Here is a 57671-nt window from a genome sequence, read left to right as displayed (position 1 = left end):
ATACGCTGCGCAGCCTCGCGCAACAGTACGGCACACCGCTGTGGCTTTATGACAGTGAGGTAATTATTAACCGTATTGCGCGGCTGACCCGTTTTGATGTCATCCGGTTTGCGCAGAAGGCAAATTCAAATATTCATATTCTGCGTCTGATGCGTGAACAGGGTGTAAAAGTGGACTCAGTCTCTGCCGGGGAAATAGAACGCGCCCTGAAGGCCGGGTACACGCCGGATGAAATTGTATTCACCGCCGATATGATTACAGCAGAAACGCTTGATCGCGTGCTGGCGCTGGGAATTGCTGTGAATACCGGCTCGGTGGATATGCTTCGCCAGATTGGCGCACGCAGTCCCGGGCATCCGGTCTGGTTACGCATCAATCCGGGTTTTGGTCATGGACACAGTCAGAAAACCAATACCGGCGGGGAAAACAGTAAGCACGGGATCTGGTTTGCCGATCTCGGGGAAGCGCTGGCAGAAATCAGCCGTTATCAGCTGACGCTGGTGGGTATTCACATGCATATCGGCTCCGGGGTGGATTATGAACATCTGGCAACTGTGTGTGACGCGATGGCTGAATTAGTTATTACTCATAACCTGGATATCCGGGCGATTTCTGCGGGCGGTGGGTTATCAACACCTTACCGTGACGGAGATGAAGTTATTGATATCAATAATTATTTCTCATTATGGGATGCCGCCCGTTCGCGTATTGCCCGCCATCTTGGCCGTGATATTACGCTGGAAATTGAACCCGGGCGCTATCTGGTGGCAGAATCCGGCATTTTGCTTGCACAGGTGCGGGCGGTTAAAGGGATGGGAAGCCGCCACTATGTGCTGGTGGACAGCGGATTTAATGACCTGATGCGTCCTGCGATGTACGGCAGTTATCACCATATTTCTGTACTGCCTGCGGAAGGTGAATTACGGACACAGCCACTGACAGAAACCATTGTTGCCGGTCCGCTGTGTGAATCAGGCGATGTATTTACTCAGCTTGAGGGCGGGATGGTGGTTCCCAGAGCACTGCCACCGGTGCAGGTGGATGATTTTCTGGTATTCCATGATACCGGCGCTTACGGCGCCTCTATGTCTTCAAATTACAACAGCCGTCCGTTATTACCGGAAGTCTTGTTTACTGACGGAAAACCTGTGCTGATCCGCCGTCGCCAGACGATTGATGAATTGATGGCACTGGAACTGACCGAATAATTATTATCTTATTATATACCCAACGTCATTCAAGATACAGGAAGGCGGCAAAGGAAGACAGGCGGGGAGCATACATCAGTATGTGACCCGGCTGACTGAGTGCGGCTAACGCATCTGTAGTTTGAATGAATAAGGGTATAAATATAATGCCGAAATACCCGGGTGAATTTACCGGGTATTTTTTATTGATATATACTCCGGGGGAGTTTATTTTTTACCGGGAATTATAAATGTCTATTTATGACAGAGCATAAATAATAAAAAAAACACCCTGTGGACTACATAAAAATAACAATAAAATCATAGCTGTTAACTAAAAAATCGCTCCCGGGTTATATCTCCGTGCAGAGTGTGACGGGCACTATAAAACAAACACAGAAAGATAGAGTCCTTTCTCTGTTCCCTCTATTATCACCGCTATCTTTATTTTTTTATTTTTCAGCACCGGTACAATAAATAAAATACAGATTATTATCATTTTATTTCTGTATAGGTGATCCGGGAAGCGGACTTATTATGAATTTAATGCAGCCATTTGTATCAGAAAAATTAATACTTAAAAATAAACTGGTTTATCCACCGATCAGAATAAAACGGGCAACTGACGGCTACGCTAATTATTTTCATCTGGCACATTATATGTCTTTTGCGGTAGGTCAGGTCGGACTGATTATAATGGAGGAGTGCGCGGTAGCCGCTGATGCGCGTCTGGGAAGCGGGGCGCTGGGATTATATAAAGATGACCATGCCATTATGCTGAAGCAGATTGTGGGTATGCTTCAAAATGAAGGCAGCAAGGTCGCTATTCAGCTTAACCATGCAGGGAATAAATCGCGTCTGGAATCTGACGGTATTATTCAGGATATTAACGCATTAACACAGGATGATATCATTGAGTTATTTGCCTGTTATACCCGAGCTGCGGAGCGGGCGGTGGCTGCGGGGTTTGATGCCCTTGAAATCATGGCATCCCATGAATTTTTAATTTCGCAGTTTATTGACCGCCGGACAAATCAGCGGACAGATAAATATGCAGATCCGGTAATTTTTCTGACAGAGTTACTGATGGCTGTCAGAGCGGTATGGCGGGAAGATAAAGCGATTATTCTCCGGGTCGGGACGCGTTATTGTGAAGATAACAGTATTTTATTTACTCAAAATATTTTAAATAATATTAATCACCTTATCGATATTGTACATATTTCAAACGGCGGAAACCGTATGCACGGTACAAATAAAGGCATTGCTTATCAACTGGATGATACCCGGGAAATAAAAAAACAGTGTAAAAAACCGGTTATTGTTGTGGGTGGAATTCATGACCATCAATTAGCAGATGAAATACTGGAACATCAGTATGCTGATTTAATTGCGGTAGGTCGCGGGTTATTACGTAACCCTAACTGGTTCCTTGAATATCTGTTTAAGTATGATCGAAAACTGATCCCGCGTCCTTATATCCGCGCGTTTCGCTGACATAAAGAATAAAAATGATGAAGGGGGATTAAGGGATGATGAAAGCAGCAGTAATAAAAAACACTGTTATCGTATTTATTTTGTCTCTGGTTTTCGGTTCTGCCGGAGCAAGAGAGATTACTGATCTTGCCGGTAACAATGTCATTATTCCGGATGATGTACAGCGGATAGCCGTTGTGCCTATTCCGTGGATGTCGATGGTGTATACCGTAGATGGTTCAGATAACAAAATTATCGCAATGCACCCGTCAGCAAAAGAGGCATATCACAATAGTATATTAAAAACACTGGCACCCGGAATTGAACAGATTAACAGCAGCTTTGTGAATAAAGATTTTACAATCAACGGCGAAGTGCTGGTTAGTTTAAAACCGGATCTGGTTATTATCTGGGATTACCAGAAAGAAGAAAAAGATAAACTGGATAAGCTCGGTATTCCGGCTGTTGCCATTAAATATGGCGACCTGAATGATGTCAGAAATGGTATTTTGCTGCTGGGGCAGATTCTGGATAAAGAACAACGCGCAGCTGAATTAGTGCGTTTTTTTGATAAACAAAACAGCGTTGTTCACCGGCAGGCTGAAAATAACAGTCCGGCAACTGAACGTGAAATGAAAAATGGTATTCCCGGTGTGTTATATGTCAGGGACAGGCATTTAGTTGTTGCCAGCGGAACGTCAGTGAATGACCTGATGATTAGTCGTGCGGGCGGCGTCAATATTACACACGATTTGGCGGTCAAACCTAACTGGACAACGGTTTCTATGGAGCAGTTAATTAACTGGGACCCGGAAATTATTATTCTGAGCCAGTTTGACTCCATCGTTCCGGAAGATATTTACCGCAATACCGTAGGCTGGCAGGGTGCCGGTTCTCTCTCTGCGGTAAAAAATAAGCGGGTTTATAAGGCTCCGATGGGTATTTACCGCTGGGATGCGCCGGGGATTGAAACCCCGCTGATGATTAAATGGATAGAGGACAGAATTGACGGTAAACAGGTGGATGATACCGGTATTCAGGATGAGATCCGCCAGTTTTTCCGGCAATTTTTTGATGTGAACCTGACGGATGCACAGATGCGCGATATTCTCAGCCTTGATGTGAATACCACTGGCAGGAATGCGAAGAAATAGCCACATAACGTTTTAATATTAAAGTTGATATGCCGGAGACATATTGGTGGCTCCGGCATTGTCGACCCTATTACTTACACTTCAGGTTTTTCACCTTTCCGGTAACGATGAGAATTTGCATGGGATTTTAAACCAATCATCTCAGGGGCAAATTCATCGACATTGATTGAGCGTAAACGGCTGGCTTCTGCTTTACACAGAATCTCCGCTTCTTCAGGAGTGACTTTCCCTTCTGCCAGTGCGCTTTCAGCCAGCTTATCCAGCCGGGTAAAATCAATATATTTTTCTGCCAGACGGCTCAGGCGATCAACCAGCGGCTCAGCGGCAATAATATCGTTGAGTGCCTCATTGAGCAGCCCGTGCGGATTATTTTTTACCGGTGCCAGGTATTGTCCGCGACCAATTCTGTCACGTGTGTCGGAAGGCTCTTGTAACAGGCGGGCGAGTTTACTGTCCAGTTTATCGGAGGGCGCGCGGTGATGGCGACCGGTCGGAAAAACAGTCAGGCGTAACAGTGCAGCGACTTTTCTGTCAGGGAAATTTGCCAGTAAATCATCCATCGCTTTTTCACCTTCATAAAGGCAATCCTGTACCGCCCAGTGAACCAGCGGAAGGTCGGCCTGCGGACGTCCGTCTTCATCAAAGCGTTTTAAGGTGGCAGAGGCGAGATAAAGCTGACTGAGGATATCGCCAAGCCGCGCCGAAATGCGTTCACGGCGTTTCAGGCTGCCGCCGAGTGTCGCCATCGCGGTATCGGACAGCAGTGCCAGGTTAGCACTGAGGCGGTTAAGATGCTGATAATAGCGGCGGGTTTCATCACGAAACGGTGAGGCACTGAAACGCCCCCGGGACAGTCCCAGCCAGAAGCTGCGGGTTGCTGCTGTCAGTACATGACCAATATGGGCAAAAAGGGCGCTGTCGAATTTATTCAGCTGATTATTATCAGCAGCATCCATTTCTGCCAGAACATACGGGTGGCAGCGGATAGCCCCCTGACCAAAAATAATCATACTGCGGGTCAGTATATTGGCGCCTTCAACAGTGATAGCGATAGGTGAGCCCTGATAGTTGCGTGCCAGGAAGTTAGAGGGACCAAGACAGATACCTTTCCCGCCGGCAATATCCATTGCGTCAATAATGGCGCGCTGCCCCCGGTGAGTACAGTGATACTTCACAATGGCAGAAAGTACGGCGGGTTTTTCGCCCAGCATAATACCGGTGGTGATAAGTGTTGCGGCGGCATCCATCAGATAGGCATTACCGGCAATGCGGGCCAGAGGCTCTTCAATCCCCTCCATTTTACCAATCGGTATCCGGAACTGGCGGCGGATACGGGCGTATGCACCAATTGCAATTGCCGCACTTTTTAATCCGCCTGTGGCATTGGACGGCAGGGTGATACCGCGCCCGACAGACAGACACTCGACCAGCATCCGCCAGCCCTGACCCGCCATTGCCGGTCCGCCGATAATATAATCCAGCGGAACGAACACATCTTTACCGCGTGTCGGTCCGTTCTGGAACGGAATATTGAGAGGAAAATGCCGTGTGCCGGTTTCCACTCCCGGGGTATTCACCGGGATCAGCGCACAGGTAATACCCAGTGAGGTTTTATCCCCGAGGAGTTTGTCCGGGTCATACAATTTAAAGGCGAGACCCAGTACAGTGGCGACAGGCGCGAGAGTGATATAGCGTTTGTTCCAGTTCAGGCGGATGCCCAGAACCTGTTCTCCCTGCCACTCTCCTGTACAGATAATACCGCTGTCCGGGATAGCACCTGCATCAGATCCGGCTTCCGGGCTGGTCAGGGCAAAGCAGGGAATTTCTTCACCGGAGGCAAGACCCGGCAGCCAGCGTTTTTTCTGCTCATCAGTTCCGTAGTGCTGAAGTAATTCACCGGGACCGAGAGAGTTAGGAACGCCGACAGTAATGGCCAGAATACCGGAAACCCCTGCCAGTTTTTGCAGTACTCTTGCCTGGGCATAAGCAGAAAAGGCAAGCCCGCCGTATTCTTTGCGGATAATCATGGCGAAGAATTTGTGTTCGCGCAGGTATTGCCACAGCTCAGGCGGGAGATCAGCCAGTTCATGCGTAATGTCGAAGTCATTTGCCATGCGGCAGGCTTCCTCAACCGGCCCGTCCAGAAATGCCTGCTCTTCCTGTGTCAGTTGCGGTTTCGGGTAATTGTGCAGTTTCTGCCAGTCAGGTTGTCCCTGAAACAGATCACCTTCCCACCAGGTTGTTCCCGCATCGATAGCTTCTTTTTCTGTCTGTGACATCGCCGGCATAACTTTTTTGAACAATAGCATCAGGCGGCTGCTGAACAGCGCCCGCCGGAAAGTCGTTACGACGAACGGCAGCATGATCAGCAGCAAAAGCAGTGTGACAGGAAACGGCCATAATCCCGATACATTCATGATGATACTGAACAGTGTCAGCGTCAGTGCACTGTACACCAAACCAACACGATGAAATGACAGCAGTCCGGTAACAGCGATAAATAGAATAATGCTGAGTAGTATCATTATTAACCTCCGTAATTGAATATCCGTGTCAGTACAATGCGACATCAGAGGTCTGACCTGTTGTGTTCAGATTTAGCGCAACGGAGAAATAACTTCAATGATTTCACATTTTATTTACAACTCAGCTCACAAAAATAAAATGATAAAATACGTGTTGTTCTCAGATGCCACAGATTGCATCTTCTTTCACTGCGGGAGATCCGTTACACTTAAAGAAGACAAATCCGATTAATTTTCAGGAGCCTATCTCTATGTACCAGGAACTTATCCGCGGTGAACTGACCGAGGCCGCTGCAACTCTTGATAACTTTTTGAAAGATGAGAAGAATATTGAGGTTATCCAGCAGGCAGCGGTCATGTTGGCTGACTCATTCAAAGCCGGTGGCAAAGTGATGTCATGTGGTAATGGCGGCTCACACTGTGATGCAATGCACTTTGCTGAAGAGCTGACAGGGCGTTACCGTGAAAATCGTCCGGGCTATCCGGCGATCGCGATTTCTGATGTTAGTCACTTATCATGTGTCAGTAATGATTTCGGCTATGAATATGTTTTTTCCCGGTTTGTTGAGTCAGTCGGTCGTGAAGGCGATGTATTACTCGGGATTTCTACTTCAGGCAATTCCGGTAATATCATCAGAGCGATTGATGCCGCGCGTGCCAAAGGAATGAAAGTGATTACGCTGACCGGTAAAGATGGCGGAAAGATGGCGGGTAGTGCAGATATTGAAATTCGCGTTCCCCATTTTGGTTACGCTGATCGCATTCAGGAGATCCATATTAAAGTGATCCATATCCTGATTATGCTGATTGAAAAAGAGATGGTTAAGTAAGAAAGGAAAAATAATTAATCAGGAAAGGTCCGGGATATATAAATATATTCAGATCTTTCCTGAGTGAGTTATTTATTATATCTGTAAGAAATTATTTTAAATGGAAATTAAAATAATAAAACCGGATATAGTATAAATAATCTCAATTATGCGGTGATTTTTCCACCGATGCCATTAAAGATACCGGAGATTTTACCGGCAACAGAACCGAGAGCATCACCCAGGGAACCGTTTTCAAGCGCAGGTTTGATAACACGCGCACCCAGAACTACTGCTGCAACAGTACCGACAGCGATTAAACCACAGCAACCACCGGAGACTGCATTCATTTCATTACTTGCTAATTCTTTCATGTTATTTCCTTGTTCTTTTAAATGATTATACCCTTATTCATTCAACCTGCAGATTCGTTGGCTGCACTCTGCCCGCCAGGTCACATAGTTTATCTATGCTCCCCGGCAGTCGGAGCTTGCCGCCTGCCTGCATCTTGAATGACGTTGGGTATATATTAAATATCCATATTAACAATCGGAAATTAATTCGTTTAAAAACTAAATAATTATTAACTCCCGATGTTTAATACTATACATTATTAAAATTAATAATGGGTTGGAATAATCTTAATATTATTAAGATATTTAAATAATGAAAATAATATATTTATTTTTAGCAGATAGTTCCCCTGTTTCGGAATAAATAAATATTGCTGCGCAAAATTATTTATATATAACCAAATCATCTGAACAAATGAGGTTTATGTGATTGTTAATCTATCGGATAACGGGTAAAAATAGGTTCGTGGATGGATGATAAAAATGCCATTATACCCAATGTCATTCAGGATGCAGGCAGAGCGTAGCCAACGAACCAGCTGTTTGAATGAAGAAGAGTATATACAGTGAAGGCAGGGTGGAGGGAGTTATGTGCGAATTACTGGGCATGAGCGCGAATGTACCGACGGATATCTATTTCAGCCTCAGCGGCCTTATTCCGCGCGGTGGTCAGACGGGACCTCATAAAGACGGGTGGGGGATAACTTTCTATGAAGGAATGGGATGCCGTACGTTTAAAGACCCGCAAGCCTGCTGCGAGTCTCCCGTTGCCCGCTTTGTCCAGGAATACCCGATAAAATCAGAAGCGGTGATTGCTCATATCCGTCAGGCAAACCGGGGCGTTGTATCTCTGGAAAACACTCATCCGTTTACCCGCGAATTATGGGGACGAAACTGGACTTATGCCCATAACGGACAATTAACAGGTTATGAGCATCTGCCGACCGGGTTTTACAGCCCGGTGGGGCAGACGGACAGTGAGCATGCTTTCTGCTGGTTGCTCAGCCGGTTGCAGGCAAAGTATCCGCAGCCACCACAGGATTGGCGTGGGGTATTTAGCGACATTATGTTACTGGCCGATGAGCTGCGTCAGTTTGGTGTCTTTAATATGCTGTTGTCTGACGGACGCTATGTTCTGGCGTATTGTTCAACTAATCTGCACTGGATCACCCGCCGGGCGCCATTTGGCAAAGCCCGGCTGACAGACAGTGATGTGGAGATTGATTTTTCACAGCACACGCATCCGGGTGATGTGGTGTCGGTTATTGCAACACAGCCGCTGACCGGTAATGAACAATGGCAGAAAATTAACGGGGGTGAAGCGGTTCTTTTTCATTACGGCGAGCGGATTGATTCCTTACTCTGAGCTGCGGGTAAGTAATGTCTCTGTGACTGAGGCGGGTGCTGCGGAGTGAGCATTCACAACATAGCGTCCGTTGATAACAGAGACAATCGCAGGGATCCGATTATCGGTAAAATATTGATACGCCGGCTGTAATTGTTGCCAGAATGCCATATGCGATGAATTCCGGTGGCGGTTCATATTCTCCTGATTCATCCGGAACGGATAAATCGCAATATTCAGGTCTGTCTGACCGCCCTGCAATGCATTTTCCACATAGCGGTAAATCTCCCCTATATAAGCATCTGTCATCGCGTAGCAACCTACCGATTTGCAGTCTCCGTGGATCATCAGATAATCACCGGTATAGCCATGTGCCTGGTCAAATTCATTGGGAAAACCAAGGTTGATAGCTCGATAAAACCGACTGTTCGGGTTTAATTGTGCCGGTGTTACACGATAAAACCCTTCCGGGCTTTTTAAATCACCGGTTAACTGTTTCGGACCCAGACCACCGGAAAACTGACAAACAGGATAACGTTTGACCAATCTGAAACGTCCGTTACTTTCGCGGTGATACAATTCCAGCTCTTTTTCTTCTTTGAATATCTGTATAAATACAGGGTTATTACGGACATCACTTACCTGAGGTGTGAGCCATAATGACGGGGTTTCAGCCCGGGTTACTGATGACAGACCAACGAAAAACAGAAGGCCGGACATTATGAAAATGATATGTCTTATTGTCTGCATTCAGGATACGGATAAGTTGGTGAAAAAAGTAGCAATAGATTGCCATGATGTCGGTAATTTGTGAATGGTTCTTCCCAGAATAAAATCATTTGTTATCAGAATAGTGATGATTAAAAAATAACCACAAATCGTTAAAGGTGACTGTATAGTTCGGTTTTTTCGAGTTAATGGGTTTTATTTACGACATTAATCTTATTTGCTTGAGCCAGGTCACTCGTTTCATCAGACAGAGGTGTTGTGAAGTGGTAAAATAAACGGGATCTGGTTTAAGCAAAATTGTGACAATTATCGGAGAAAATAACTTGGGGTGACGAGTGCGGCCCAAGCTGTTTTTATTGTTGAGTTATCATAGTCTGCTCCGGCAGCTTTGATGTGGGTTTAACAGAAAACTTGTGCAAAACTTATGATTAAAATTAAAAAAGGACTCGACCTGCCGATAGCAGGTTCACCTGCCCAAGTCATAGAAGATGGCCCTTTGATCCGCCACGTAGCACTGCTGGGTGAGGAATATGTAGGGATGCGTCCGTCTATGCTGGTTCAGGAAGGCGGGCAGGTTAAAAAAGGACAGGCACTTTTTGAAGACAAAAAGAACCCCGGCGTCATTTTTACCAGCCCGGCCAGCGGATACGTAAAAGCCATTAACCGTGGTGAGCGTCGTGTACTGCAATCCGTTGTTATTGAGGTGCAGGGAGACGAACAAATCACGTTTGACCGCTACGATCGCCGTGAGCTGTCTGCGCTGACCCGCGAACAGGCAGAGAAAAATTTAGTGTCCTCCGGGTTATGGACGGCGCTGCGGACCCGCCCGTTCAGCCGCAGTCCGGCAATTGGCTCGGTTCCGGCGGCTATTTTTGTAACCGCAATGGATACCAACCCGCTGGCGGCTGATCCGCTGGTGATTATCCGTCAGGAACACGCCGCGTTTGATGACGGGCTACAGGTTCTGAGCCGTCTGACGGAAGGCAAAGTTCATATCTGTTACGCCGGTGCTGATTTCAGCAAGGTTACGGATAATAACCAACTGAGTTACACACAGTTTACCGGTCCGCATCCGGCGGGGCTTGCCGGTACGCATATCCATTTCCTGGAGCCGGTCAGTGCGAAAAAAGTCGTCTGGTCGCTTAATTATCAGGACGTTATCGCTATCGGGAAACTCTTCACGACCGGGGTTTTATATACCGACCGTATTGTGGCACTCGGTGGTCCGCAGGTGGAAAATCCACGTCTGCTGAGAACCCGTCTCGGTGCTGACCTGAATGAACTGACTGATGGGCAGCTGAAAGCCGGTGAAAACCGGATTATTTCAGGCTCCGTCCTGTGGGGTGTTACCAGTGATGATGCTCATCATTATCTGGGCCGTTTTGTCAATCAGGTATCAGTTCTGGCGGAAGGCCGGGAAAAAGAGCTGTTTGGCTGGATTATGCCGGGTGCGGATAAATATACCGTCACCCGCACCACACTGGGGCATTTCTTTAAGAAGAAACTGTTCTCATTCACCACAGCAATGCATGGCGGTGAGCGTTCTATGGTGCCAATCGGCAGCTATGAACGTGTTATGCCGCTCGACATTATGGCGACGCATTTCCTGCGTGACCTGCTGGCGGGAGATACTGACAGTTCGCAGGCACTGGGTGCGCTGGAACTGGATGAGGAAGATCTGGGGCTGTGTACTTACGTCTGCCAGAGTAAATATGAGTACGGCCCGGTGCTGCGTGACGTACTGACCAGGATCGAGCAGGAAGGGTAATTATGGGTCTGAAAAATTTTTTAGAGAAAATTGAGCCGCATTTTGAACCGGGCGGCAAATTACAGAGATGGTACGTGCTTTATGAAGCTGCCGCGACCATCTTCTATACACCGGGAACAGTGACCCGCGGGCGCTCACACGTACGCGACACCATTGACCTCAAACGCCTGATGATTCTGGTCTGGCTCTCCGTTTTCCCGGCCATGTTCTGGGGAATGTACAACGTAGGTAACCAGGCTATTCCGGTGCTGCTGGATATGTACAGCGGTGCGGAACTTCAGCAGGTGATCGCGGGAGACTGGCATTATCGCCTGGCGGAACTTGTCGGCGTTTCCTTTACGTCTGATGCGGGCTGGGGCAGCAAAATGCTGTTCGGTGCCGTCTATTTCCTGCCGGTTTATGCAGTAATTTTTGCGGTGGGTGGCTTCTGGGAAGTTCTGTTTGCCCTGATCCGCGGCCATGAAATCAATGAAGGCTTCTTTATTACCTCCATTCTGCTGGCATTAATTGTGCCGCCGACGCTGCCGTTATGGCAGGCAGCACTGGCGGTTTCGTTTGGTGTGGTGGTTGCGAAAGAAATTTTCGGGGGAACCGGACGCAATTTCCTGAACCCGGCACTTGCCGGACGTGCTTTCCTGTTCTTCGCTTATCCGGCTCAGATTTCCGGCGATACCGTCTGGACTGCGGCGGATGGTTTCTCTGGCGCGACCCCGCTGTCACAGTGGGCGGTTGGTGGTAATACACATCTGGTTAATACGCTGACCAATCAACCTATTTCGTGGATGGATGCTTTCATCGGTAACATTCCCGGCTCGATTGGTGAAGTGTCAACGCTGATGATCCTTATCGGCGGTGCCGTCATTCTGTTTGCCCGTATTGCCTCGCTGCGCATTGTGGCGGGTGTGATGGCCGGGATGATTGTGATGTCGCTGATATTCAACCTGATTGGCTCGGACACCAACCCGCTGTTTGCGATGCCGTGGTACTGGCATCTGGTGCTGGGGGGCTTTGCGTTCGGGATGATCTTTATGGCAACGGACCCGGTCTCAGCTTCATTTACTGATAAAGGCAAATGGGCTTACGGGATACTTATCGGGGTGATGTGTGTCCTGATCAGGGTGGCAAATCCGGCTTATCCGGAAGGTATGATGTTGGCAATTCTGTTCGCTAACTTATTCGCGCCGTTATTTGATTATCTGGTTGTTCAGGCAAATATTAAGCGGAGAAAAGCGCGTGGCTAATGAAAAAACGAAAAACAAGGACAGTGTCGCAAGAACGTTTATCGTTGTCTTCGTCCTTTGCCTTGTGTGTTCAGTCATCGTGGCGGGTTCTGCCGTGGGTCTGAAATCCACACAACAGACACAGATTATGCTGGATAAACAGCGCAATATCCTGGATGTCGCCGGGTTACTTACGCCGTCAATGCCGGCAGATGAAATTGATGCTGTCTACAAAAAATTCATCAAAGTTAAATTGGTGGATTTAAAAACCGGTCAGATGACTGACAGCCGTGGTAAATACGATCTTAATGACGAGTTGCGCAGCGACGAAACCAGTATCGCATTATCACCGGAAGAAGATTTGGCGAAAATCCGCCGCCGGGCGATCAGCGCGGAGATTTACCTGGTGCAGAACGACAAAGGCGAAACCAGCAAAATTGTTTTGCCGGTATATGGCTCCGGTCTGTGGTCTGTGATGTATGCCTTTATCGCGATTGACGTGGATGGGATTACCTCTGAGGGGATCTCTTACTATCAGCACGGTGAAACACCGGGGCTGGGCGGTGAGGTGGATAATCTGCAGTGGCGTAAACAATGGATTGGTAAAAAACTGTTTAATGAGAAAGGGTTGCCGGCGATTAAAATTGTCCGCAGTGGCTCCACTGACAGCCCGTACGGGATTGATGGCTTATCCGGCGCGACACTGACCTCAAACGGTATCCAGCACATGTTTGACTTCTGGCTGGGTGATAACGGTTTTGGCCCGTTCCTGAAAACAGTACGCGAAGGAGCGTTAAATCATGGCTGACAGTAAAGAAATTAAACGCGTTCTTCTCGGACCGTTATTTGATAACAACCCGATAGCCTTGCAGATCTTAGGGGTTTGTTCGGCGCTGGCGGTAACCACAAAACTGGAAACGGCGCTGGTAATGACCATTGCGGTGACGCTGGTAACGGCATTCTCCAGTATGTTTATCTCTATGATCCGTAACTTTATTCCGGGCAGTGTGCGGATAATTGTGCAGATGGCAATTATTGCCTCGCTGGTTATCCTTGTTGACCAGATCCTGCGGGCGTATGCCTACGGGATCTCCAAACAGCTCTCTGTATTCGTCGGTCTTATCATTACAAACTGCATTGTGATGGGGCGTGCGGAAGCGTACGCAATGAAATCACCGCCGATTGAAAGCTTTATGGATGGTATCGGTAACGGTTTGGGCTACGGTGTGATCCTGCTGCTGGTGGGCTTTGTCCGCGAGCTGGTGGGGTCCGGTAAACTCTTTGGAGTAACAGTGCTGGAAACGATTCAGAACGGCGGCTGGTATCTGCCTAACGGATTATTCCTGCTGGCACCGAGTGCGTTTTTCATTATCGGTATGCTTATCTGGGGATTACGCACACTGAAACCTTCACAAATCGAGGAGGATTAAGATATGGAACATTATATCAGTCTCTTTGTGAAAGCCGTGTTCATTGAAAATATGGCGCTGGCCTTCTTTCTCGGGATGTGTACCTTTCTTGCGGTGTCCAAAAATGTAAAAACAGCATTTGGCTTGGGTGTTGCGGTTACCGTCGTTCTCGGGATCTCTGTTCCGGCAAATAACCTGGTGTACAACCTGCTGTTACGTGACGGCGCACTGATGGATGGTGTGGATTTAAGCTTCCTGAATTTCATCACGTTTATCGGGGTGATTGCGGCACTGGTACAGATTCTGGAGATGATTTTAGATCGCTACTTCCCGTCGCTGTATAACGCGCTGGGGATCTTCCTGCCGCTTATCACAGTGAACTGTGCCATTTTCGGTGGTGTCTCCTTTATGGCACAGCGCGATTACAACTTCACTGAGTCCATTGTTTACGGCTTTGGTTCCGGTATCGGCTGGTTGCTGGCGATTGTGCTGATGGCCGCCATCCGCGAGAAGATGAAGTACTCTGATGTTCCGGGCGGTCTGAAAGGGCTGGGGATCACATTTGTGACCACAGGTCTTATGGCACTGGGCTTTATGTCCTTCTCCGGCGTACAGTTATAAGGGTGAAACGCAGTTATGGATATCATTATTTTAGGCGTAGCAATGTTTACCCTGATTGTTCTGGCGCTGACCGCGTTGATTTTGTTCGCAAAGTCAAAGCTGGTGAACACAGGGGACATTAAAGTTGAAATTAACGGCGATGCAGAGAAAAGCTTTGAAGCACCTGCCGGTGATAAATTACTGAATATGCTGTCGAATCAGGGCATTTTTGTGTCATCGGCCTGTGGTGGCGGCGGTACATGTGGTCAGTGCCGCGTTACGATCAAAGAGGGCGGTGGTGATATTCTGCCGACCGAAATGTCTCACATTAATAAGCGTGAAGCTCGTGAAGGTTGCCGCCTCGCGTGCCAGGTCAATGTGAAACAGGATCTGAAAATCGAACTGCCGGAAGAAATTTTCGGGGTGAAAAAATGGGAGTGTGAGGTTATCTCCAATGATAACAAAGCGACTTTCATTAAAGAACTGAAGCTGAAAATTCCTGACGGTGAAGTTGTTCCGTTCCGCGCCGGGGGCTTTATTCAGATTGAATGCCCGCCGCATGTGGTTCGCTATGATGAATTTGATGTGCCGGATGAGTATCGCGGGGACTGGGATCAGTTTAATTTATTCCGCTATGTGTCTGATGTGAAAGAACAGACTGTCCGTGCTTATTCGATGGCAAACTATCCGGAAGAGCACGGTATCATTCTGCTGAACGTGCGTATTGCGACACCGCCTCCGCGTATGCCGGATGCGCCTCCGGGCATTATGTCTTCTTACATCTGGTCGTTGAAAGCGGGTGATAAAGTAACTATTTCCGGGCCATTCGGGGAGTTCTTCGCAAAAGAAACTGATGCGGAAATGATCTTTATCGGCGGCGGTGCGGGTATGGCACCAATGCGTTCTCATATCTTTGATCAGCTTAAACGTCTGCACTCCAAACGTAAAATGTCGTTCTGGTATGGTGCGCGGTCGAAACGTGAAATGTTCTATGAAGAGGATTTTGACCAGCTCCAGGCTGAGAATGAAAACTTCACCTGGAATGTCGCGTTGTCTGATGCGCTACCGGAAGATAACTGGGATGGATACACAGGGTTTATTCATAATGTTCTGTATGAGCATTACCTGAAAAACCATCCGGCTCCGGAAGATTGTGAGTTTTACATGTGCGGACCGCCAATGATGAATGCGGCCGTGATCAAGATGCTCAAAGATCTTGGTGTGGAAGACGCAAACATCATGTTGGATGACTTTGGCGGCTGATCCCCGTCATGTAAGTAATAGACTGCGCCCACAAATGTGGGCGCATATGATCTGAAATCAGACTGGATTGTATATGGTAAATATTAAATGGGCTTCCCTGTCAGCAGTAATACTCGCAGTATTATTTCTGAGTGCCTGTGGCGATGAAAAAGAGCAGACAAAGCAAGTTACCCTGAACGGCAAAACAATGGGAACTTATTACGCGATAAAATATGTGGCGGAGCCGGATAGCGCGGCGGCTGAATCACTGCAAAAAGGGATAGATGTGGTGCTGGAAGAAGTGAACGACCAGATGTCCACTTACCGCCCTGACTCTGAACTCAGTCGTTTTAATCTCAGCCGTGAGATTAATACCCCGTTCCCTGTGTCTGCCGCGACGGCAAAAGTTGTCAGTGAAGCAATCCGTATCAATAAACTGACGCAAGGCGCTTTGGATGTCACTGTCGGACCGCTGGTTAATTTGTGGGGATTTGGTCCGGAAGGACGCCTGACACATGTACCGTCTGATGAGGATATTGAAACCCGCCGTCAGTGGACCGGCATTGATAAATTACGGGTTGAGGGCAATAACCTGATTAAAACTGTGCCTGAGCTGTATGTGGATCTTTCATCCATTGCAAAAGGGTATGGTGTGGATGCGGTTGCGGAGTACCTGGAATCACAGAATATTCATAATTATATGGTGGATGTGGGCGGTGAAGTCCGGACACAGGGTATTAACGGCAAAGGCAAACCATGGCGCATTGCGATTGAGAAACCTTCTGCACAGGGGCTGAGTCAGTCCGCACAGGAAATTATTGAGCCGGGTAATGCGTCGGTTGCAACATCAGGTGATTACCGGAATTATTTTGAAGAAAATAATATCCGCTATTCTCATACTATCGATCCGAAAACCGCACGACCGATTAATCATAATCTGGTATCGATTACGGTTATTGCTGATAACTGCATGAGTGCAGACGGCTTTTCTACCGGATTGAATGTCCTGGGACCAGAGCGCGGTCTGGCGGTGGCAAATGAACAACATATTCCTGTTTTTATGATTGTTAAAACGGAAAACGGTTTTGAAGAGCGCTACAGCGAAACATTTAAGCCGTATCTCAGAAAAAATTAAGAGGAGGGGTCGATATGATCAAAGTCTTTGTCGCAACCTTTATTCTGTTCCTGCTTGCGTTTTTGGGTATGTCTCTTGGCTATATCATTAAACGTAAAAGTATTCAGGGCAGTTGCGGTGGGTTGAGTAACATTGGTGTCGAGAAGGTCTGTGATTGTCCCGAGCCCTGTGATGCCCGTAAAAAACGGATGGCGCGTGAGGCTGCCCGGGAAGAAAAACTGAATAAAAACCGGATTGTGTGATTGTCGGGTTAGTCATATATGTCAGTATAAAAAGGCGCTCCGGCGCCTTTTTACGATCAGTTCACAGGGCATCAGTTCACTGGGTAAGATAGCCCTTATCAGTAGTAGGTGTAGACAGATGTCACTATTGCCGTATTAATAACGATCAGATTATTCGCTTTGTTGCCTTCCGAGACGCTTTGCCAGAGTGCTTTTTCACAGTTTCCGTATGCATCAAGTTGCTGACAGAGATAGATTGATTTCACCAGACCCAGCGGCGAGTGTTGTGTCTGGGTCTGTCCGATAACCTGTCTGTTGTCATTATACGTAAACTCATAATTGAGTTGAGGTAACCCGTCGGTCTGAGAGATGATGGCATTTATCTGGTGATCGTCGTTCCAGTCATACAGAATTTCGCCTTTTTCATCCGGTGTGTCACTTTGTGTCACGGCTCGTGTTACCAGACCGTTTTCGTAAAAAAATTCGGTACTCTGTTGTGATACCGGCGTGTTTTCACCATTGTCACTTTTGGCTATTGCCTGTGTTATCTGTTTTTGCTGATTATATAAAAGACGGCTGTTTGCATTGACGAGCGTGACGTTTTTATCTCCGGGCTTAATAAGCTCAGAGGTAAATAATAACTGATAACCCCAGTCATTATGATGCCCTTCAGAGCGCATCCTGTTCTGTAGCCCGGAATAGCCCTCTGTTATTTCAAATAAAAAATAATCAAGATCACCACAGGGGCTCAAATCATATTGACCACGGATAATAATATTATTTTTTTTTATCGGGTGAGTTGGTCGTTGTCGTGATGGATTTTACCGGCCCGTTAATTATTCCGGCACCGAGAATAATTAAATTACTGCGTCTGGCTTCAGCAGGATAAACAGCACAATCAGCATAAGCGTAATTACTTAATAAAGAGAGTATTAATCCCATAAAAAAAGTAAGGGAAATTCGTGGTGGAATTAACAGACCTAATTTATATTTCATCACCATGCTATCCCCCGGATGTTTCTTATAGTTATAACAAAAGTTTCCGGATAAATAAATTAATATAATTAACGATTTTTAATCATGAAAATAAAGTGAGTATATACCCAACATCATTCAGGTTGCAGGAAGGCGGCAAGGGAAAATAGCCGGGGAGCATAGATAAACTATGTGACCAGGCTATTTTTTCGCAGCCAACGAACCAGCAGTTTGAATGAATAAGGGTATAAACATAAATGAATAAATATATTATCGGGGCAGGAGTGATAAATAAGAATGGAATTAGTTAGTTATAACATTCCATCCTTATTTATTAAAATTATTTAATTAACTTAGTGATATTACGATAAAGAATTATTTCTGTTTCAGATTGAGCAGCGAGTCGACCATTACGCCATCTGCACCCAGTTCGGTGGCTAATGCTAAATCTGCCGGTGTTTTAATACCGAATAAAATAATACTGTTTTTGCCATTCTTTCTGAAACAATCCGCTGCTGTTTTATCCCAGGTCAGTATCGCAGGTGAGCGTGCCTCACCGAGTGTAAAGGTTTCAACGATTTCAACTTTGCGATGTAATTCAAACCCATACCAGCGCGGCTGTGCTTGTGTGCTGATATCACAGGTATGCGTTATCAGGCTGCCCGCGAGTGCATTCCGGGTGGTATCCCGGCTTTCAAATACAGGAATGGAAGCAGGAAGGGCGGTAAGATAGTCCGGATTGGTGGAATAGACGCGGATCCGTTGTTTTGCCTGATGACGGGTCAGTACGTCATCCAGTTGGCGGGCAAACATGGCAGGTTCTGCATCAGGGGATTTAATATCCAGATAAAAGAGGGTATCCGGATAGCGGCTGAGTACGGTATCCAGCGTCGGGATAGTTGCATTAATTTTGGTATTATTTTTTTGATTATAATCACGGGCGGCATCAGCTCCGGCCAGTTCTCCCGCAGTATAACGGGAAACCGGACCTGCTTTATCTGTCAGTGTTGTCAGATCTGACGGGCGGTATAACACAACCTGGTTGTCTTTTGATAACTGAAGCGTTACCCAGATAGCATCTGCATGGTTATTCAGTGCTTTATCAATGGCATACAGAGTATTTTCAGGTGCGTCAGCGGTCGCTCCGCGATGAGCAATAATTTGTGGTGCGGCAAAGGTTGTCATGGTGATGCAACTCAGAAAAAGAGCAGAAAATAGTTTTTTCATAATCCATCCGTCAGAAGAAGTAAGCCTGTTTATGTGTCACGTTGTTGTTTTATCAGGGCAACATGACAACCGGATGTAATCACAAAAAAAACGGTTAAACTTTCAAATTTAAACCCTGTTATTGATCGGGTGAATAATTAGCCAGCGAATTATTTCCTTATTCATTGGTAGTGTTCAGGTGGCAGTAGGTCTGCATCTTGAATGACGTTGGGTATAGTTTGAATTAAAATAATATTACTGTATATTTAAACAGTGTCATTATTATTCAGGAGAGAGCGGGTGCGTAAAATCATTCATATTGATATGGATTGCTTTTATGCGGCAATTGAAATGCGCGATAACCCCGCGCTGCGTGACGTCCCGCTGGCTATCGGTGGCAGCTCTGACCGGCGCGGCGTGATTGCTACCGCCAACTATCCGGCGCGGCGCTTCGGGGTACACAGCGCTATGTCAACGGCGAAAGCCCTGATGTTATGTCCGCAGCTGAATGTTATCCCGGGGCGTATGTCTTTGTATAAAACGACCTCGGGGCAACTGCACGATATTTTTTCCCGTTATACTTCTCTGATTGAACCCCTTTCACTCGATGAGGCCTATCTTGATGTCTCTGACAGCCTGCTGCATTGCGGCTCGGCAACACGTATGGCTGAAGATATCCGCCGGACGATTTTCAGTGAACTGGGTCTGACCGCGTCCGCGGGTGTCGCGCCCATGAAATTTTTGGCGAAAATCGCGTCTGACCTGAATAAACCGGACGGGCAGTATATTATTCCCCCGGAGCAGGTCGCCGGTTTTGTATTGTCATTGCCGCTGCGTAAAATTCCCGGCGTGGGGAAAGTGACGGCAAAACGCCTTGCTGATCTGGGTCTGGAGACCTGCCGGGATGTTCAGCGTTATGATCAGATAAGCCTGATTAAGCAGTTCGGTAAATTCGGGCAGATCCTCTGGCAGCGCTGCCACGGCATTGATGAACGACCGGTCTGTCCGGACCGGGAGCGTAAATCTGTTGGTGTGGAGCGGACGCTGGCGCAGGATATTGCCTCGTGGGATGAGTGCAGGGCTATTGTAGATGAGCTGTTTCCTGAACTGGAGCGACGTCTGACCAAGGTTTCACCTGACCTGCGCATTGCCCGTCAGGGTGTCAAACTCAAGTTTTCTGATTTTCAGCAGACGACGCAGGAGCATGTTTATCCGGTGCTGGATAAACAGGATTTACTGAAAACAGCAGAACTCGCATGGGGAAGCCGCCGGGAAGGGCGCGGTGTTCGTCTGGTGGGGTTGCATGTGGCGCTGCGGGATCCACAGGTTGAGCGTCAGCTGGTTTTGGGATTCTGAGCGCAATAAAAAACCGGCGGGATTTGCATCACCGCCGGTTAACTGAATAGCGTAATTACGCTTTTTCAGGGATCGCTTTTAAGATAGCGGTCAGTAACTGCCAGTATTGTCCGACACTCTTAATGTGTACCTGCTCATCCGGTGAGTGAGCGCCGGTAATGGTTGGTCCGATAGAAACCATGTCCATATCCGGATACGGTTTTTTGAATAAGCCGCACTCAAGACCGGCATGGATAACCATTACATTCGGTGTTTTATCAAACAGTTGCTGATATGTTTCGCTGACCAGATGCATCACCGGCGAGTTTGCATCCGGCTGCCAGCCCGGATAGCCGCCTTCGGCAACAATCTGCGCCCCGCTGAGATCGGCCAGTGATGTCAGCATGCTGACCACATTGGATTTACCGGATTCGATCAGAGAACGAACCAGACAGATGATTTGTGCACGATCATTGTTCATATTGATCACGCCGACGTTCAGTGAGGTCTCAACAACGCCCTGCACCACATCACTCATACGGATAACACCGTTCGGCATAACATTCAGCATATTGATAAGACGACGCTGTACATCAGCGGTCAGTGCGCCCTGAGCTGTGTCTGCCGCAGTCAGCGTAACCTGAAGATTTTTCTCTTTCTGAGCAAGCTCATCTTTGAGCAGGTTTTCAAACTCAGCCCGCAGCGTTTCCAGTTTTGCACTGTTATCCGCAGGAATTGCCAGCGTGATATAGCCTTCGCGCGGGATAGCATTGCGCAGTGTTCCGCCCTGAAAATCAATCAGACGCGCCTGAAGTTCCGCGCCGTGACCGGCTAAGAAACGAGCCAGTAATTTATTGGCATTGCCCAGACCGAGATGTACATCTCCGCCTGAATGCCCGCCTTTCAGCCCTTTGAGTGTCAGGGTAAAGGTTTTGTAACCTGCAGGAACTGCTTCACGGGTCAGTGCCAGCGTGGTGGTAACATCAATACCGCCCGCACAACCCATATAGATCTCACCTTCTTCTTCGGAGTCGGTGTTAATCAGGATATCTGCCTGTAACCAGCCCGGCTGAAGACCGAATGCGCCGTCCATTCCGGTTTCTTCTGTCATGGTCAGCAGGACTTCCAGCGGACCGTGCTTGACTGAATCATCAGCCAGAACTGCCAGCGCAGAAGCCATGCCCACGCCGTTATCTGCGCCTAATGTGGTGCCTTTTGCGGTAACCCAGTCGCCGTCAATATAAGGCTGAATCGGATCTTTTTCGAAATCGTGAGCAGTATCATTATTTTTTTGCGGAACCATATCCAGGTGAGCCTGCAATACAACGGCTTTCCGGTTTTCCAGTCCCTTTGTGGCAGGTTTGCGGATCAGAATATTGCCGACGCTGTCACGTTCCACATGAAATTCTTTCTCTTTCGCCCACTCAATGATATGCGCAGCAAGCTGCTCTTCATGGTGTGACGGATGCGGTATAGAACAGATTTTGGCAAAAATATCCCACAGCGGCTGCGGAAATAATTGTGATAGTTCAGACACGTTCGATCTCCTGTTACTGCATTTTTCATTATTAGGATGAGGATACCTGAAGGCGGCCGGTTACGCTGTTTAAATTGAGCGGTCGCAAATATCCGATGCCTGAGAATAGCAAATTCTTTCAGGAAGTGCGTGTCTTGCTCAGCGAATTATCATCAATTCGTCGGTTACGCTGGTCTTTAGCGACTCAAATCACTATAATTCTGCGCAACCTTTTTTCCGCAAAAAAAGACTCTTTTCTGTAAATCATCATGCCGGGATCAAATTGATATGAGCGAAAAATACGTCGTAACGTGGGATATGTTGCAAATGCATGCCCGTAAGCTGGCACAACGTTTAATGCCTGTCGAACAATGGAAAGGCATTATTGCCGTCAGCCGTGGTGGTCTGGTACCGGGTGCCTTACTCGCCCGTGAACTGGGGATCCGCCATGTGGATACTGTCTGCATTTCAAGCTATGATCACGATCATCAGCGCGAAATGAAAGTCATGAAAAAAGCAGACGGTGATGGCGAAGGATTTATCATCATTGATGACCTCGTGGATACCGGCGGTACCGCTCAGGTGATCCGCGATATGTATCCGAAAGCGCATTTTGTCACGATTTTCGCGAAACCAGCCGGTCAGCCGCTGGTTGATGATTACGTGGTGGATATCCCTCAGGATACCTGGATTGAGCAGCCCTGGGATATGACCGTCAGCTTTGTTAAACCAATCTGCGATCAGTAAGCGAATGCCATGACACAACAGAACCTGTCAGAGAAACTTTTTAAGCCTAAAATTAAACACAGCGAAACTTCCACACTGGTTACTTTTAAAGACGCCGGTGTCCGGACGGTAAAAGGCAGCGTGCTGAGCGGATGCACCCATCCGGGCTGGTATCGCATGATTAATCGCTTAATGTGGATCTGGCGGGGCGTTCCGCCGCTGGAAACAGAAGAAGTTCTGAGCCGGATTGCCGCATCAGACGCACCCCGCAGTGATGATTCACTGCTGGATACGGTGATTGGCTATCGCCGGGGAAACTGGGCTTATGAATGGTCTCAGCAGGCAATGTTATGGCAGCGCAAAGCGCTGGAATTTGAGTCCGGTGAAAAAGCCTGTGATGCCTGGTTGTGTGCCGCAAATCTTTACAGTATTGCGGGATATCCTCATTTAAAAGGGGATGAGCTGGCTGAGCAGGCTACTGTTCTGGCAAATCAGGCGTATGAAAATTCCGCCCGGTTTGCCGGTTATGAACTGAAAAAAATCGAATTCAAAATGGAAAGCGGCGGTAATATCAGCGCCTTCCTGCATCTTCCCCAATCTGATACCGGTGCATTTCCGACCGTTATGCTGTGCGGCAGTCTCGACAATCTGCAAAGTGATTACTGCCGTTATTTCCGTGACTATCTGGCGCCGCAGGGAATTGCACTGCTCACCCTGGATATGCCGTCGGTCGGCTATTCATCAAAACAATCATTAAGCCAGGAAAGCAGCCTGATGCATCAGCAGGTGCTGGAGCAACTGCGCAATGTGCCGTGGATTGATCATACCCGTGTTGCGGTTGTGGGTCTGCGTTTCGGCGCAAATGTAGCGGTACGGCTGGCGTATCTGTCAGCACATCAGCTCAGGGGTGCGGTATTGCTCGGACCGGTTGTGCATGATCTGTTTGTTAATCCGGAGCGCCAGGAAATGGTGCCGCGCATGTATATGGATGTGCTGGCAAGTCGTGCGGCGGAGCGTTGTGTTGAACTTGATACTATCCGCAGCCGTCTGAGTTGTTTATCTCTTAAAAATCAGGGGCTTATTGGTCGCCGTTGCACACTGCCGATGATGAGCGTGTGCTGGAAGGATGATGTATTCAGCCCGAAAAGTGAATCAGAGCTTATCGTCCGTTCATCGTCAGACGGAAAATTACTGGAGCTTGGCAGCACGCCGGTTTTTGATACATTCCATCAATCATTAGATGAAACTACGCGCTGGCTGACCAAAATTTTGAGCTGAACAGCATAAAGCCATTGATAATTCCTGTCTGTTTGCTACAAATAAGCCTCCACTGAAAGGAGGCTTAACGATGTCGGTACTGGTTTCAGATTATACGCGCGGTAAATTGCTGCGCTGTTTTACCGCTTTGGGTCCGTACATCCGTGAACCACAGTGTCAGGACGGACACTACTTTTTCGACTGTCTGGCAGTGTGTGTCAACGCCGATGCCGCCCCGGAAAAACGGGAGTTTTATGGCTGGTGGCTTATTCTCACCCCGCAGGAGCAGGGCTTTGTATCTGAATACCGCCTCGGGATATTTGATAAAGCCGGTCACTGGCAGGAAAATAAACTGTCCCGTAAAGAGACGCATGATACGGTCTGTAAAACACTGACGACTTTTCATCCCCGTCTGCGGGCAGTTCTCTGTGAGCTGGGTCTGACACTCACTCCGTCACCGGAAACGCCTCCCCCCGTTAAATTGCCGGAATAATTTCCGGATCTGCGTTATGCCTGTTGGCATAGCGCGCATCACCTGTTAAAACAGATCATCTTTTCTTATCCCGCTAAATAATGGTAGAACGCAATGAATAGCAGCCAAACGCTGGTTGTAAAACTGGGCACGAGTGTGCTGACCGGTGGATCACGACATTTAAATCAGGCACGGATTGTTGAATTAGTCCGCCAGTGTGCTCAGCAATATGAAAAAGGGCACCGTATTATTATTGTGACCTCCGGGGCGATTGCCGCGGGTCGTGAACATCTCGGTTACCCCGAACTCCCCGCCACCATTGCGTCCAAACAGTTGCTTGCGGCGGTCGGGCAGAGCCGCCTTATCCAGTTATGGGAGCGGCTTTTCTCTATTTACGGGATAAACATCGGGCAGATGCTTCTGACCCGGGCTGATATGGAAGATCGCGAGCGTTTTCTCAATGCCCGCGATACACTGACCGCGCTGCTGGATAACGGAATTGTGCCGGTTATCAATGAAAACGATGCGGTGGCAACGGCTGAAATCAAAGTCGGTGATAATGACAACCTCTCTGCGCTGGCAGCTATTTTAGGCGGAGCGGATAAGCTTCTGCTGCTGACCGACATTGAAGGGCTGTATACCGCTGATCCGCGCAGTAACCCTGATGCCACGCTTATCTCTGAAGTCCATGAAATCAGTGATGAGTTACGCGGTGTGGCAGGCGACAGTGTCACCGGTCTGGGCACCGGCGGCATGGCGACCAAACTTCAGGCGGCGACTGTCGCGGGTCGTGCGGGTATTGATGTCATTATTGCCGCAGGCGATCGCGCCGGTGTGATTTGTGATGTTATTGATGATGTTCCTGTCGGCACCCGTTTCTTCGGTAAAAAAACGCCGATGGAAGCCCGCAAACAATGGATCTTCGGCGCACCGCCGGCCGGGGAAATTATTGTCGATGACGGTGCGGAAACGGCACTGAAAGATAATGGCAGCTCGCTGTTACCAAAAGGTATTAAAACCGTAAACGGGAATTTCTCCCGTGGTGAGGTTGTCCGTATCCGCACATTAAGCGGGCGGGATCTTGCTCACGGCGTCAGCCGTTATAACAGTGATGCGCTGCGCCTGATTGCAGGACGCCATTCACAGGAAATCAACACTATTTTAGGCTATGAATACGGCTCAGTGGCTGTTCATCGCGACGATATGATTGTCAGTTAAGGATATAACCGTATGTTAGAACAAACAGGAAAATCGGCGCAGGCTGCGTCCCGGGTGCTGGCTCAGCTTTCAGGAAAACAAAAAAATCAGGCGCTGACCCGCATTGCTGATCTTCTGGAGCAAAACAGTGCGCCTATCCTTGCTGCCAACAAGATTGATATTGCCAACGCGCGTGAACAGGGCACATCAGAGGCGATGCTGGACAGGCTGCTGCTGACACAGGCGCGTCTGGAAAGTATTGCGGCCGATGTGCGCAAAGTTTGCCTGCTGGCAGATCCGGTCGGTGAAGTTATCGACGGCGGCGTGCTTGACAGCGGGCTGCGCCTTGAGCGCCGCCGCATGCCACTCGGCGTGGTCGCGGTAATTTATGAGGCCCGTCCGAATGTCACTGTCGATGTCGCGTCTTTGTGTCTGAAAACCGGCAATGCCGTTATTCTGCGCGGCGGCAAAGAAACGCATAATACTAATGTGGCGACAGTCCGCGTGATTCAGCAGGCACTCAGTGAGTGCGGGCTGCCGGCTGCGGCAATTCAGGCGATCGACGATCCTGATCGCGCGCTGGTCACGGAATTACTGAAGATGGATCGCTACGTGGATATTCTGATCCCGCGCGGCGGTGCCGGATTGCACCGCCTGTGCCGCGAACAATCAACTATTCCGGTGATCACCGGCGGGATTGGTGTGTGTCATATTTTTGTGGATGAGAGTGCGGATTTACACAAAGCGCTGCCGGTCATCGAAAATGCCAAAGTGCAGCGCCCGGGGGTATGTAATGCAGTAGAAACATTACTGGTGCATGAAAAAATTGCCGCTGAGTTTTTACCGCTGCTGAGTGAAAAAATGGCGGCGAATGGCGTCACACTGCATGCCTGTCCGCTATCTCTGCCACTGCTGAAAAACGGTGCAGCGAAAGCTCTCGCCGTGACAGACGTGCAGTTATCAGATGAGTGGTTGTCACTGGATCTGAATGTGGTGGTGGTTGCGGATATTGACAGTGCGATTGACCATATCCGTCATTACGGCACACAGCATTCAGAATCGATCCTGACACAATCGATGTCACAGGCGGATTATTTTGTGGCAGGCATTGATTCATCTGCTGTATATGTCAATGCCAGTACGCGCTTCACCGATGGCGGTCAGTTTGGTCTGGGCGCAGAGGTTGCGGTCAGTACCCAGAAACTGCATGCGCGCGGGCCTATGGGGCTGACGGCACTGACGACGTACAAATGGATTGGCATCGGCGACCATACGATCCGTTCATAATACGGCGTGGTGGTATTGATATCGTCAATGACACAGATGAATGCATCAACAGCATCTGCGGATGAGCGGATGCTGCTTTTGCTTTCAGTCTGAGTACGCTATGATAGGTCATTGTAATTTACACTTATGTAAAATATTTTGAACGCCTGGCGGGGTAAACCGGATACTTATGAATCATCAGGATAAAAAACCGATTATTTATCTTATCGGTGCCCGCGGAGCAGGTAAAACGACGCTGGGTAAACCGTTATCACAGGCACTACTGTACGATTTTATTGACACAGATGCGCGCGTGACGCAGCTGTGTCAGATGTCTATCGCTGAACTGGTTGAGCGCTCCGGCTGGGATCGTTTTCGTGAACTGGAAAGTGATGTACTGCGACAGGTCAGTCAGCCGCAGCACCTTGTTTCAACCGGCGGCGGCATTGTAATGGCACCGGAAAACCGGACCTTTATGCAATCAACCGGCTGGGTTGTGTACCTGCGCGCCACGGCTGAAGTCCTGGCTGAACGTTTGTCACACACACCACAGGCGCATCAGCGCCCGAGCCTGACAGGCAAGTGCATTGTCGGGGAAATGGCGGAAGTTCTGCAAAAACGCGAACCGCTTTATCTGGAATGTGCTGATATTGTCGTCGATGCCACCCGTCCTATCCCTGAGCTTATTGACCACATCTGCAACCGTATTCAAACCGCGGCATAATATTTATCGGCAGAGCGATTAGCGATAAGTGATAAGTCCCGAAGAAATGATATTTTACTTAGTTCTGTCAGCCGGTTAATCAATCCGGTGTGGTATTATTGTGAAATCTGCCGCCTGAATCATTAGCGGAACAATAAATACACAGGGAATTCAGTATGTTGATGAATGTGTTACGTGCGTTGCTTCGCGGATTATTCCGCATTCGTGTCACCGGTGACCTGAGTAATCTTAATCAACCACGAAGTGTTATCACCCCGAATCATGCTTCTTTTATTGATGGTGTTCTGCTGGGGCTTTTTTTACCTACCCGCCCGGTGTTCGCGATGTACACCAATTACGCCACACCTCTCCTGATCCGCTGTTTAAAACCCATTGCTGACATTGTGCCGGTTGATCCGCGTAACCCGCTGGCATTGAGGCATTTGATCCGCGAAATAGAAAAAGGCCGTCAGATTGTGATTTTCCCGGAAGGTCGGGTGACTATCACGGATTCCCTGATGAAAATCTATGATGGCGCGGCGTTTGTCGCTGCCAAAACCGGCGCAAAAATAATCCCGGTGCGGATAGACGGCGCGGAACTGACGTATTTAAGTCGGATGCGTAAGGTCATCAAAACCCATTTTTTCCCGAAAATTACCATTCATATTCTGCCGGCTACGGAAATCCCGATGCCGGTTGCCCCGCGTGCCGCTGAACGCCGCCGTCTGGCGGGTGAGCTTTTGCGGGATATTATGATGGAGGCACGTATGGCGTGCCGTCCTTCACTGACACTACCGCAGGCGTTTCTGGGTGCCGTCAATCGCTACGGGCGTTTTCAGCTGTGTATTGATGACATCAATTTCAGTGAAGACAGTTATCAGGGATTATTAAAAAAATCCCTCGGGTTGAGCTGCATTATCAGCCACTGTACAACCGAAGGGGAGCGGACAGGCTTCCTGTTACCGAACGCGACCGTCATGGCGGCAGCTATTCTCGGGGCATCGATGCGCCGCCGGGTGCCGGCGTTATTAAATTATACCGCCGGTGTTTCCGGGCTGCGTAATGCCATGAAAGCGGCGGGGATAAAAACGATTATTACATCGCGCCAGTTTCTGGAGAAAGGCAAGTTAATGCATCTGCCGGAGCAACTGACAGAGGCAAACTGGATCTATCTGGAAGAGGCAAAACAGGCGGTTACCCTGAAAGACAAATTGTGGGTAATGAAATCGCTGGTGATACCAAAATCGGCATTATTACCGCAGAAACCGGAAGATGATGCATTGATCCTCTTTACCTCCGGCTCAGAAGGAACGCCGAAAGGGGTGGTACACAGCCATGATTCTCTGCTGACAAATGTGGAGCAGATTAAGACGGTAGCTGACTTTACGCCGAAAGATCGTTTTATGTCCGCACTGCCGCTGTTTCATGCCTTTGGTCTGACCGCCGGGCTGTTTACACCGTTATTGTGTGGCTGCCGGATCTTTCTTTATCCCAGCCCGCTGCATTACCGGATGGTGCCGGAATTGATTTATGATCAGAATTGTACTGTTCTTTTCGGCACATCCACGTTTCTGACAAATTACGCCCGCTTTGCGCATCCTTATGATTTTACCCGTGTCCGTTATGTCATTGCCGGGGCTGAAAAATTAGCAGAAGCCACAAAACAGGTCTGGCAGGAAAAATTCGGTGTGCGCATTCTTGAAGGCTACGGGGTGACTGAATGTGCGCCGGTTGTGTCTATTAATACGCCGATGGCAGCCCGCTCCGGTACGGTCGGACGTCTGGTTCCGGGGATGGAGTCCCGTCTTCTGCCGGTTGCCGGTATTGAGCACGGCGGATTGTTACAGGTGCGCGGACCAAATGTGATGAAAGGCTATCTGCGGGTGGAAGCGCCCGGGCGGATTGAACCACCTGCGGCTGAAAATGCACAGGGTGAGAGACAGACAGGTTGGTATGATACCGGTGATATTGTCAGTATTGATGCAGACGGGTTTATTACTATCCGCGGCCGTGTAAAACGCTTTGCCAAACTTGCCGGGGAAATGATCTCACTGGAAAGTGTTGAGCAACTGGCACTGAGTGTCTCACCCGGACAACAGCACGCGGTTGTCACCAGACCGGATTTGAAACGCGGTGAAGCACTGGTGATGTTTACCACAGACAGTGCGTTGGATCGCGCGCAACTATTGGCGCAGGCGAAAGCAAAAGGATTACCTGAACTGGCGGTTCCGAGGGATATCCGTTATATCGGGCAACTGCCGGTGCTCGGCAGCGGAAAACCGGATTTTGTGACGCTCAAACAAATGGCATTACAGGAGCCGGAACTATGACAGCATCAGCCCCGTTACTGAATAGAGGCATGAAAGCCGTTTTAGCCTCACAGTTTATTTCTGCATTTGCCGATAACGCCATCTTATTTGCGATCCTCGCACAGCTCAGCGCCCGGAACTACCCGGAGTGGAGCCAGCCGATGTTGCAGATGGTTTTCGTGCTGACCTTTATTGTGCTTGCGCCGTTTGTCGGACAGATAGCGGACTGCTTCCCGAAAGGGCGGGTAATGCTGATGTCTAACGGCTGTAAGCTTATCGGCGCAATTGTTATCTGCCTCGGGTCAGATCCGTTCCTGGGCTATGCGATGGTCGGGATTGGCGCGGCGGCCTATTCACCGGCTAAATACGGGATACTCGGCGAGCTGACAACCGGCGAACAGCTTGTTAAGGCGAACGGGCTGATTGAAGCATCCACGATTGTGGCTATTTTGCTCGGTTCTGTCACCGGCGGATTTCTTTCCGATTATCACATCAGTATGGCGCTTATTCTGTGTACGGTCATGTATGCACTGGCGGCGGTTACGAACCTTTATATTCCGCGGCTTCCGCCGGCAAGAATGGCACAGAGCTGGAATCTTCATATTATGATGCGCACGTTTATCCGTGCCGTGGTTTTGCTGTGGCAGAATCAGGAGAGTCGCTTTTCTCTGACCGGCACCAGTTTATTCTGGGGGGCGGGTGTGACACTGCGCCTGATGCTGGTTTTGTGGGTACCGTCAGCGCTCGGGATCACGGGTCAAACCATGCCGACCGTGCTGAATGCGATGGTGGCAGTCGGCATTGTGGCAGGGGCAGGGCTGGCGGCGCGCTTTATCACGCTGGAAACTGTACGCCGCTGTATGCCTGCCGGGATATTGATCGGCGTAATGGTTATTATCTTTACTTTTCAGACATCTGTGGTGCCGACAAATATTACGCTTATTATGCTCGGTGTTTTCGGCGGGCTGTTTGTGGTGCCACTTAATGCGTTATTACAAAAACGCGGCAAAGAAACAGTCGGCGCGGGGAATGCTATCGCGGTACAGAACCTGGGCGAAAACGGCGCAATGCTGATTATGCTGGGGCTCTATTCGCTGGCGGTGAAAGCTGGGGTGTCTGTTGTGGTGATTGGTGCCACCTTCGGCAGCCTGTTTGCGCTGGCTATCGGCGGTTTATGGCTCTGGGATATCCGGCGTAAAAAGCAAATCTCATAACGGGAGCGACTGATGAATGACGAACAGATACTTATGCAGCGCAGCACAGAGCTGGGAAAACACCTGTCTGATGCCGGGCTGAGTGTTACCACCGCAGAGTCCTGTACCGGGGGCTGGATAGCCAAGGTCATTACAGATATTGCAGGCAGTTCCGTGTATTTTCAGCGGGGATTCGTGACTTACAGTAATGATGCCAAACACACCATGATTGGTGTGTCGGAACAGACACTGAGTGTCTCCGGCGCGGTCAGTGAAGCAGTAGTGTGTGAGATGGCTGCCGGTGCGCTGAAAACAGCAGGTGCGGATCTCGCGGTTTCCGTCAGCGGTATTGCCGGTCCTGACGGCGGCAGTGCAGACAAACCGGTCGGCACAGTCTGGTTCGGCTGGGCGTGGCACGAAAACGGTGAGCTGAAAACAGCGGCGCGCCGGCATTGTTTTCACGGCGATCGCAATGCAGTACGCTGTCAGGCGGTGCTGAAAAGCCTGGATGGATTAATCGCCATTCTGGTAAAAAAATCACTTGATACTGTATGACTATACAGTATAATCAGTTTCAACAGATTACGTTCAAACCATTTTAATAACCCGGGGGCGGTGTCTCAGGGTTGAGACGGGAGTTTACATGGCTATTGATGAAAACAAACAAAAAGCACTGGCTGCAGCCTTAGGTCAAATCGAGAAGCAATTTGGTAAAGGTTCCATTATGCGTTTGGGTGAAGACCGCTCAATGGATGTTGAAACCATCTCAACCGGTTCTCTGGCACTTGATGTCGCACTGGGTGCAGGTGGCTTACCGCTGGGGCGTATTGTTGAAATCTACGGGCCTGAATCTTCCGGTAAAACCACACTGACATTACAGGTTATTGCCGCTGCACAGCGCCAGGGTCGTATTTGCGCCTTTATTGATGCTGAGCACGCACTGGACCCGGTCTACGCGAAAAAGCTGGGCGTGGATATTGATAATCTGCTCTGTTCCCAGCCGGATACCGGTGAACAGGCACTGGAAATCTGTGATGCATTAACCCGCTCAGGCGCTGTCGATGTCATTATTGTTGACTCCGTTGCTGCACTGACACCAAAAGCCGAAATTGAAGGCGAGATTGGTGATTCTCACATGGGTCTTGCTGCCCGTATGATGAGCCAGGCAATGCGTAAGCTGGCCGGTAACCTGAAAAACTCAAATACTCTGCTGATTTTCATTAATCAGATCCGTATGAAGATTGGTGTTATGTTCGGTAACCCGGAAACCACAACCGGTGGTAACGCACTGAAGTTCTATGCCTCTGTCCGTTTAGATATCCGCCGTATCGGCGCGGTAAAAAATGGTGATGAAGTTGTCGGCAGCGAAACCCGCGTTAAAGTGGTAAAAAACAAAATTGCAGCGCCGTTTAAGCAGGCTGAATTCCAGATTATGTATGGCGAAGGGATCAACACCATGGGTGAACTGATTGACCTTGGTGTAAAACATAAACTGGTTGAAAAGGCGGGTGCTTGGTACAGCTACAACGGTGAAAAAATTGGTCAGGGTAAAGCTAATGCAACTATTTACCTGAAAGAACACCTTGCAATGGCTGAGGAACTGGATAAAAAGTTACGTGATTTACTACTAAATCATGCCGGTGAATTAAGTTCAGTGACACAAAGTTTTAGTGAAGAAACTGAAACTGAAGATGCAAATAACGAAGAAGTTTGATTAATAAAATAATACGTGCCATACATTTATTTTAATAAAATCATGCCGTTGTAAATAAAGCCACGCCCTCACGGGGTGTGGCTTTATTTTTATCTTCAGCCATACGCCTCTTTCTGACTAAAACCCCTTCCCCGGCCGAATAAATCGTGTTTGATCGAACAGACTTTCAGAAAAAGTTTATTCGCTTTACAATGGGGTCAGTGAATGGATTTATCTGGGATTTAATGTCTAAGGGAAAACGTTAAATTTCTCCCCGCCTTGATTGATCCGCAGGTTGAACCGGAGCGGCTTTACCGTCTGTTTCGCAGTTCATAAATCTTATTATTTCAGCTTGATTTCGGGATAAATATGAGCAAAAGCACCGCTGAGATCCGTCAGGCGTTTCTCGATTTTTTTCATACAAAAGGACATCAGATTGTCCAGAGCAGCTCCCTGGTACCGAATAACGATCCGACGCTGCTTTTTACTAACGCAGGGATGAACCAATTTAAAGATGTTTTCCTGGGTCTGGACAAACGTCCGTACAGCCGCGCAACCACAGCACAACGCTGTGTTCGTGCAGGCGGAAAACACAACGACCTCGAAAACGTCGGCTACACTGCACGTCACCATACCTTCTTTGAGATGCTGGGTAACTTCAGCTTCGGCGATTACTTCAAGCACGATGCTATCAATTACGCATGGGAACTGCTGACCGGCAAAGAATGGTTTAACCTGCCGAAAGAAAAACTGTGGGTTACTATTTATGCGACAGACGATGAAGCATACGAAATCTGGAACAAAGAGATAGGCGTACCGGCAGAACGTATCATCCGTATCGGCGATAACAAAGGTGCTGAATACGCATCAGATAATTTCTGGCAGATGGGTGATACCGGTCCTTGTGGTCCGTGTACTGAAATTTTCTTTGATCATGGCGACCACATCTGGGGCGGACCTCCGGGATCACCGGAAGAAGATGGTGACCGCTATATTGAGATCTGGAATATCGTCTTCATGCAGTTCAACCGCCAGTCTGACGGTACATTAGAGCCGCTGCCGAAACCGTCTGTTGATACCGGTATGGGTCTGGAGCGTATCACTGCTGTACTTCAGCATGTTAATTCCAACTATGATATCGATTTATTCCGCGCGCTGATTGCTGATGTGGCAAAAGTCACCGGAGCTGCGGATCTGACCAGCAAATCATTACGCGTGATTGCTGACCATATCCGCTCCTGTGCATTCCTGATTTGTGACGGAGTGATTCCGTCGAATGAAGGACGTGGTTATGTATTACGTCGTATCATCCGTCGTGCTGTCCGTCACGGATACATGATCGGTGCGAACGACACGTTCTTCTACAAATTGGTCGGCTCACTGATTAATGTGATGGGCGCTGCCGGTGAAGAGCTCACCCGCCAGCGTGTGACTGTCGAAAAAGTTCTGAAATCAGAAGAAGAGCAGTTTGCCCGCACCCTGGAGCGTGGTCTTCAGTTGCTGGATGATGAATTAGCCTCTCTGAAAGGGGATACTCTGAGTGGTGAAGCGGCTTTCCGCCTGTATGATACTTACGGTTTCCCGCTGGATTTAACGGCGGACGTCTGCCGTGAGCGTAACCTGAAAGTGGATGAAGCTGCATTTGAAACCGCGATGGAAGAGCAGCGCCGCCGTGCCCGTGAAAACAGCGGGTTTGGTGCAGATTATAACAGTCTGATCAAAGTGGATAAGCGCAGTGATTTCTCTGGGTATGACCACAACGAACAGGCGGCAACCATTGTTGCACTGTACAAAGAAGGCCAGCCGGTAACGGAACTCAATGCCGGAGACGAAGGCCTGGTTATTCTGGATAAAACGGCGTTTTATGCCGAATCCGGTGGTCAGGTGGGCGATACCGGTGTGCTGACTAACAATGATGCACAATTCACCGTGCTGGACACGCAGAAATACGGTCAGGCAATTGGTCATCTGGGTCGCGTGGCGCACGGAAAATTAACGGTAAATCACAAGATTACCGCTAAGATTGATGAAGAGCGCCGTAATGCTATCCGCCTGAACCACTCAGCAACGCATCTGATGCATGCTGCATTGCGTCAGGTTCTGGGTGAGCATGTGTCTCAGAAAGGCTCGCTGGTTAATGATAAATACCTGCGTTTTGACTTCTCTCACTTTGAAGCGATGACGCCGGCGCAAATCCGTCAGGTTGAAGATCTGGTGAATGCAGAGATCCGTAAAAATGAGCCGGTCACGACTGAGCTGATGGATCTTGAAGACGCGAAATCAAAAGGTGCGATGGCACTCTTTGGTGAGAAATACGACGAGCGCGTCCGTGTGCTGAGTATGGGCGACTTCTCAACTGAACTGTGTGGCGGTACACATGCCACCCGCACAGGTGATATAGGCCTGTTCCGTATCATCAGTGAATCCGCTACCGCTGCCGGTATCCGCCGGATTGAAGCTGTCACCGGTACGGGTGCGCTGGAAACAGTGTATAATCAGTCAGATGCCTTATCCTGTGTAGCACACCTGGTGAAAAGTGATGAAGCAGGTGTTGGTGAGAAAGTGAAAGCCGTACTGGATAAAATCCGTTTACTGGAAAAAGAGTTACAGCAACTCAAAGAACAGCAGGTTGCCCGGGATAGTTCATCTATGACCAAAGAAGCGGTTTCAGTTAAGGGCGTTAAGCTCCTGGTGAAACAACTGGCTGACACTGAACCTAAGATGTTACGGACGATGGTTGATGATCTGAAAAATCAATTAAGTTCTGGAATTATTGTGCTTTCAACTATCAGTGATGATAAAGTTAGCCTGATTGCAGGTGTCACAAAAGACCTGACCGGCAAAGTAAAAGCCGGCGACCTAGTTGCCTTTATTGCTGAGCAAATTGGCGGTAAAGGGGGCGGTCGTCCGGATATGGCTCAGGCCGGTGGTACCGATACTGCTGCTTTACCTGCTGCGATGGCGGGCGTTGAAAGCTGGGTAGCGTCACACCTGTAATCTGAATAAGTCTGAGCAGGAGCACGCTTCGGGGTGCTCCTGGTATTGGTGATAGGGTCTTTGTATCACTGCATTAGATCGCAATTTTTAACTACACTAAATATTGCAATGTATATAAAACTACATATAGTTTACAAATAATTATTGCTATACCCAACGTCATTCAGGATGCAGGCAGGCGGCAAGGGAAGCCGGGCGCGAAGCACAGATAAACTATGTGACGGGGCCGGACTGAACGCAGCCCATGAACCTGCAGTGTGAATGAATAAGGGTATATACGCTTTCACGGTGTTGGATGGATAATGGCGGGCGAACTCAGTGGCCCGACTCTTTTAAAATTTCAAGGAGCAAAGAATGCTTATTCTGACTCGTCGAGTTGGTGAAACACTCATGATAGGCGATGAGGTAACAGTGACTGTACTGGGTGTTAAAGGTAACCAGGTACGAATTGGTGTCAACGCCCCCAAAGAAGTTTCTGTTCACCGTGAAGAAATTTACCAACGGATCCAGGCTGAAAAATCTCAACCAAATAATAATAACTACTAAGTTGTGAGGCGCGCTCGTTACCATGGCGGGCGCCTTCTTCTTTTTTCGCATTGTTGTCATTCGAATCTGTCATCATTATCCCCCTTCTTATTTCTTTTTCCTGCATAAATCACCCGTCTTTCTGTCACTTTATTTGTTTCCGTACCTTTTTCACCTGAAATAATTGAGCTATACCACCACTGTACCGATCGGGCATGATGATAAAATGCTGCCGGTAAAACAGACGTATCGTTGTGAAAACCAACAGAGTGCGCGCTAATTGTGCAAACGATCGTGAGATATGAAAAAGTTGGGAGAAAATGTTTGACTTCTCAGTGGGGGAAAGTAATATGTGCGCCACACAACGACGACATGACGGAAACGAAATTCATTGTTGTGTGGTCTGAAAAATGGTGAGATGGCCGAGAGGCTGAAGGCGCTCCCCTGCTAAGGGAGTATGCGGTCAAAAGCTGCATCGAGGGTTCGAATCCCTCTCTCACCGCCATCAGATTATGCACCCATAGCTCAGCTGGATAGAGTACTCGGCTACGAACCGAGCGGTCAGAGGTTCGAATCCTCTTGGGTGCACCATAACGAACCCCACGATGTTATCATGGGGTTTTTTATTTTGGTGTCAGCAAACACTAAAATAAAAAAATCAGGTTTGAAAAGATATTTTTCAGGTATGCACCCATAGCTCAGCTGGATAGAGTACCCGGCTACGAACCGGGCGGTCAGAGGTTCGAATCCTCTTGGGTGCACCATATAAAAACCCCACTCTTTGAGTGGGGTTTTTTGTTTCCTGCTTTTCCCGTCACTGAATCGTATCCGTTTTTGCGTCATACTCATTACCTGAACCCTCAGAGGCGTCTTAAACTGAGCGGATCACAATTGCGTGTAATGGGGATAACGCATCGTTATTGCTGTCTTTTCTATTTTCCCGTTTGTGTGGGGGATGTTGAATCACAGCGACAAGATCCCGCCTTTGCGATAAAGTATCCCTCTTATGAATAACATCTATTATCAGCACGGGAGGTCGATTTGATCCCGGATGTATCTAAAGCGCTCTCATGGTTAGAGACGCACCCCCGAATTTTAAAAGGCATCAATCGTGGTATTGAGCGCGAAACACTTCGTGTCACACCCGATGGCCACCTTGCACGTACCGGTCATCCGGACGGCTTAGGCAAATCATTAACCCATAAGTGGATCACGACAGATTTCGCTGAATCATTGCTGGAATTTATTACGCCGGTTGACTCGCGTATAGATTACACAGTGAAGTTTCTGCGTGATGTCCACCGCTACACGGCCCGCCACCTGAAAAATGAGCGTATGTGGCCGCTGAGCATGCCGTGTTTTATTGATTCAGAAGACGCCATTGAGCTGGCGCAGTTCGGCACATCAAATACAGGACGTTTAAAAACCCTGTACCGCGAAGGCCTGAAAAACCGCTACGGCGCTCTGATGCAGACTATTTCAGGTGTGCATTATAACTTCTCTCTGCCGATGGAATTCTGGCAGGCGTGGAGTGGCGTCAGTGGCGAAGAAGATGGCAAAGATAAAATTTCAGATGGCTATTTCCGTCTGATCCGCAACTACTACCGTTTTGGCTGGGTTATTCCGTATCTGTTTGGTGCATCCCCGGCAATCTGCAGTTCTTTCCTGCGCGGGCGTGAAACCAATCTGCCGTTTGAAACATTGCCGAAAGGCGCGTTATACCTGCCGTACGCCACGTCACTGCGTTTAAGTGACCTCGGGTATACCAACAAGTCGCAAAGCGAACTGAACATCACCTTCAATCATCTGGACACCTATGTCGCCGGGCTGAAGAAGGCGATTCAGATCCCGTCTGAAGAATTTGCCGCAATGGGATTGACCAAAGACGGAAAACACCTTCAGATCAATGCTAACGTGTTGCAGATTGAAAACGAGTTCTATGCACCTATCCGCCCTAAACGTGTCCAGAAAGGCGATGAGTCGCCTTCTGATGCATTGCAGCGCGGTGGCGTTGAATATATTGAAGTCCGTGCGCTGGATATCAACCCGTTCTCCGCAACCGGTGTGGATGAAACTCAGATCCGTTTCCTCGATTTGTTCCTTATCTGGTGTGTGCTGGCTGATGCACCGGAAATGAGTGCAGAGGAGCTTGCCTGCGCCCGCCATAACTGGAATCGTGTGATTCTGGAAGGCCGGAAACCGGGGCAGGTTATCGGGATTGGCTGCGGTCGTGAAAAACAACCCTTGCAAAAAGTAGGTCACGCACTGTTTAATGACCTTCTGCGTGTTGCAGATGTGTTAGATTCTTGTTCAGGTACGCATTACCGCGAGGTGTGCGAAGCATTAACAGCGCAGTTTGACGATCCGGAGCTGACGTTCTCTGGTCGTATGCTGGCGCTGATAAAAGAAGCAGGCATCGGAAGTTATGGTCTGGCATTAGCGGACCGGTATCACGATGAGCTGAGCCACGAGTCGTATGAAGTGATCAGTGAAGCTGACTTTGAAGAACAACGGCAGGCTTCTGTTGATAAGCAAAAAGCAATGGAAGAGAGTGATACGCTGAGTTTTGATGAGTATCTGGCGCTGCATGGCGGTCGTTAGTCTCTGGCAGATAAGAAAATGGCCACAAATATGTGGCCAAAAAAAATATCTCAGAGAATAGGGATGATAACAAATTGCGCGTCTTTCATTACATCAGACCTGCGTATTTATAAAAAGTTTCATTCGTTCGGTTTTTTTTTACAAAAAAAAAGAGGAGCAGGAATTATGCCTTTACTGGATAGTTTTTTAGTAGACCACACACGTATGGCGGCACCTGCGGTACGCGTAGCGAAAACCATGACCACACCCGCCGGTGACACGATTACTGTTTTCGATCTGCGGTTCTGTGTTCCTAACGAAGAAATTTTACCGGAGAAAGGAACGCATACACTGGAGCATCTGTTTGCCGGTTTTATGCGTAATCATTTAAACGGCAATGGTGTTGAAATCATTGATATCTCACCAATGGGCTGCCGTACCGGATTTTATATGAGTCTGATTGGCGCACCATCAGAAACCCGTGTCGCACAGGCCTGGAAAGCGGCAATGGCAGACATTCTGGCGGTACATGACCAGGCGAAAATTCCGGAACTGAATCTGTATCAGTGCGGGACGTATCAAATGCATTCACTTGATGAAGCGCATCAGATTGCGAAAAATATCATTGAGCGCGATGTGCGTGTAAACAAGAACGACGACCTGCTGTTAACTGACGATGAGTTAGAAAAACTGCATCCGTAAGCCTGTTTCACCAGATAGAAAAAAAAACCTGCGGTGTATTAAATCGCAGGTTTTTTTTCAGGCATATTCAGATATCAGCGGCGATATTGGCCTCTAAATGTGCCAGCGGGATGACTTTCACTGTTTTAATGACATTTTCACCGATGGCAGTCACTTCAAACTGATAGCGGCCGATTTTGACTTTGGTATTCAGTTTCGGAATATCACCGAGCTCTTCCAGCAATAATCCGTTAATGGTGCGCGCACCTTCTTCGGGCAGAGATAACCCCAGTGCTTTATTGATTTCACGAATATTTGTCGTGCCTTCAATCAGCATTGTACCATCCGGTAACTGGCGCACTTCCTCTGCCAGCGACGGTGACATGGAGGTTGTAAAATCCCCGACAATCTCTTCCAGGATATCTTCCACAGAGATAAGCCCCTGAATATCGCCATACTCATCAACAACCAGCCCGACCTTCTCATTATTTCGCTGGAAATTAACCAGCTGGAGATTCAGCGGGGTGCTGTCCGGTACAAAATAGATTTTGTCCGCCGCTTTGATAAGCATTTGCTTGGTGAATTCCCGCTTCTCAATCATCAGCCTGTAAGCTTCGCGGACACGCAGCATGCCTATTGCATCATCCAGAGAATCACGGTAGAGCACAATCCGTCCGTGTGGCGAGTGCGTGAGCTGGCGCAGAATTGATTTCCAGTCATCATTGATATCAATACCAATAATTTCTGTACGTGGCACCATGATTTCATCAACACTGACTTTATCGAGATCCAAGATAGAGATAAGCATGTCCTGGTTACGCCGGGAGAGCTTGCCTTTGGACTCATTGACGATGGTCTTCAGTTCGTCTTTGGATAAGGCATCGCTACGGATAACAGTCCCGCGAATGCCGATACAGCGCATCAGAATCAACGTGATGGCATTGAAGCCCCATACGACCGGCAGACAGATTTTTGACAGCGGGCGCAGCAGAATACTGCTGGGGAACGCGACCTGCTGCGGATAAAGTGCGGCAATTGTTTTTGGCATTACCTCAGCAAAAATCAGAATAACAAATGTCAGCACCCCCGTGGCTATCGCAACGCCGGCGTTGCCGTACAGGCGCATACCGACGATGGTTCCCAGAGCGGACGCAATGATATTGACAAGGTTGTTGCCGATAAGAATAAGGCTGAGCAGGCGGTCGGGTTTACTCAGCAGTTTTTCGACGCGCAGGGCAGATCGGTTTCCCTGCTTGGCCATGTGACGTAAGCGGTACCGGTTGATTGTCATCATGCCGGTTTCTGATGCAGAAAAGTACGCTGAAATTAACACTAAAAAAAATGAGAATAATAATCAGAGTGCTTGTTGAGACGTGCTCCACAGCGGTGTTCCTTCCTCATGTGATGAGCTTATATACCCTTATTCATTCAAACTGCAGGTTCGTTGGCTGTGCTACGCCTGCCTGCATCCTGAATGATGTTGAGTATAGAAATAATAGATTCAGTGAATGCGTTATTTACGCATACAACATGATTTCCTGAAATAAACGGTGTCCGAAAAATGCGAGAGTAAGAATAAAAGCGCCGGCAAAGTTAAACCAGATGACCCGCTTGCCGCGCCAGCCTTCATGATAATGCCCCCACAGCAGCACGATATACACACACCAGGCAACCATCGACAGCAGGGATTTATGAATATTATCTTTATCAAAGATGTTATCCATGAAAACTATACCTGTTGCGAGTGTCAGGGTCAGCAAGACAACACCGACCTGCGTGATGTGAAACATCTTGCGTTCGATAACCATTAATGGCGGCATATCCGGCGTAAACTTCAGGCGTTTATTTTTCAGCTGATGATCCATCCAGCCGAGTTGCATAGCATAGAGTGCGGCAATAATCAGTGTGGCGAAACTGAGGAGCGCAAGACCAATGTGGACAAACAGCGGGACACTGGCCTGTAAATGCGTAATAAATTCGCCCGGCATCAGGGTCGCGAGGACAAGGTTTATCATCGAAAAACTGTATACGATGGGGATCAGAAACCAGGCGCGTCCCTGAAAGGCAACAACCGTCATGATAACCGAGACCATCAAACTGACCACGGAGCCGAGATTAAGCAGTGTCAGGTTCTGCCCGACCCCCTGAAAAATCTGCGATTTAATCGCCACACCATGGCTTGCCAGGGCGATTACGGCGAAAAACAGCGCGAGTCGCCGGTAGCCGCGGTGATAGCGGAGCAGACCCGGAACCAGTAATACCAGACTTAACAGGTAAGCGCTTATTGCAACTACAGATATTTCAGGCATGGTGTTGTGATTATTCAGTCAGTGAAATGAAACAAAATTCATACTTCAGTATACCGCAGCCTGCCTGGCACTCCAATGATTACACGATACTTTACGTAAATCGGTTCGCTGATTTGCACGGGCCCGTGTTATAATCACCGCCATCTTTTCTATTTTTAGCTCAGTTTTGGCAGAGTCGATGACATGTTTGATAATTTAACTGACAGACTTTCGCGCACCTTGCGCAATATCAGTGGTCGCGGACGACTGACGGAAGACAATATTAAAGAGACGCTGCGCGAAGTCCGCATGGCGCTTCTGGAAGCCGATGTTGCCCTGCCGGTTGTGCGGGATTTCATCAATCGTGTTAAAGAACGCGCGGTAGGCCATGACGTTAATAAAAGCCTGACGCCGGGTCAGGAATTCGTCAAGATTGTTCAGAGCGAACTGGTCGCGGCAATGGGCGAAGAAAACAATGCCCTTGATTTATCGGCTCAGCCACCTGCCGTTGTTCTGATGGCCGGTTTGCAGGGTGCGGGTAAAACAACCAGCGTAGCTAAACTCGGTAAATTACTGAAAGAAAAGCATAAGAAAAAAGTTCTGGTGGTGTCGGCTGACGTTTATCGCCCTGCGGCGATTAAGCAGTTACAGACCCTGGCAGAAACGGTGGATATCGGATTCTTCCCGTCTGATGTTTCAGAAAAACCTATTGATATCGTCAATAAAGCGCTGAAACATGCGCAGTTGCAATTCTTTGATGTCCTGCTGGTGGATACCGCGGGTCGTCTGCATGTCGATGAAGGCATGATGGATGAAATCAAAGCACTGCACGCTGCGGTTAAGCCGGTTGAGACACTGTTTGTTGTTGATGCCATGACCGGGCAGGATGCGGCGAATACCGCAAAAGCCTTCAATGAAGCATTACCACTGACCGGGGTTATCCTGACGAAAGTGGACGGCGATGCGCGCGGCGGTGCTGCACTGTCTATCCGCCACATTACCGGCAAGCCGATTAAATTCCTGGGTGTCGGTGAAAAAACTGACGCACTTGAGCCGTTCCATCCGGATCGCATCGCGTCACGCATCTTAGGGATGGGCGATGTTCTCTCTCTGATTGAAGATATTGAGAGCAAAGTTGATCGCGACCAGGCTGAAAAGCTGGCATTAAAACTGAAGAAAGGCGATGGGTTTGATCTCAACGATTTTCTCGAACAACTGAAACAAATGCGTAACATGGGCGGCATGGCAAGTATGCTGACCAAGATGCCGGGTATGTCTCAGGTACCTGATGCGGTAAAATCGCAGATGGATGACAGCGTGCTGGTCAAAATGGAAGCGATGATTAACTCCATGACCAAGAAAGAGCGCGTCAAACCTGAAATTATCAAAGGGTCCCGCAAGCGCCGTATTGCAACGGGTTCCGGAACGCAGGTGCAGGATGTTAACCGCTTACTCAAGCAGTTTGACGACATGCAGCGCATGATGAAAAAGATGAAAAAAGGGGGCCTCGCGAAGATGATGCGGGGCATGAAAGGGATGATGCCGCCGGGTATGATGGGGCGGTAAACAAAGAAAGTCACAAAGAATAATCACTTTAGATTGATTTTTACGCCAAAGTGAGTAAACTTTTCGGGCTTTTTCTATGACAACCGGACACCATTCCTCGATGGTGTCTGGTTGTTTATAAATTCAATGAGGATGTTATGGTAACAATTCGTTTAGCTCGTGGCGGCGCAAAAAAGCGTCCGTTCTACCAAGTAGTCGTAACCGACAGTCGTAATGCACGTGACGGTCGTTTCATCGAACGCATTGGTTTCTTCAACCCTATCGCTGCTGGTAAGGCTGAAACTCTGCGCTTAGATTTAGACCGTGTTGAACACTGGGTCGGTCTGGGTGCAACTGTCTCTGATCGTGTTGCTGCACTGATCAAAGACGCTAAGAAAGCAGCTTAATCTGTCACGGTGGTAACAATGAGCAAGCACACTAATACACAGGCACCTGCTGACCCTATTGTACTGGGCAAGCTCGGGTCTTGTTACGGTATTAAAGGGTGGCTCAGAGTGTTTTCTTCCACCGAAAATGCAGAAAGTATTTTTGATTACCAGCCGTGGTTTATTCAGCGTGCCGGCGTGTGGCAACACATCGAACCGGAAGACTGGAAAAATCACAATCAGGATATGATCGTCAAACTCAAAGGGGTTGGCGACAGAGATGCAGCAAATGCATTAATTAACGCGGAAATCGTGGTTGATAGTGCATTGTTACCGGAATTAGACGGCACGGATTACTACTGGAAAGACCTTATTGGTTGCCATGTAGTGACTACCGGCGGTTATGATCTCGGCACGGTGACTGAATTAATGGAAACCGGGTCGAATGATGTTCTGGTGATTAAAGCAAATCTGAAAGATGCTTTTGGTATGAAAGAGCGGTTAGTTCCGTATCTTGACGGGCAGGTTATCAGGAAAGTTGATCTCACGGCAAAACTGATTGAAGTTGAGTGGGATCCCGGTTTTTAAACCTCCGGTGATGGTTTTTTGATTTGAGTTGGATACAAAAATGTGGATTGGGGTTATCAGCCTGTTTCCTGACATGTTCCGCTCAATAACCGAGCATGGAGTGACCGGCCGGGCAGTAAAAAATGGCCTGATCAGTATTGATTGCTGGAACCCGCGTGATTACACGCATGACCGGCACCATACTGTGGACGATCGGCCCTACGGGGGCGGTCCGGGCATGCTGATGATGGTTGAGCCTTTGCGCAAAGCCATTCATGACGCAAAAGCTGCCGCAGGTGACAATGCGAAAGTGATTTATCTTTCGCCGCAGGGGCGCAAACTCGATCAACAGGGAGTTTGTGAACTGGCAGCAAGTGAGAAGTTGATTCTTGTTTGCGGCCGGTATGAAGGGATTGATGAGCGCGTGATCCAAACCGAAATTGATGAAGAATGGTCAATCGGAGATTACGTACTGAGTGGCGGTGAACTGCCGGCGATGACACTGATTGATGCGGTGTCGCGCTTTGTACCGGGTGTCCTCGGACATCAGGCATCAGCAAAAGAAGATTCATTTGCTGATGGTTTACTTGACTGCCCGCATTACACCCGTCCTGAGGTGCTGGATGGCATGAGTGTTCCGCCGGTTTTACTGTCGGGCAATCATGCGCAAATTGATCGCTGGCGTATGAAACAGTCACTCGGTCGCACCTGGCTCAGAAGACCAGAACTTCTGGAAAGCCTAGCTCTGACTGACGAGCAAAGGATGTTGCTGGCTGATTTCCAACGGGAATATCAGACCGGAGCAACTAGTTAATCCGGACGTCCTGCGGGATGTCTTTTGAAATATCAGTTTACCTAGGGTAAGAGATTTATTATGAGCAACATTATTAAACAGATCGAAGATGAGCAGATGAAACAAGACGTACCTTCATTCCGTCCGGGTGATTCCGTGGAAGTTAAGGTATGGGTCGTTGAAGGTTCTAAAAAACGTCTGCAGGCATTCGAGGGCGTGGTTATCGCTATCCGTAACCGCGGTCTGCACTCTGCATTCACTGTTCGTAAAATTTCTAACGGCGAAGGTGTTGAGCGTGTATTCCAGACTCACTCACCTGTGATCGATAGCATCAGCGTTAAGCGCCGTGGTGCCGTTCGTCGTGCTAAACTGTACTACCTGCGTGAGCGTTCAGGTAAGGCAGCTCGTATTAAAGAGCGTTTGAACGCAAGATAATGCGCAAGCATCCGATATGATAATAAAGGCCAGCCGCGTGCTGGCCTTTTTTTATCGTTATTCCACAAGATAATGCGTTGCTGTAGTATTTTATTTTTCTGTCTGATAATTTTACCTTGTTATCGTCTGTTATTCCCTCCGGCTTACCTTTAGTTGATGTAAGTATTTATTTACACTATGCCGTTTTATGCCATTTCTCAATGTACAGATTATATTATTACCTTAATTTGTTTATTTTAAATAAATTATGTTATCTATCATTATGATAAAACCATTTCCATTTCTTTTTATTGTAGGTGAAGATAACTACCTGCAGATTTTACAAAATGAAAAATTAATAATGTAATTAAAAATGTACGAAATTATAAATATTTTACATATTCGGATTGAATTATTTACGAAGAATGTTATGGTGTTTTCTCGGGCATTCAACACGTAATCCATTTTTTTGTAAAATTCAGCAGGAAGACACCATGATCATGCAAAAAGATGCACTCAATAATGTACATATCAGTGATGAAATTGTTTTAATCTCACCGGAAGAGCTGAAACAAAAGTACCCGTTGAGCCATGACGATCAGCATGCCATTGCTAATGCGCGTAAAACGATTGCGGATATTGTTCATCACCGTGATCCCCGTTTGTTAGTGGTCTGCGGTCCGTGCTCTATCCATGATACGGATGCCGCATTGGTGTACGCGCGTCGTCTGAAAGAATTATCTGCTGAGTTGAGTGACAGCCTGTATATCGTGATGCGTGTCTACTTTGAAAAACCACGGACTACCGTGGGCTGGAAAGGGCTTATCAGTGATCCGTTTATGGACGGTTCTTTTGAGATGGAAAAAGGGCTGCATATTGCCCGCAAACTGCTGGTTGATCTGGTTCAGATGGGGCTGCCGCTGGCAGGTGAGGCGCTCGACCCGAATAACCCGCAATACCTCGGGGATTTATTCAGCTGGTCTGCTATTGGTGCGCGCACCACGGAATCACAGACACACCGTGAAATGGCATCCGGGTTATCTATGCCGGTCGGCTTTAAAAACGGAACTGACGGCAGCCTGAGTACCGCTATTAATGCACTGAAAGCGGCATCAATGCCACACCGCTTTATGGGTATCAATCAATCCGGGCAAATTTGTCTGTTACAGACACAGGGAAATCCGAACGGGCATGTGATCCTGCGCGGCGGAAAACAGCCTAACTACCATCCGGCAGATGTGCAGGAATGTGAGGCGCAAATGGAAAAAGCCGGTCTGGCATCATCACTGATGGTGGATTGCAGCCACGGTAATTCCGATAAAGATTACCGCCGTCAGCCGGTAGTGATTGAGTCTGTTGCCGAACAAATTTGTGCGGGAAACAACTCCATCACCGGTATTATGGTGGAAAGTAATATTAATGAAGGCAATCAATCATCTGAACAGCCGCGTAGTACCATGAAATACGGTGTATCAGTCACGGATGCCTGCATCAGTTGGGAAAACACAGAAGCGGTGCTGCGTCAGTTACACCAGCAAATTGCCCCGGAACTGGCAAAGCGCGTCATCCGGTTACAGCAGGCAGGATAACTAAAACAGGGTGGGTTGTATGTCCGGCGTATTAACACATTTACGTGATCAAATTGATGAAGTCGATAAATCGCTGCTGACATTGCTGGCAAAGCGTTTGCAGTTAGTGGCAGAAGTCGGTGAGGTAAAAAGTCAGCACGGACTGCCGGTTTATGCGCCTGACCGCGAGGCCGCAATGCTGGCATCCCGGCGGGAGGAAGCCGAATCACTCGGCGTTCCGCCGGATCTGATTGAGGATATCCTGCGCCGGATCATGCGGGAATCCTATTCCCGCGAGAATGATAAGGGCTTTAAAAAACTTAATGAGCACGCCCGCCCGGTTGTGATTGTCGGCGGTAACGGCAAAATGGGGCAACTATTCCGCAGAATGCTGGAACTGTCCGGTTATACCGTCCGCAGCCTGGACAGCGGAGACTGGGATAACGCGGCTGATCTGGTTCAGGATGCCGGCATGGTAATCATCAGTGTGCCTATCCACCTGACAGAGCAGGTTATCAAACAGCTTCCTCCTCTGGCAGATGATTGCCTTCTGGTTGATCTGACCTCCGTCAAGGAGGGGCCGTTACAGGCGATGCTGGCGGTTCATAGCGGACCGGTGCTCGGATTGCACCCGATGTTCGGACCGGATGTCAGCAGTTTCGCCAAGCAGGTGGTTGCGTTTTGTGATGGTCGTTATCCGGAGCAATACCAGTGGTTTCTTGAGCAAATCGCAGTATGGGGCGCACATTTACAGGGTATAAAAGCGCATGAGCATGATCGCAATATGCGCTATATCCAGGCGCTGCGTCACTTTACCAGTTTTGCTTACGGGCGCTATCTGGCAAAAGAAAATGTCGATCTTTCTCAATTACTGTCGCTATCATCGCCTATCTACCGGCTTGAGCTGGTAATGGTCGGGCGGTTGTTTGCCCAGGATCCGCAGTTATATGCAGATATTATTATGTCATCAGAAAGTAATCTCGATGTGATTGAAGATTATCACCGGGAGTTTGGTGAGGCACTGCTGGTGCTGGAAAACCGTGACAAAGCAGAATTTATCGCACAGTTCACGTCCGTCAGTGAGTGGTTTGGTGAGCACGCACAGCACTTTATGAAAGAGAGCAACCGATTATTACCACAGGCGAATGACAGCAGACGTTGATAGACGGGAAGGAATAAAAAAGCGGATGATATCATCCGCTTTTTTGCTTTTTGCTGAAGTGTTAACTAAGCGCGATCAACCGGAAACGCAATCACATCACTGATACGCTCAGCACCCAGTGCCAGCATAATCAGACGGTCGACGCCGAGTGCGACACCGGCACATTCAGGGAAACCATGCTCAAGGGCGGCCAGCAGATTTTCATCAATCGGCTGCTCGGGAAGACCGAGACTTGCCCGTTTACGGTTATCCCGCTCAAAGCGCTGGCGTTGTTCGGTGGCATCGGTCAGTTCACGGAAACCATTCGCCAGTTCGACACCTTTGTAATACACCTCAAAGCGTTCGGCAACGCGGTGATCTTCAGAACTGATCTCCGCCAGAGACGCCTGGCTTGCCGGGAAGTGATAAACAAAGGTCGGTTTTTCCAGCCCGATATGTGGCTCCACGCCCACCATAAACAGCAGTTGCAGCAGGATATCGCGATCCTCTTCCGTATCGGCGATATTGCTGACATCCAGCTTTGCCGCGACTTCACGCAGTTTTTCTTTTTCGGCTGTCAGCGGATCAATATCCAGATAGCGCAGGAAAGCCTGCTGATAGGATAACGATTCAGCACTTTCACACTCTAAAATTTGCTGAAGTAAATCATCAACCTCATTTATAAGACGGTACATATCATAATGCGGGCGATACCATTCAAGCAGGGTAAATTCCGGATTGTGATAGCGTCCGGCTTCCTCATTACGATAACTGCGCGCCATCTGATAAATAGGGCCGCTTCCCGCTGCCAGCAACCGCTTCATGTGGTACTCAGGGCTGGTCATCAGATAAAGAGTTAATCCCTGTGCGGCTCCCGGGCCGACAAACTGTGTTTCAAAAGCACGCAGATGGACATCGGTGACGGTCGCCTGGCTCATGGTCGGCGTTTCGACTTCTAACACACCTCTGTCTGCAAAAAAATGTCTGATTTCATTAACAATTTTTGCGCGTTTTAATAGATTGGCTATCGGGGCAGTCGGCTGCCAGCCCGCAATATCACTCATGCCGGAGAACTCCGAATAAAAATAAAGGGTGCAGTTTACCCGCAACCTCTGGTGGTGACAAATGGATATACCCTTATTCATTCAAACTGGCGGCGTGAAGCCCGCTGGTTTGAAGCTGCGCAGGAGCTGTCCTGCGCAGTAATAATCAGTCAGTCGATTAATGCGGGAGGTACATGCTCACCGGGATAGCTGCCGAGCACTTTGACAGAACGGGTGATAGCCTGTAATGCTTTCAGTGCTTTTTGCATACCGACAGAACGCAGGTTGGCATGAACATCAATATAAAACATCTCTTCCCACGGCGTACCGTTGATAGGACGGGACTCCAGTTTACTCATCACAATATTGTGTTCTTTGAGGATAATCAGTGCATCAACCAGCGCACCGGCCTGCTGTCCGGTCGCCATCAGCAGTGTGGTTTTTGCCGGAACCTGTTCGGCGACATCAATAGGGTGGCGGGCTATCACAATAAAGCGCGTCATATTGGTCTGCTGGTTTGCCAGATTATGGGCGATAGCCTGCAAACCATACAGTACGCCACCGGCTTCACTGCCGAGTGCCGCAACATCCGGACTATCCAGCGCCGCTACCTTTTCCATGGCCGCTGCGGTACTTTCACAATATTCAATTTTCCACTGCGGAAACTGGTTCAGATACTGGCTGCACTGCTCGAAAGGCTGTGGGTGGCTGTAAACGGTCGTAATTGCTGTGATATTAGTTCCCGGACGGGTCAGTAATCCGTGATTTACCGGCAGACGCAGTTCCCCGACTATCGACAGCGGGGTGGTTTGCAGTAAATCATAGACGTCATTAATCGCACCGGAACTGGTATTTTCAAGCGGCAGCATGCCGTAATCGGCTTGCCCGCTCTCGATTAATTCAAAGATATCGCGGAATTTCCGGCAACTGCACTCAGTCATATGATCAAAGTGACGGGCAGCGTACTGGCGCGCAGCCACATGTGAATAGGAGCCTTTCGGGCCTAAGAAGGCTATCCGCGCACTGTTATCCGGTGTCTGGTTCAGGTGTTTTTGTAAAATCGCCTGCTGGGTTAAAACCGAGTCTTCAATAATCAGCTGGAACAGGCGGGTGATATAAAATCCGTCCAGTCCGGCGGTCTTTCCCCGGCGGATAAGCACATCCAGCAGCTCGCGTTCGCGATTTTTATCGCGGATAGGACGGTTGTCCTGCAATTTTGTCTGTGCAACAGCGACGGCGAGCTGACGGCGTTTTGCCAGCAAATCCAATAATTGCGCATCTAACTGGCTAATGTGTTCCCGTATGGCTAAAAGGTCATTCATATTCTGTCCTCAGAAACTGACTTTCCGGCGATAAAAAAACCTCCGCGGAGGGAGGCTTTTGTGTGCGTCTTCGTTTTCTTTCCCGAACGACAAAAAGCCTCGTCAGCAGAAGTTAAAAAAGAAAAGGAAGAAACAGTTACGCAGGATCATGGTCAGTGGTTTATCCGTTGTGTCAGGAGATGTTAATCAATTAACCCGATGTGCGCCCGGGTGTCAACTAAAAAAAACGCGCCCGGAGGGCGCGCAGAGACAAAACTAAACGTATTATATTTTTTATTCTGTTGGTTCCGCGTCAGATTCGAAGTCCGCTTCTTTGACGCTGTTGTCAGCACGGCGGGCTTCGCCTTTGTGCTGCGCTTTATTCAGTTGCCGTTCCAGTTTTGCCAACAGGTCATTGATGGCGGCATACATATCAGCATGCTTTGCACTGGCAACTAAATTTCCATTCGGTGTGCTGATAGTGGCATCAACCACAAAACCCTGCGGATCTTTCGCCAGGATAATATGCGGATTGACTAAAGGAACCTGCCATTTATTCAGCTTATCCAGACGGCTTTCAACATGATCCCGAATTGCTTGGGTGATCTCCATTTGTTTGCTGGTGATATTCACATTCATAGTGACCTCTCTTTGTTACATCCGTCTTGTTGAACTACAGAGTACGTGGATGGTAACAAGAAAAAATTGATCGCCGTCACTATTATTTTTTAGTTGTTTCAAGACGTTATATTTTTGTGATTCGGATTGAAAATCCGGATGATACAACTTGCGGCAATGCGGGGAATGGTGCATGCTTGATAAGTTGGCTGATCGCGTATTCTTGCAAAAAGAAAACGGACAGCCATTTTTTATGGGCGCAGCGCTGACACAGGGCAATTACCGGACATAAAAAAACCACCGGCAGGCCGGTGGCTTCTGATGAGTAGAACGAACTCAGCTTTTCGGGTTAGCAGCAATTAACTGCGCCACTTTTCCGGCTTCTGTCGTTAACCCTAGCTCTTTATAGGCTTTTTCCATCAACGGCAATGCCTGACGTGTTGCCATCGTATCCGGATAATCGCGCAGCATTAACTCAACACGATTAATCACCGCGACATATGCCCCGCGTTTCGTGTAGAATTTCGCAACGGCCAGTTCAAAGGCAGCCAGGCGGTCTTTCAGGAAAACCAGACGTTTTGTTGTGTCTGTTGAGTAGATACTGTTCGGGTAATAACGCAGTAACTGACTGAAATCCTGGAATGCCACGCGTGCGTTTTGCGGGTCACGGTCTGCACGATCGATACCAAAGAAACTCTGTAGCATGTTATCATCCAGTGCCTGTGCGGTCAGACCGCGCATGTACAGGACATAATCGATGTTCGGGTGTGTCGGGTTCAGGCGCATGAAGCGGTCAATCGAGGCCAGTGCCATCTGTAAATCGCCGGCTTTGTAGTAGGCGTAAATCAGATCAAGCTGAACCTGCTGCGAATACGGGCCGAAAGGAAAACGGTTATCGAGGGTCTCAAGCTGCGTGATTGCCCCTTTATAGTTACCGTCCTGTAATTTCTCCTGACCGACAGCGTAAAGCTCTGACGGGGATGCATCCGGGAGAATTTCCTTGTTACCGGAACAGCCGGACAACATGAGGCTTAGCGTGGCTGCAGCCACGAGATATTTCATACGTATCATCACGTGTTGATTATCCTCTGAATATTTTTTAGGGAGCACTCCGTTGTCGCTCCCGGTAGCGATCGCGATACAATAGCACATAGTTTAAATGAAACGGTCTTGCCGTTCAAAATATAACTTTCAGATACAGAGACAAATATGGCTCAAGAAATACAACTTACCGCAACTATTGATGATTCTCAGCTCGGTCAGCGTTTAGATCAGGCTTTAGCGGAATTGTTCCCTGACTATTCACGTTCACGCATAAAAGAGTGGATTTTAGATAACAGAGTTCAGGTTAACGGGCGTCTTGTCAATAAACCGAAAGAAAAAATGCTGGGCAGAGAGCAAGTCAGTATTGATGCGCTGATCGAGGAAGATGTCCGTTTCCTGCCGCAGGACCTGCCTCTGACCATCGTTTATGAAGATGATGACATCCTGGTTATCAATAAGCCACGCGGCTTTGTCGTCCATCCGGGCGCGGGCAATCCGGACGGCACCGTCCTGAATGCACTGCTGTATCACTATCCGGCAATTGCGGATGTTCCGCGTGCGGGTATTGTTCACCGTCTGGATAAAGACACCACCGGCCTTATGGTTGTGGCAAAAACAGTTCCGGCACAGACCCGTCTGGTGGAATCACTTCAGTTACGGGAAATCACCCGTGAATATGAAGCGGTGGCAACCGGGCGCATGACCGCCGGCGGCAAAGTGGAAGAGCCTATCTCGCGTCACTCCACAAAACGTACTCACATGGCAGTAAACCCGATGGGTAAACCGGCTGTGACGCATTACCGTGTAATGGAGCACTTCCGTGCTCATACCCGTCTGCGTCTGCGTCTGGAAACCGGGCGTACCCACCAGATCCGCGTACATATGGCGTATATTAATCATCCGCTGGTGGGCGATCAGCTGTACGGCGGGCGTCCTCGTCCTCTGAAAGGCGCAAGTGATGAATTCCGTGATGAGATGCGTGAGTTTGACCGCCAGGCACTGCATGCAACAATGCTGCGCCTCTATCACCCGATTTCCGGTATTCAGATGGAGTGGCATGCGCCTATCCCTGATGATATGGTGAAGCTTATTGCCGTTCTGAAAGCTGACGCACAAGCCCATCAGGATGATATGGACTGGTAAGGAGTCACAATGACCACACTGCTCACCCCTGAATGGCCGGTACCTTCACAGGTTGCCGCATGCAGCACATTACGGCGGGGCGGTGTCAGTCAGCCACCGTTTGACAGCTTAAACCTGGGGTTGCATGTCGGTGATTCGCCCGCAGATGTTGCCCGTAACCGGGAGATCCTGGCGATGTCCGCCGGGTTTCCTGATACGCCGTTCTGGCTTAATCAGGTTCACGGCACAGCGGTTGCGGTATTAGATAACACCACACCGCCCGGGCCTGAAGCAGATGCGGTGTATACCCGTACGCCGGGCAAGGTGTGTGCCATTATGACAGCTGATTGCCTGCCGGTACTGTTTTGTGCCCGTGACGGGCGCGAAGTTGCCGGTGCGCATGCCGGCTGGCGTGGTTTGTGTGAGGGTGTGCTGGAAAGCACGCTCGCCTGTTTTTCTGCCGCGCCATCAGAGATTATGGCGTGGCTGGGACCGGCTATCGGTCCGCAGCGGTTTGAAGTGGGTGCTGAAGTGCGTGAGGCATTTATCGCGCACTCTCCGCAGGCTGCTTCTGCTTTTATTCCCCGTGGTGATAAATACCTCGCGGATATTTACGGGCTTGCCCGTCAGCGTCTTGAACAACAGGGCGTGACAGCTATTTACGGCGGCACTGAATGTACTGTCAGTGACCCGGCGCGTTTTTTCTCTTACCGCCGTGATGCCCGCACCGGACGAATGGCGTCTTTTATCTGGATTACCCAGCCTCATCAGTCATCAGTTATCAGTTATCAGTCATAACGTTTCAGATTACACATAATATTTACTATTTTTTCGAAAACCGGCTTGAATATTTGACAAAAGTCCTCATTTAGTACTTAGCGAAAATTCAAAGCCATTTTTGGGAGGTGTTATGCGTTTGGATCGTTTCACGAATAAATTCCAGCAAGCGCTCGCCGATGCTCAGTCCCTTGCGGTCGGGCACAGCAATCAATTTATTGAGCCCGCTCATTTACTGTCAGCCTTTTTACATCAGGAAGGCGGGTCTGTGCGTCCGTTACTGGCATCTGCCGGGGCGAATATTGCGCAACTGAATCAGAAGATTGATGAAGCTGTAGATCGTTTACCGCAGGTGCAGGGGGCCGACGGCGATGTGCAACCCTCGAATGATTTAATTCGTCACCTGAATATCTGTGACCAAATAGCACAGAAACAAAATGATGCGTATATCGCATCCGAAATCTTTGTTCAGGCTGTTTTAGAGAGTAACAGCTCATTAGCTGACATATTAAAAGCAGCCGGAATTAATAAAAACACATTGAAGAAGGCTATCGACATTATGCGTAATGGTGAAAATGTAAATGACCAGGGCGCGGAAGATCAGCGTCAGGCCCTGAAAAAATATACGATTGATTTAACTGAACGTGCGGAGTCCGGCAAACTGGATCCGGTTATCGGGCGTGATGAAGAGATCCGCCGTGCCATCCAGGTATTGCAACGCAGAACTAAAAACAACCCTGTGCTTATCGGGGAACCGGGTGTCGGTAAAACCGCCATCGTGGAAGGACTGGCTCAGCGTATCGTCAACGGCGAAGTACCGGAAGGACTGAAAAACAAACGCGTTCTTTCGTTGGATCTCGGTGCGTTACTGGCGGGTGCCAAATACCGCGGGGATTTTGAAGAGCGCCTGAAAGCCGTGCTGAATGAATTATCTAAAGAAGAAGGTAACGTCATCCTCTTTATAGATGAACTGCATACCATGGTCGGCGCCGGTAAAGCGGACGGTGCCATGGATGCGGGGAATATGTTAAAACCGGCACTGGCGCGTGGTGAACTGCACTGTGTGGGTGCGACTACCCTGGATGAGTATCGTCAGTATATAGAAAAGGATGCGGCATTAGAACGCCGTTTCCAGAAAGTCTATGTGGCGGAACCGACAGTTGAAGATACCATCGCTATTCTGCGTGGTCTGAAAGAACGTTATGAACTGCATCACCATGTGCAGATAACGGATCCGGCAATAGTTGCGGCGGCAACATTATCGCACCGTTATATTTCGGATCGTATGTTACCGGACAAAGCGATTGACCTGATTGATGAGGCGGGCGCCAGTCTGCGTATGCAGATGGACTCCAAACCGGAATCCCTGGACAGACTTGACCGTCGTATCATTCAGTTAAAACTGGAACAGCAGGCACTGAAAAAAGAGTCTGATGATGCCAGTAAAAAACGTCTGGAAATGCTTGAGCAGGAGTTGTCAGAGAAAGAGCGTGAATATGCGTCTCTGGAAGAAGAGTGGAAAGCGGAAAAAGCTACACTCTCCGGCACTCAGAATATTAAAGCTGAACTGGAACAGGCAAAAACAGCACTGGAACAAGCCCGCCGTAACGGGGATCTGACCAAAATGTCAGAACTTCAGTATGGCGCTATTCCGGAGCTGGAAAAACAACTGGCGGCAGCAAATTCAGTTGAAGATAAAGAAATGAAGTTGCTGCGTAACAAAGTGACGGATGTGGAAATCGCAGAAATTCTGGCGCGCTGGACCGGGATACCTGTCTCCCGCATGCTGGAAGGTGAGCGTGAGAAACTGCTGCGTATGGAGCAGATGCTGCACAGCCGGCTGATTGGGCAGAATGAAGCGGTTGAGGCCGTATCAAATGCTATCCGCCGCAGCCGTGCCGGGTTATCAGATCCTAATCGTCCGATTGGTTCGTTCCTGTTCCTGGGGCCGACAGGGGTGGGTAAAACGGAGTTATGTAAAGCGCTGGCTGATTTCATGTTCGACAGTGATGACGCGATGGTGCGTATTGATATGTCCGAGTTTATGGAGAAACACTCTGTGGCACGGCTTATCGGGGCGCCTCCGGGATATGTCGGTTATGAAGAGGGCGGTTATCTGACCGAAGCTGTTCGTCGCCGTCCTTATTCTGTGATCCTGCTCGATGAAGTTGAAAAAGCGCATCCGGATGTTTTCAACATCTTATTACAGGTGCTGGATGACGGACGACTGACTGACGGGCAGGGACGTACTGTTGATTTCCGTAATACCGTTGTGATTATGACATCCAACTTAGGTTCTGATCGTATTCAGGAGCACTTTGGCGAACTGAATTACGATGCAATGAAAGGTGCGGTCATGGAAGTGGTATCACATCACTTCAGACCGGAGTTCATCAATCGTATTGATGATGTGGTGGTATTCCATCCGCTGGCAAAAGAGCAGATCCATGCAATTGCGCAGATCCAGCTCAAACGGTTGTATAAACGCCTGGAAGATCATGGTTATCAGGCTACGATTACTGAAAGAGCACTGGATAAACTGGCTGATGCCGGATTTGACCCGCTTTACGGGGCGCGTCCTCTGAAAAGGGCTATCCAGCAGGAAATCGAAAACCCGATGGCGCAGGCTATGTTGTCAGGTAAATTGATTCCGGGTAAACCAGTCACTCTGGACTTAGTTGATGGTGTGATAACCGCGATACAATAAACATAAAGCAGTATAAACCCGGAAAAGGGGCGCGAAAGCGCCCCTTTTTTGTTCATTTTGATTTTAAAATAAGCATGAGTACGGTTTTTTGTTTTATTTTTAAGCGAACAGAAAAAAAAATTGAAATTACCCCTTGCGGTCAGACAGAAACTCCCTATAATGCGCCCTCACTGACACGGAACAACACGCTGACAAGCGCGCCGACAGTAGAGAAAAGCGGAAAAAGTTGAAAAACAACGCTTGACTCGAAGGGGCTGAAAACGTAATATACGCAGCCTCGCAACAACGCAGAAGACCGGCAACGGCAGCGTATGTTTGCAACGCTCTTTAACAATTTATCAGACAATCTGTGTGGGCACTCACAGGACATATCGCAAAATATTATTTTTGAGAAGTCTTGAAGAGTGACCAAAACAGCAGCTTCGAAAGAAGCAGCAGTAAACAGTTTATTTCTTTGAGCATCAGACACTTTTAATTGAAGAGTTTGATCATGGCTCAGATTGAACGCTGGCGGCAGGCCTAACACATGCAAGTCGGGCGGTAACAGGGAGAA

The 57671-nt window shown here is 48.6% G+C and carries 50 protein-coding genes, 3 tRNA genes, 1 rRNA gene, 1 pseudogene and 1 other annotated feature (1 of these 56 running past the window's edge); of the genes and pseudogenes, 42 read left to right on the top strand and 13 right to left on the bottom strand.

The genetic code is table 11. The features are described 5' to 3' along the window. The 3 genes from lysA to AYY16_RS13370 form a co-directional block, all read left to right on the top strand. Positions 1 to 1208, top strand: the 3' portion of a protein-coding gene (gene lysA / locus AYY16_RS13380) for a diaminopimelate decarboxylase (RefSeq protein WP_067368307.1). The gene continues 43 nt to the left of window position 1, outside the view; the window shows 1208 of its 1251 coding nt (coding positions 44–1251); its start codon lies beyond the left edge, outside the window; the stop codon is at positions 1206 to 1208. A gap of 516 nt (positions 1209 to 1724) precedes the next feature. Further along, positions 1725 to 2684 (top strand): oxidoreductase, encoded by a 960-nt coding sequence (locus AYY16_RS13375; RefSeq protein WP_067367518.1) that lies wholly within the window; start codon positions 1725 to 1727, stop codon positions 2682 to 2684. 35 nt (positions 2685 to 2719) lie between these two features. Further along, on the top strand, positions 2720 to 3817 hold the full coding sequence (locus tag AYY16_RS13370) for an ABC transporter substrate-binding protein (RefSeq protein ID WP_223861230.1): 1098 nt from the start codon (positions 2720 to 2722) through the stop codon (positions 3815 to 3817). 74 nt (positions 3818 to 3891) lie between these two features. On the opposite strand, the gene fadE is transcribed toward AYY16_RS13370, so the two are convergent. Continuing rightward, positions 3892 to 6342 (bottom strand): acyl-CoA dehydrogenase FadE, encoded by a 2451-nt coding sequence (gene fadE, locus AYY16_RS13365; protein ID WP_067367515.1) that lies wholly within the window; start codon positions 6340 to 6342, stop codon positions 3892 to 3894. A 251-nt stretch (positions 6343 to 6593) separates the two neighbouring features. On the opposite strand from fadE, the gene lpcA reads away from it, so the two are divergent. Further along, positions 6594 to 7172, top strand: a complete 579-nt coding sequence (lpcA, locus tag AYY16_RS13360) for a D-sedoheptulose 7-phosphate isomerase (RefSeq protein ID WP_067367512.1) — start codon at positions 6594 to 6596, stop codon at positions 7170 to 7172. Positions 7173 to 7318: 146 nt separating this feature from the next. Here the strand turns inward: lpcA and AYY16_RS13355 are convergent, their stop codons facing one another. Further along, positions 7319 to 7525 carry a hypothetical protein gene (locus tag AYY16_RS13355; RefSeq protein WP_067367509.1) on the bottom strand — a complete coding sequence of 69 codons (207 nt, stop codon included), beginning with the start codon at positions 7523 to 7525 and terminating at the stop codon, positions 7319 to 7321. A 568-nt stretch (positions 7526 to 8093) separates the two neighbouring features. Here AYY16_RS13355 and AYY16_RS13350 point away from each other — a divergent pair. Then, positions 8094 to 8870: a class II glutamine amidotransferase gene (locus AYY16_RS13350; protein ID WP_067367505.1), complete on the top strand. Its 777-nt coding sequence runs from the start codon at positions 8094 to 8096 to the stop codon at positions 8868 to 8870. Here the strand turns inward: AYY16_RS13350 and AYY16_RS13345 are convergent. Continuing rightward, entirely contained in the window at positions 8862 to 9569 is a 708-nt protein-coding gene (locus tag AYY16_RS13345) for a L,D-transpeptidase family protein (protein ID WP_190973101.1), read from the bottom strand. The two genes, AYY16_RS13350 and AYY16_RS13345, sit on opposite strands and share 9 nt — an antisense overlap. Before the next feature lie 433 nt (positions 9570 to 10002). Here AYY16_RS13345 and AYY16_RS13340 point away from each other — a divergent pair, with 433 nt between their 5' ends. From AYY16_RS13340 to nqrM, 8 genes are all read left to right on the top strand, one after another. Continuing rightward, positions 10003 to 11346 carry a Na(+)-translocating NADH-quinone reductase subunit A gene (locus AYY16_RS13340; protein WP_067367494.1) on the top strand — a complete coding sequence of 448 codons (1344 nt, stop codon included), beginning with the start codon at positions 10003 to 10005 and terminating at the stop codon, positions 11344 to 11346. Positions 11347 to 11348: 2 nt separating this feature from the next. Next, a complete protein-coding gene (locus tag AYY16_RS13335) occupies positions 11349 to 12587 on the top strand; it encodes an NADH:ubiquinone reductase (Na(+)-transporting) subunit B (RefSeq protein ID WP_067367492.1) in 1239 nt (412 codons plus the stop codon). Further along, positions 12580 to 13374, top strand: coding sequence for a Na(+)-translocating NADH-quinone reductase subunit C (locus AYY16_RS13330; RefSeq protein WP_067367489.1), 795 nt, complete (start codon positions 12580 to 12582; stop codon positions 13372 to 13374). The genes AYY16_RS13335 and AYY16_RS13330 overlap by 8 nt, the downstream gene beginning before the upstream one ends. After that, entirely contained in the window at positions 13367 to 13996 is a 630-nt protein-coding gene (locus AYY16_RS13325) for an NADH:ubiquinone reductase (Na(+)-transporting) subunit D (RefSeq protein ID WP_067367486.1), read from the top strand. The genes AYY16_RS13330 and AYY16_RS13325 overlap by 8 nt, the downstream gene beginning before the upstream one ends. Before the next feature lie 3 nt (positions 13997 to 13999). Then, on the top strand, positions 14000 to 14596 hold the full coding sequence (gene nqrE / locus AYY16_RS13320; protein ID WP_067367483.1) for an NADH:ubiquinone reductase (Na(+)-transporting) subunit E: 597 nt from the start codon (positions 14000 to 14002) through the stop codon (positions 14594 to 14596). Positions 14597 to 14611: 15 nt separating this feature from the next. Continuing rightward, positions 14612 to 15838, top strand: a complete 1227-nt coding sequence (nqrF, locus tag AYY16_RS13315; RefSeq protein ID WP_067367480.1) for an NADH:ubiquinone reductase (Na(+)-transporting) subunit F — start codon at positions 14612 to 14614, stop codon at positions 15836 to 15838. 73 nt (positions 15839 to 15911) lie between these two features. Next, positions 15912 to 16952, top strand: a complete 1041-nt coding sequence (locus AYY16_RS13310; RefSeq protein WP_067367477.1) for an FAD:protein FMN transferase — start codon at positions 15912 to 15914, stop codon at positions 16950 to 16952. A 14-nt stretch (positions 16953 to 16966) separates the two neighbouring features. After that, a complete protein-coding gene (gene nqrM / locus AYY16_RS13305) occupies positions 16967 to 17194 on the top strand; it encodes a (Na+)-NQR maturation NqrM (protein WP_067367475.1) in 228 nt (75 codons plus the stop codon). Between the two features lie 98 nt (positions 17195 to 17292). Here nqrM and AYY16_RS13300 read toward each other — a convergent pair whose 3' ends face one another. The 3 genes from AYY16_RS13300 to AYY16_RS13290 form a co-directional block, all read right to left on the bottom strand. Next, positions 17293 to 17853, bottom strand: a complete 561-nt coding sequence (locus AYY16_RS13300; RefSeq protein ID WP_067367472.1) for a hypothetical protein — start codon at positions 17851 to 17853, stop codon at positions 17293 to 17295. A 97-nt stretch (positions 17854 to 17950) separates the two neighbouring features. Continuing rightward, positions 17951 to 18175, bottom strand: a complete 225-nt coding sequence (locus tag AYY16_RS21160) for a hypothetical protein (protein WP_067367469.1) — start codon at positions 18173 to 18175, stop codon at positions 17951 to 17953. Between the two features lie 348 nt (positions 18176 to 18523). Continuing rightward, positions 18524 to 19375 carry a glycerophosphodiester phosphodiesterase family protein gene (locus AYY16_RS13290; RefSeq protein WP_067367466.1) on the bottom strand — a complete coding sequence of 284 codons (852 nt, stop codon included), beginning with the start codon at positions 19373 to 19375 and terminating at the stop codon, positions 18524 to 18526. 279 nt (positions 19376 to 19654) lie between these two features. Between AYY16_RS13290 and dinB the strand changes: the two genes are divergently transcribed. Continuing rightward, positions 19655 to 20710 (top strand): DNA polymerase IV, encoded by a 1056-nt coding sequence (gene dinB / locus AYY16_RS13285; protein ID WP_067367463.1) that lies wholly within the window; start codon positions 19655 to 19657, stop codon positions 20708 to 20710. Between the two features lie 55 nt (positions 20711 to 20765). Here dinB and pepD read toward each other — a convergent pair whose 3' ends face one another. Beyond that, on the bottom strand, positions 20766 to 22226 hold the full coding sequence (gene pepD / locus AYY16_RS13280; RefSeq protein ID WP_067367460.1) for a beta-Ala-His dipeptidase: 1461 nt from the start codon (positions 22224 to 22226) through the stop codon (positions 20766 to 20768). Positions 22227 to 22493: 267 nt separating this feature from the next. Here pepD and gpt point away from each other — a divergent pair, with 267 nt between their 5' ends. The 17 genes from gpt to luxS all read left to right on the top strand — a co-directional run bounded on the left by gpt (position 22494) and on the right by luxS (position 39825). Next, entirely contained in the window at positions 22494 to 22952 is a 459-nt protein-coding gene (gpt, locus tag AYY16_RS13275; RefSeq protein WP_067367457.1) for a xanthine phosphoribosyltransferase, read from the top strand. A 9-nt stretch (positions 22953 to 22961) separates the two neighbouring features. Beyond that, positions 22962 to 24209, top strand: coding sequence for an esterase FrsA (gene frsA, locus AYY16_RS13270; protein ID WP_067367454.1), 1248 nt, complete (start codon positions 22962 to 22964; stop codon positions 24207 to 24209). 70 nt (positions 24210 to 24279) lie between these two features. Further along, positions 24280 to 24681 carry a sigma factor-binding protein Crl gene (gene crl, locus AYY16_RS13265; protein WP_067367451.1) on the top strand — a complete coding sequence of 134 codons (402 nt, stop codon included), beginning with the start codon at positions 24280 to 24282 and terminating at the stop codon, positions 24679 to 24681. A 93-nt stretch (positions 24682 to 24774) separates the two neighbouring features. After that, the gene (proB, locus tag AYY16_RS13260; protein ID WP_067367449.1) at positions 24775 to 25878 is read left to right on the top strand and encodes a glutamate 5-kinase; all 1104 of its coding nucleotides are present in this window, start codon (positions 24775 to 24777) and stop codon (positions 25876 to 25878) included. A gap of 12 nt (positions 25879 to 25890) precedes the next feature. Then, positions 25891 to 27144, top strand: a complete 1254-nt coding sequence (proA, locus tag AYY16_RS13255) for a glutamate-5-semialdehyde dehydrogenase (RefSeq protein WP_067367446.1) — start codon at positions 25891 to 25893, stop codon at positions 27142 to 27144. A gap of 169 nt (positions 27145 to 27313) precedes the next feature. Next, complete coding sequence (gene aroL / locus AYY16_RS13250) at positions 27314 to 27847, top strand: shikimate kinase AroL (RefSeq protein WP_067367443.1); 534 nt, start codon at positions 27314 to 27316, stop codon at positions 27845 to 27847. Positions 27848 to 28002: 155 nt separating this feature from the next. Then, positions 28003 to 30156: a bifunctional acyl-ACP--phospholipid O-acyltransferase/long-chain-fatty-acid--ACP ligase gene (gene aas / locus AYY16_RS13245; RefSeq protein WP_067367440.1), complete on the top strand. Its 2154-nt coding sequence runs from the start codon at positions 28003 to 28005 to the stop codon at positions 30154 to 30156. Then, on the top strand, positions 30153 to 31349 hold the full coding sequence (lplT, locus tag AYY16_RS13240; protein ID WP_067367437.1) for a lysophospholipid transporter LplT: 1197 nt from the start codon (positions 30153 to 30155) through the stop codon (positions 31347 to 31349). The genes aas and lplT overlap by 4 nt, the downstream gene beginning before the upstream one ends. Before the next feature lie 12 nt (positions 31350 to 31361). Beyond that, a complete protein-coding gene (pncC, locus tag AYY16_RS13235) occupies positions 31362 to 31883 on the top strand; it encodes a nicotinamide-nucleotide amidase (protein WP_067367434.1) in 522 nt (173 codons plus the stop codon). Positions 31884 to 31971: 88 nt separating this feature from the next. After that, on the top strand, positions 31972 to 33042 hold the full coding sequence (gene recA, locus AYY16_RS13230) for a recombinase RecA (RefSeq protein ID WP_067367430.1): 1071 nt from the start codon (positions 31972 to 31974) through the stop codon (positions 33040 to 33042). A 348-nt stretch (positions 33043 to 33390) separates the two neighbouring features. After that, positions 33391 to 36018, top strand: a complete 2628-nt coding sequence (alaS, locus tag AYY16_RS13225; RefSeq protein ID WP_067367427.1) for an alanine--tRNA ligase — start codon at positions 33391 to 33393, stop codon at positions 36016 to 36018. 354 nt (positions 36019 to 36372) lie between these two features. Next, entirely contained in the window at positions 36373 to 36564 is a 192-nt protein-coding gene (csrA, locus tag AYY16_RS19850; RefSeq protein ID WP_004237871.1) for a carbon storage regulator CsrA, read from the top strand. A gap of 391 nt (positions 36565 to 36955) precedes the next feature. Beyond that, positions 36956 to 37048, top strand: a tRNA-Ser gene (locus tag AYY16_RS13215). Positions 37049 to 37057: 9 nt separating this feature from the next. Beyond that, positions 37058 to 37134 (top strand) — tRNA-Arg (locus AYY16_RS13210). Positions 37135 to 37230: 96 nt separating this feature from the next. Then, positions 37231 to 37307 (top strand) — tRNA-Arg (locus tag AYY16_RS13205). 277 nt (positions 37308 to 37584) lie between these two features. Then, on the top strand, positions 37585 to 39144 hold the full coding sequence (gshA, locus tag AYY16_RS13200; protein ID WP_067367421.1) for a glutamate--cysteine ligase: 1560 nt from the start codon (positions 37585 to 37587) through the stop codon (positions 39142 to 39144). A 165-nt stretch (positions 39145 to 39309) separates the two neighbouring features. Next, positions 39310 to 39825 (top strand): S-ribosylhomocysteine lyase, encoded by a 516-nt coding sequence (gene luxS, locus AYY16_RS13195; protein ID WP_067367418.1) that lies wholly within the window; start codon positions 39310 to 39312, stop codon positions 39823 to 39825. A 67-nt stretch (positions 39826 to 39892) separates the two neighbouring features. Here luxS and AYY16_RS13190 read toward each other — a convergent pair. Both AYY16_RS13190 and AYY16_RS13185 read right to left on the bottom strand, forming a co-directional pair. After that, positions 39893 to 41186: pseudogene (locus AYY16_RS13190) on the bottom strand (CNNM domain-containing protein). Between the two features lie 135 nt (positions 41187 to 41321). Next, a complete protein-coding gene (locus tag AYY16_RS13185) occupies positions 41322 to 42113 on the bottom strand; it encodes a cytochrome C assembly family protein (RefSeq protein ID WP_067367415.1) in 792 nt (263 codons plus the stop codon). 183 nt (positions 42114 to 42296) lie between these two features. Between AYY16_RS13185 and ffh the strand changes: the two genes are divergently transcribed. The 7 genes from ffh to tyrA all read left to right on the top strand — a co-directional run bounded on the left by ffh (position 42297) and on the right by tyrA (position 48527). Then, positions 42297 to 43658: a signal recognition particle protein gene (ffh, locus tag AYY16_RS13180; protein WP_067367412.1), complete on the top strand. Its 1362-nt coding sequence runs from the start codon at positions 42297 to 42299 to the stop codon at positions 43656 to 43658. Positions 43659 to 43795: 137 nt separating this feature from the next. Continuing rightward, complete coding sequence (gene rpsP / locus AYY16_RS13175; RefSeq protein WP_067367409.1) at positions 43796 to 44044, top strand: 30S ribosomal protein S16; 249 nt, start codon at positions 43796 to 43798, stop codon at positions 44042 to 44044. Positions 44045 to 44062: 18 nt separating this feature from the next. Further along, positions 44063 to 44611, top strand: a complete 549-nt coding sequence (gene rimM / locus AYY16_RS13170; RefSeq protein WP_067367406.1) for a ribosome maturation factor RimM — start codon at positions 44063 to 44065, stop codon at positions 44609 to 44611. 40 nt (positions 44612 to 44651) lie between these two features. After that, entirely contained in the window at positions 44652 to 45404 is a 753-nt protein-coding gene (trmD, locus tag AYY16_RS13165; protein WP_067367403.1) for a tRNA (guanosine(37)-N1)-methyltransferase TrmD, read from the top strand. Between the two features lie 60 nt (positions 45405 to 45464). Continuing rightward, on the top strand, positions 45465 to 45818 hold the full coding sequence (rplS, locus tag AYY16_RS13160) for a 50S ribosomal protein L19 (RefSeq protein WP_067367401.1): 354 nt from the start codon (positions 45465 to 45467) through the stop codon (positions 45816 to 45818). Positions 45819 to 46291: 473 nt separating this feature from the next. Further along, positions 46292 to 47386 carry a 3-deoxy-7-phosphoheptulonate synthase gene (locus AYY16_RS13155; protein ID WP_067367398.1) on the top strand — a complete coding sequence of 365 codons (1095 nt, stop codon included), beginning with the start codon at positions 46292 to 46294 and terminating at the stop codon, positions 47384 to 47386. Positions 47387 to 47405: 19 nt separating this feature from the next. Next, positions 47406 to 48527: a bifunctional chorismate mutase/prephenate dehydrogenase gene (tyrA, locus tag AYY16_RS13150; RefSeq protein ID WP_067367395.1), complete on the top strand. Its 1122-nt coding sequence runs from the start codon at positions 47406 to 47408 to the stop codon at positions 48525 to 48527. Positions 48528 to 48592: 65 nt separating this feature from the next. Here the strand turns inward: tyrA and epmA are convergent, their stop codons facing one another. The 4 genes from epmA to bamD all read right to left on the bottom strand — a co-directional run bounded on the left by epmA (position 48593) and on the right by bamD (position 52530). Further along, positions 48593 to 49570: an elongation factor P--(R)-beta-lysine ligase gene (epmA, locus tag AYY16_RS13145; RefSeq protein ID WP_067367387.1), complete on the bottom strand. Its 978-nt coding sequence runs from the start codon at positions 49568 to 49570 to the stop codon at positions 48593 to 48595. 149 nt (positions 49571 to 49719) lie between these two features. Beyond that, positions 49720 to 50871, bottom strand: a complete 1152-nt coding sequence (gene pheA, locus AYY16_RS13140; protein ID WP_067367384.1) for a bifunctional chorismate mutase/prephenate dehydratase — start codon at positions 50869 to 50871, stop codon at positions 49720 to 49722. 29 nt (positions 50872 to 50900) lie between these two features. Then, positions 50901 to 51022 (bottom strand) — a sequence feature (Phe leader region). Between the two features lie 122 nt (positions 51023 to 51144). Beyond that, positions 51145 to 51489, bottom strand: coding sequence for a ribosome-associated translation inhibitor RaiA (gene raiA, locus AYY16_RS13135; RefSeq protein ID WP_067367381.1), 345 nt, complete (start codon positions 51487 to 51489; stop codon positions 51145 to 51147). 315 nt (positions 51490 to 51804) lie between these two features. Continuing rightward, positions 51805 to 52530, bottom strand: coding sequence for an outer membrane protein assembly factor BamD (gene bamD / locus AYY16_RS13130; RefSeq protein ID WP_190973103.1), 726 nt, complete (start codon positions 52528 to 52530; stop codon positions 51805 to 51807). A 147-nt stretch (positions 52531 to 52677) separates the two neighbouring features. On the opposite strand from bamD, the gene rluD reads away from it, so the two are divergent. The 4 genes from rluD to AYY16_RS13110 form a co-directional block, all read left to right on the top strand. Beyond that, positions 52678 to 53655, top strand: a complete 978-nt coding sequence (gene rluD, locus AYY16_RS13125; RefSeq protein WP_067367375.1) for a 23S rRNA pseudouridine(1911/1915/1917) synthase RluD — start codon at positions 52678 to 52680, stop codon at positions 53653 to 53655. Between the two features lie 9 nt (positions 53656 to 53664). Beyond that, on the top strand, positions 53665 to 54432 hold the full coding sequence (gene yfiH, locus AYY16_RS13120; protein WP_067367372.1) for a purine nucleoside phosphorylase YfiH: 768 nt from the start codon (positions 53665 to 53667) through the stop codon (positions 54430 to 54432). Positions 54433 to 54544: 112 nt separating this feature from the next. Next, positions 54545 to 57118 (top strand): ATP-dependent chaperone ClpB, encoded by a 2574-nt coding sequence (gene clpB, locus AYY16_RS13115; protein ID WP_067367369.1) that lies wholly within the window; start codon positions 54545 to 54547, stop codon positions 57116 to 57118. A gap of 472 nt (positions 57119 to 57590) precedes the next feature. Continuing rightward, positions 57591 to 57671: ribosomal RNA gene (locus AYY16_RS13110) — 16S ribosomal RNA — on the top strand; the annotation flags it as partial.

It is taken from the genome of Morganella psychrotolerans (genome assembly GCF_001676155.1).
GTDB classification, from domain to species: Bacteria; Pseudomonadota; Gammaproteobacteria; order Enterobacterales; family Enterobacteriaceae; genus Morganella; species Morganella psychrotolerans.
The sequence above is the reverse complement of the archived record's forward strand: the minus strand, read 5'-3'. Positions and strand labels throughout refer to the sequence as shown.

Excerpts from the sequence above, each read along its gene's own strand:
- AYY16_RS13375 (WP_067367518.1), top strand. The coding sequence starts at position 1,725 with ATGAATTTAATGCAGCCATTTGTATCAGAAAAATTAATACTTAAAAAT.
- AYY16_RS13370 (WP_223861230.1), top strand. The coding sequence starts at position 2,720 with ATGATGAAAGCAGCAGTAATAAAAAACACTGTTATCGTATTTATTTTG.
- fadE (WP_067367515.1), bottom strand. The coding sequence starts at position 6,342 with ATGATACTACTCAGCATTATTCTATTTATCGCTGTTACCGGACTGCTG.
- lpcA (WP_067367512.1), top strand. The coding sequence starts at position 6,594 with ATGTACCAGGAACTTATCCGCGGTGAACTGACCGAGGCCGCTGCAACT.
- AYY16_RS13355 (WP_067367509.1), bottom strand. The coding sequence starts at position 7,525 with ATGAAAGAATTAGCAAGTAATGAAATGAATGCAGTCTCCGGTGGTTGC.
- AYY16_RS13350 (WP_067367505.1), top strand. The coding sequence starts at position 8,094 with ATGTGCGAATTACTGGGCATGAGCGCGAATGTACCGACGGATATCTAT.
- AYY16_RS13345 (WP_190973101.1), bottom strand. The coding sequence starts at position 9,569 with ATGTCCGGCCTTCTGTTTTTCGTTGGTCTGTCATCAGTAACCCGGGCT.
- AYY16_RS13340 (WP_067367494.1), top strand. The coding sequence starts at position 10,003 with ATGATTAAAATTAAAAAAGGACTCGACCTGCCGATAGCAGGTTCACCT.
- AYY16_RS13335 (WP_067367492.1), top strand. The coding sequence starts at position 11,349 with ATGGGTCTGAAAAATTTTTTAGAGAAAATTGAGCCGCATTTTGAACCG.
- AYY16_RS13325 (WP_067367486.1), top strand. The coding sequence starts at position 13,367 with ATGGCTGACAGTAAAGAAATTAAACGCGTTCTTCTCGGACCGTTATTT.
- nqrE (WP_067367483.1), top strand. The coding sequence starts at position 14,000 with ATGGAACATTATATCAGTCTCTTTGTGAAAGCCGTGTTCATTGAAAAT.
- nqrF (WP_067367480.1), top strand. The coding sequence starts at position 14,612 with ATGGATATCATTATTTTAGGCGTAGCAATGTTTACCCTGATTGTTCTG.
- AYY16_RS13310 (WP_067367477.1), top strand. The coding sequence starts at position 15,912 with ATGGTAAATATTAAATGGGCTTCCCTGTCAGCAGTAATACTCGCAGTA.
- nqrM (WP_067367475.1), top strand. The coding sequence starts at position 16,967 with ATGATCAAAGTCTTTGTCGCAACCTTTATTCTGTTCCTGCTTGCGTTT.
- AYY16_RS13300 (WP_067367472.1), bottom strand. The coding sequence starts at position 17,853 with ATGCGCTCTGAAGGGCATCATAATGACTGGGGTTATCAGTTATTATTT.
- AYY16_RS21160 (WP_067367469.1), bottom strand. The coding sequence starts at position 18,175 with ATGGTGATGAAATATAAATTAGGTCTGTTAATTCCACCACGAATTTCC.
- AYY16_RS13290 (WP_067367466.1), bottom strand. The coding sequence starts at position 19,375 with ATGAAAAAACTATTTTCTGCTCTTTTTCTGAGTTGCATCACCATGACA.
- gpt (WP_067367457.1), top strand. The coding sequence starts at position 22,494 with ATGAGCGAAAAATACGTCGTAACGTGGGATATGTTGCAAATGCATGCC.
- frsA (WP_067367454.1), top strand. The coding sequence starts at position 22,962 with ATGACACAACAGAACCTGTCAGAGAAACTTTTTAAGCCTAAAATTAAA.
- crl (WP_067367451.1), top strand. The coding sequence starts at position 24,280 with ATGTCGGTACTGGTTTCAGATTATACGCGCGGTAAATTGCTGCGCTGT.
- proB (WP_067367449.1), top strand. The coding sequence starts at position 24,775 with ATGAATAGCAGCCAAACGCTGGTTGTAAAACTGGGCACGAGTGTGCTG.
- proA (WP_067367446.1), top strand. The coding sequence starts at position 25,891 with ATGTTAGAACAAACAGGAAAATCGGCGCAGGCTGCGTCCCGGGTGCTG.
- aroL (WP_067367443.1), top strand. The coding sequence starts at position 27,314 with ATGAATCATCAGGATAAAAAACCGATTATTTATCTTATCGGTGCCCGC.
- aas (WP_067367440.1), top strand. The coding sequence starts at position 28,003 with ATGTTGATGAATGTGTTACGTGCGTTGCTTCGCGGATTATTCCGCATT.
- lplT (WP_067367437.1), top strand. The coding sequence starts at position 30,153 with ATGACAGCATCAGCCCCGTTACTGAATAGAGGCATGAAAGCCGTTTTA.
- pncC (WP_067367434.1), top strand. The coding sequence starts at position 31,362 with ATGAATGACGAACAGATACTTATGCAGCGCAGCACAGAGCTGGGAAAA.
- recA (WP_067367430.1), top strand. The coding sequence starts at position 31,972 with ATGGCTATTGATGAAAACAAACAAAAAGCACTGGCTGCAGCCTTAGGT.
- alaS (WP_067367427.1), top strand. The coding sequence starts at position 33,391 with ATGAGCAAAAGCACCGCTGAGATCCGTCAGGCGTTTCTCGATTTTTTT.
- csrA (WP_004237871.1), top strand. The coding sequence starts at position 36,373 with ATGCTTATTCTGACTCGTCGAGTTGGTGAAACACTCATGATAGGCGAT.
- luxS (WP_067367418.1), top strand. The coding sequence starts at position 39,310 with ATGCCTTTACTGGATAGTTTTTTAGTAGACCACACACGTATGGCGGCA.
- AYY16_RS13185 (WP_067367415.1), bottom strand. The coding sequence starts at position 42,113 with ATGCCTGAAATATCTGTAGTTGCAATAAGCGCTTACCTGTTAAGTCTG.
- ffh (WP_067367412.1), top strand. The coding sequence starts at position 42,297 with ATGTTTGATAATTTAACTGACAGACTTTCGCGCACCTTGCGCAATATC.
- rpsP (WP_067367409.1), top strand. The coding sequence starts at position 43,796 with ATGGTAACAATTCGTTTAGCTCGTGGCGGCGCAAAAAAGCGTCCGTTC.
- rimM (WP_067367406.1), top strand. The coding sequence starts at position 44,063 with ATGAGCAAGCACACTAATACACAGGCACCTGCTGACCCTATTGTACTG.
- trmD (WP_067367403.1), top strand. The coding sequence starts at position 44,652 with ATGTGGATTGGGGTTATCAGCCTGTTTCCTGACATGTTCCGCTCAATA.
- rplS (WP_067367401.1), top strand. The coding sequence starts at position 45,465 with ATGAGCAACATTATTAAACAGATCGAAGATGAGCAGATGAAACAAGAC.
- AYY16_RS13155 (WP_067367398.1), top strand. The coding sequence starts at position 46,292 with ATGATCATGCAAAAAGATGCACTCAATAATGTACATATCAGTGATGAA.
- tyrA (WP_067367395.1), top strand. The coding sequence starts at position 47,406 with ATGTCCGGCGTATTAACACATTTACGTGATCAAATTGATGAAGTCGAT.
- epmA (WP_067367387.1), bottom strand. The coding sequence starts at position 49,570 with ATGAGTGATATTGCGGGCTGGCAGCCGACTGCCCCGATAGCCAATCTA.
- pheA (WP_067367384.1), bottom strand. The coding sequence starts at position 50,871 with ATGAATGACCTTTTAGCCATACGGGAACACATTAGCCAGTTAGATGCG.
- raiA (WP_067367381.1), bottom strand. The coding sequence starts at position 51,489 with ATGAATGTGAATATCACCAGCAAACAAATGGAGATCACCCAAGCAATT.
- bamD (WP_190973103.1), bottom strand. The coding sequence starts at position 52,530 with ATGAAATATCTCGTGGCTGCAGCCACGCTAAGCCTCATGTTGTCCGGC.
- rluD (WP_067367375.1), top strand. The coding sequence starts at position 52,678 with ATGGCTCAAGAAATACAACTTACCGCAACTATTGATGATTCTCAGCTC.
- yfiH (WP_067367372.1), top strand. The coding sequence starts at position 53,665 with ATGACCACACTGCTCACCCCTGAATGGCCGGTACCTTCACAGGTTGCC.
- clpB (WP_067367369.1), top strand. The coding sequence starts at position 54,545 with ATGCGTTTGGATCGTTTCACGAATAAATTCCAGCAAGCGCTCGCCGAT.